This window comes from Streptomyces sp. NPDC090032, assembly GCF_044748025.1.
In the GTDB taxonomy this organism is placed as follows: Bacteria; Actinomycetota; Actinomycetes; order Streptomycetales; family Streptomycetaceae; genus Streptomyces.
The window spans coordinates 1-57671 of the sequence record NZ_JBIVFF010000004.1 but is presented as its reverse complement, the minus strand read 5'-3'; the positions used below and the strand labels follow the sequence as shown (position 1 = coordinate 57671).

Here is a 57671-nt window from a genome sequence, read left to right as displayed (position 1 = left end):
CCGTCGAGGGTCCGCAGCAGCTCCTCCTGCGTCTCGACGACGGGCCCGGCGGCGCGCGTGCGCAGGTCGAAGTAGGTGCCGCGGTCGGCCGCGTAGGCGTCGAGATCCGGCGCGAAGTGGACGAGGGGCCGGTCGAGGAGGGCGTAGTCGAACATGATCGACGAGTAGTCGGTGATCAACACGTCGGCGAGGACGAGGAGTTCACTCACGTCGTGGTGGCCGGACACGTCGACGACGGTGCCGGGCGGGGTGACGGGCAGGCTCGCCGCCTCCATGTAGTGGGCTCGCACGAGCAGGACGTGCGTGTCACCGAAGCGCCTGGCGAACTCCCGGACGTCGAGCGGCAGTTGAACGGATCGCCCGCCCTTCGGGACGCCGCGGAACGTGGGGGCGTACAGGACCACCGTGCGGTGGTCCGGGATGCCGAGTTCCGTCGCGAGCGCCGGGCGCGGGAAGCGGCCCTCGCGCTCGTCGCGCGCGCGGGCCTCCACGAGGCGGTCGTTGCGCGGGTAGCCGGCGCGCAGCAGCCGCTCCTCGGGGACGCCGTAGGCGCGGGCGAGGGTCCGCACGTCGTGCTCCGAGCGGACCATGAAGTGGTCGAACCGGCCGACCGCGCGCCGCAGCTTCTCGCGTTCGGGGGCGTTGCGCGTCCTGAGCCGTGCCTCGTCGAACCCCATGCGCTTGTACGCGGATCCGTGCCACGTCTGCAGATACGTGGTGTGGCGCGGCTTGTCGAGGGCGTGCGGGAAGCCCTGGTTGTCGACCCACCACTCGGCGCGGGCCAGGGCCCACAGATACCGCCAGGACCAGCGGCGCACGAGCCGGGCGCCGTCCGGGAACCCGGCGCTCGACGTGGCGTACGACCAGACGCAGCGCACCCGGGCGCGGCGTGCCAGGAGTTCCTCGTGCACGGCGCGCGGGCTGTCCCCGTAGCACTTGCCCATGTGGCTCTCGAAGACGACGAGGCCCTTGCTGACGGGCAGCCGGGACAGGACCCGCCGGTAGACGCGCAGCTTGACGCGCTGGGAGTGCAGCGCCTCGCGCTTCCTGCTCAGGGCGCGCAGCACGGGCTTCAGCTTGCGGGCGGGTCTGAAGTGGGTGACGTAGTGCAGGGCGGCCTGTGCGGTGCGGGCCGCGCGGCGGCGGGGCAGCAGGCAGATGGCCAGGTGGTGCCCGGCGGTGACGTAGGGCTGCCAGGTGTCGGCGGTGAGGCGGGTCAGGAGGGGGCGGGCAGGCAGGGCGGTGGCGCGGGTGGGGACGGCCGCCTTGTCGGCGAGCAGGCCGGTGGTGACGGGAACGCCGTCCACGGTGAGGACGAGCCGCGGGTCCCACACGCGGTCACCGATGCCGCGCGGGCGCAGCGCGCCGGTGAGGGGCAGCTCGGCCCGCCACACGACGCCCCCGTCCACCTGGCGTACGTCTGTCACCGGCACGGAGAGCGTGTGCGCACGGCCGCCGCGCACCGAGAGGTCGAGGCGGGCGGCGAGCGCGGGCCAGTGATCGAGGAGGCCCAGCGGCACGACGAGGCGCCCCTCGACGGCGAGCACCGCACCCTGGCGCAGGCAGTGGGTCACGCGGTTCAGGAGGCTCAGGTCGGTGAACTGCCGGTACTGGTAACCGAGTTCGGTGAGGTCGAACGTGTCGTCGTCGGCGTGCTCCGCGCTCCAGCGGATGCGCCCGTTGCCCGTCCTGACGAGCGGGGAGACGACGGTGCCGGGCCGGTCCAGGGCGTACGCGGCGGCCTGCACGCCGTCCGCGTCACCGTCGGCGAGAAGCCGTACGCCGATGCGCTCGACGGGCGGCAGCGCGCGCAGCGCGTCCGGGGCGACGAGGCCGTCCAGGCTCCCGGCGAGGGCGTCCGCCGCCGCCCGGCGCTCGTCGGGTCCCAGCGGCAGGAAGGCGCGGACGCAGGGGACGACGTGGTCGGTGAGGAAGGCGCTCTCGCGGGCCGCGCGCAGGGCGCCGTCGGCGTCAGCATGCAGGAGTCGCAGCGTGCCGCGCTGGGCGTCGGCGGCGCGGGGCAGGTCCCGTACGGGGTCGGCCGGGGCGCATCCGGTGGTGATCAGGTTCGGGACGAGCGCGATGCGCCGGGCGGCGAGCGCGGCCCGCACGCCGAAGGGGGCCTGTCCTGCGCCGGACAGCTCACCGAGTGCGCCGCGCCGCACGCAGAACCCGGCGCTGAGGCTGTCCCGCGTGACGAGTTCGGGCGCGTGCGCGACGTCCTCGACGACCCGGGACCTGGCGTGCAGCTCCTTGTGCCAGGCGGGCGCCTTGTCCCGGCGGCCCGCGACCAGGTCGGCGTCCGTGCGGCGGCCCGCCTCGAAGAGGTTGCGGCAGGCGTGCCGTTCGAGCCGCTCCCCCGGGGCGGCGACCATGACGTACCGGCCGCGGGCGGCGGCGAGGCCCAGGTCGCGCAGGACGCACGCGGGGCGCTCGGCGCCGGCGTGGACCAGCCGGATCCGGTGCGGGTCGCCGGCCGCGAGCGACGCGGCCTCCGTGTCCGCCCCGGTGGTGACGAGGACGGCCTCGGTGGCGGCCAGAGTCTGGTCGAGCACGGACCGTACGGTGGCGCGCAGGGCGGCGGCGTCCGTGCCGCAGACGACGACGCAGCTGATGTCGTACGTCTCTGGGGTGCTCATCGGCGGCCTCCCGGCAGCATGGCGTCGGCGACGTGCGCGGCGGCGCGTCCGTCGTCCAGGTCGCAGAACACCTCGCGGAAGCGGCGGTAGGCGTCCTCGTGCCCGGCGGTGGCGGCGGCCGGGTCGCGCAGCGCCTCGACGACCTCCTCGCCGGTGGTGAGCAGCGGCCCCGGCGCCTGCGCGACGAAGTCGAAGTAGAAGCCTCGGAGCGTGTCCCGGTAGTGGTCGAGGTCGTAGGTGTGGAAGAGCATCGGCCGGCCGGTCTGCGCGAAGTCGAACATCAGCGAGGAGTAGTCGGTCACCAACACGTCGCTGATCAGCAGGAGTTCGCCCACGTCCGGGTGGCGGGTGACGTCGCGCACGAAGCCGGACGCGGTGCCCGGGACGGTGCCGCCCACCAGGTAGTGGCGGCGCACGAGGAGGACGTGGTCGTCGCCGAGCGCGCGCTCGGCCGCCGCCAGGTCGAGGCGCAGGTCGAGCCCGTAACGGCCGCCCCTGCGCGGCTGGTTCTCGCGCCAGGTGGGGGCGTAGAGGACGACGCGCCTGCCCTCGGGGACGCCGAGGCGTTCGCGGACCGCGGCGGCGACCTTGGCGCGGTCCGTCGCGTGCAGCAGGTCGTTGCGCGGGTAGCCCGACTCCAGGACCTCGCCGTGGTAGCCGAACGCGCCCCGCAGGACGGGGGTGGAGAAACGGTTCGGGGAGACGAGCAGGTTCCACTGCGCGGCCCGCTCCGGCAGCGTCGCGATGTAACGCCGGTCGCCGGACGGGCTGTCCGCCAGGTCGCGGCCGATGCGCTTGAGCGGGGTGCCGTGCCAGGTCTGTACGACGTACTGGTCCTCGGCGCGCTCGAACCAGTCGGGCAGCTGCGTGTTGGTGACGACGTAGCGGCTGCGGGCCAGCGCCTCGTACCACTCGCCGCTCCACAGGGCCACGGGCCGGCAGCTGGCGGGCACCGTGACCTGCTGGTCGCGGACGACCCACAGGTGCTCCAGGGGTTCACCGCGGGCGACGAGCTCCTCGTGCACGGCGCGCGGCGAGTCCGAGTACTGCCGGCCGTCGAAGCTGGAGTACAGGACCGTGTCGGTGCGGGGCTCGACGCGCAGGGACGCGTAGCGGGTGCGCAGCGCGGCCTGCTGAGCGCCGCCGCGCTCCGTGACGGCGAGGGCGGATCCCGGCTCGATGACGAGACGGTCGTAGTAGCGGCGTCCCACGGTGAAGTCCCGGCCGCCCAGGGCCCGTACCAAGGGCAGGCTCTCGTGGCGGGCGGGCGCCACGTGGACCTGGCGGTACCGGCCGGGGTCGCTCTCGCCCGGCTCGCGCAGGAAGAGGTACCAGCGGCCCTCGGCGAGCGGCAGGACTCCGGCGGGGCCCGCGACCGCGTCCGGACACAGCGCCGCGCCGAACCGCCCGCCGGACACCTCGACCGGAACGACGGCCTCCTCGTCGTGGCCGCTGTGCTGGAGCAGCAGCTCCCACGCCGTGCCGGACATATCGGGGAAGCTGCCCGAGACGGCGAGCCGCCCGTCCCCCTCCCAGGTCAGGGTGTCGACGAGCGGCCGTACGGTCTGGTTGCGCAGCTCCACGTTCCCTGCGGCGTTGGCGAGGACGAGAAGTTCACGCCCGGCGCCGAGCGGGTGGCGTCCCGGCGGGATGTCCGGGCGGACCGCGAGCGCCGACCACTCGCCGTCCCCGCGCACGAGGCCGATGCCCCACGGGTCGGTCGTGCGGGGCGAGCCCGAGGCGTCGGTCGCGGTGCCCGCGATCAGTTCCAGGCGCAGCTCGGCGGTGAAGACGCGGCCCGAGCGCTCGACGGGGAGGTCGTACGCCTCCTTGGTGTGCCAGTTCTCGACCCGCAGCGCCTTGAGTTCGGCGGGCGCCCCGGGGGCGAGCTCGCCCTCCAGCCTGAGGATGCCGCCGGACTCCTCGTGCCGCACGAGCCGCGCCTGCACGCGCTCGGCCCGCAGCCGGAGCCGGCCCGCGCTGAGCCGGGGCGCGATCCGCAGGAAGTCGTCCAGATAGCGCACGGGCAGTGCGCCGAGCCCGCCCATCCGTACGGGCCCGGTACGCAGAAGACCGCCTCCGAAGGCGGCCATCTCGACGTTCCAGGTGGTGTTCGGCCGCTTGGTGACGAGCCGGGCCGCGTCGATGACCGTCTCGAACCCGGACCTGTCGTAGCTGTGCAGCCCCTGCTTGGAACGGTAGGTGGCATCGCGGGAGCGGACGGTACGGACCTTCAGGGGCACCACACGGCGCCTGCCCGCCCGCAGCCAGGCGAACTTGGCGCGCGCCCCGACCCGGCCCGCGGGCAGGTTGCGCACATAGGCGAACCCCTTGAGCCGCAGCCGCCCGGCCTCGTCCCAGGACGCCTCGGTGATGTGCGACTTCAGCGGAAGATCGGTCTTGCGGAGCGCGGTCACGGCGCGCGGCAGGGAACCGGTGACGGGCGGGAACTGCGCCCTGCGCCTGCGCGGCCCGCGCGCCACGAACGTCGTGCCGTGGCTCTTCTCGTACGTCATGAACGCGAGCAGCTCGGTCAGGCGGCGCTCCCGGATGAGCTGCCACTTGACGCGCAGGGCCAGCGGGAGCCCGGCGAGGACCGCCGGGTCGACGGTGCCCGCGAAGGAGTTGGCGTGGTCGAGGAACGCCTCGTGGTACGCGGCGTCGCCGAGCGGCAGCGCCTCCATGAACAGCCAGAGGTCCCCGGCGAGCACCGTCGCGTCGTAGCGCCGCTTGCCCTCCGCCCAGCCGGCGGCCTGCGGGGTGCCGGCGCTCTCGCGCACCTTGGCCCCGAGGAAGTCACTGGCCGAGCGGACGGCGGCGGTGCGGTCGGCGACGGCGCGCGGCCTGGTCCGCCGGTTGGTGATGGAGCCGTCGCGGTCGCGCCACAGATAGACGGGCCCGGACAGGACGTCGACGCTGCGGGCGAGGAAGTGCGCGGGCACCATGACCGGGGTGTCCTCGAACAGCACACCCACGGGGAACGCGAACTCGTGACGGTCCCAGAAGTCCTTGCGGAACACCTTGTTGCAGGCGATGCGGTCCCCGAGCAGGTCCCAGTACCGGGTGACGTGGGTGGCGGCGCGGTCCTTGCCCATCACCTTGCGGAACATGGCGGACTGCTCGGTGCTCCCGTCGACGCGCAGCCGGTGCACGTTGCCGGTGGCGAAGTCGGAGCCCGACTCCTCCAGGGCGTCGAGCATGCGCGCGTACGCGTCGTGCGGCACCACGTCGTCGCTGTCCACGAAGGCGAGATGCGCGCCCGTGGCCAGGGCCGCACCCGCGTTGCGCGCCGCTCCGAGGCCCGCGTTCTCCTGCCGGGCGTACCGGAAGCGCCGGTCGTGTCCGGCCATGGCGCGGGCGATCTGCGGACTCCCGTCGGTGGAGCCGTCGTCGACCATCACGACTTCGAGGTCGGGCATGGTCTGCGCGGCCAGCGACTCCAGGCAGGCGTCGAGGTACGCCTCGACGTTGTAGATGGGGACGACGACGGTGAGTCGTGGTGTCATGCGCTGCGCACATTCCTTCCGGAGAACTGACGGGCACGGCTGCGCGACCCGCGAGGGACCTACTGGTTAACAACCGGCCCTGTGGATCCGGGTCACCACGCCTGAGCCATTCGGGTGATCACGCAGCGATCCCGCGCGGCGGGCCGGCGGACGGCCGCGCTGCGCGGGATCGGTGGGGTCGGGTCGGGGGCTGCGGGCCTGCCGGGTCAGGGCTTGACGGCGATGCGCCCCTCGTCCATGCGCAGGAGCAGGAGTCGCTCGCCGGTCTTCTCCAGGAACTCGTCGACGGCCTGCCGCGAGCCCTGCCAGTAGCCGTAGTCGTCGATGAGGAGGACGCCGCCGGGCACCAACCGGTCGTAGAGATGGTCGAGTTCGTGCTTGGTGGAGGCGTACCAGTCGGTGTCGAGGCGCAGGATCGAGATCTGCTCCGGGGCCTGTCCGGGGACGGTGTCCTCGACCTTGCCGCGCACGAAGTGGACGCGCTCCTCGGGGTAAGGCACGGCCTTGAAGCCGGACTTGACGTCGTCCAGGGTGGCGACGGCCCAGATCGGGCGGTCCTTGGCCTGGGTGGCGAGCAGCTCCCCGGCGGACTTGCCGTCGCGCCTGAGGTCCTCCTCGGTGGGCGGCGTCATGCCCTCGTACGTGTCGAAGAGGTAGAGGCCGCGCTCCGTGTCGCCCTGCGAGAGGAGGGTCTTGGCGCAGGCCTGCATCGAACCGCCGCGCCACACACCGCACTCGACGATGTCGCCGGGGATGTTGTGCCTGACGATGTGGCGGGTGGCGAGGATGAAGGCGTTGAGCCGCTCCGGGGACGTCATCGTGTACGGCTTGACCGCACGGATGATGTCCTTCGCCTCGTCGTCGTAGTCCGCGGGGAGGACCAGACCCTTGGGTTTCGGCGTCTGCTTCGGCTTCGGCCTGGATGCCGGCGCCGACTGCTCGGGCGCGCGGCCGGCCTGCCGGGGAGCGGGCACCGGTACGCGGGTCAGCTGGTACCCGGTGAACTGCTTGATGACGCCATTCACTGCGCTTCGCCATGCCATGCGCGGCACCCTACGTCCGCGATATTCCGCATGTCACTTTTCGTCAACCAGTAGGCGTTTCTCTGCATTTGATACGCCCGCGGGCCTGGGAACCACGGCCACCGGACGGCCGCACCGCTCCCGCCCGGCCAGCGGCGTGGGCAGCGGCACCCCGTCGACCCCGCCGACGCGGTTGGCCCACCAGCGCGTGGTGGAGCGCACGAACGCCATGGTCAGGCGCGGGTACTTGGCGGGCTTGCGGAAGACGCCGACGGTGCCGCCCCAATACGCGTGCTTGGCGTCGATGCTGCCGTAGGCGTGCCGGATGCCGTTCATCGGCGGGAAGTCGGTGTACACCTCCCGCAGTTCGAGGCGCGTGTACGCGGCCAGGGCGCGCATCCCGTCCGGGTAGTAGCGCCAGCAGTCCTGCGCGTCGTGCACATGGCCGCGCGAGGGGGCCGTGAGGAACGCCGTGCCCTCCGGCTTGAGGACCCGGGCGATCTCCAGCATCGACGCCCAGAAGAACGGGATGTGCTCGAAGGCCTGGCCGGAAATGAGGAAGTCGGCGCTGTTGGAGCGAACCGGGATGCGGTACGGCTTCGCCATCACCGCGTCCACGTTGCGCCCCTCCTGCACGTCGACGCCGACGTACTCGGTGTCGTACCCCTCCAGGAGCGACTTGTGGGTGCGCACCTGCCCGTCAGAGACCCGCGCGCCGAGGTCGACCACCCGCAGGCGCCGCCCGCGCGGCAGGTAGCTCCGGACACAGAGCTCCATCTGTTCGTACGCGGACTGGTGCATGGCGGCCTCCGTCGAGGGGGTTGGGGGGACGTGATGGCCTTTCAACGCGCCCGACCCCCTCGGGTCACCGTGCGAGGCGGCGTGGCGTGTGCCGGGACCACCACTTCCTGGCCGGTTCCTCGACGTACGTGAACAGCGCCCAGGACAGTGCGACGACCGCGACGGCGAGTCCGCACAGCGCGAACAGCGCGGAGTTGTCGGGCCGCATCCGGCCCCAGGTGTCCTGCACGTACCGGTTCACCGTCTGGTGCAGCAGATAGAACGCGTACGACCACGCGCCGAGCAGCACCATGGGGCGCGAACAGAGCGCTCCCCGGCGCCCGGACAGCTCGCGCTGGGCGTACGCGACGATGAAGAGCGCCGCGAACACGGCGACGAACGGGCGGACGGTCCATTGCAGTTGGGCCACCGTCTGCGAGGAGAACCAGTCGGCCCGGTGGCAGTACACGGCCGTGTACGCGGCGAAGGCGGCGAGCAGTGCGGCCGGGCGCAGGGCGATGCGGTGGCCGCGGCGCAGGGTGATCGCGCACACGAGGCCGACGGCGAACTCGGGCAGGCGCGTCACCGGGTGGCGCATGACCCATTCGCGGGCAAAGGGCGAAAGGTGCGCGGCGGCCCACCAGTTGACGGCCCACATGCCGGCGAGACCGGACGCCGCGAGGAGCGCGAGGGATCGGGTGCGCAGGCGCAGGGCGGGGCCGATCACCCAGGGGAACAGGAGGTAGAAGAACACCTCGACACTGAGCGTCCAGGCCACGCCGTTGCCGGGGAACATCGGCACGACGCCGGGGAACCAGGTCTGCACGAGCAGCAGCGACGCGACGGAGCTGAACGCGTCCGTCGGCACGCCGCCCCAGAGGTAGAACACCCAGATGCACGGGATGGTGGCGACGAGATGCGCGGGCCAGATGCGGCCGGCGCGACGCCAGTAGAAGAGACCGCGACGCGTGCCGGGGCGGTGCCCCCAGGCCAGCAGGAACCCGGACAGCACGAAGAAGAACCCGACGCCGTTGACGCCCATCGTCGAGTACGGGAAGAGAACCGGCGCCTGCGCCAGACCGCTGCCCGGGGCGAGGCCGGTGGTGTGGTGCACGAAGACGGCGAGGGCCGCCACGAAGCGCATCCCGGTCAGCGAGTCGAGCCGCGGCGCGCGCTCCTTCGCGGGGCGGGAGCGGGCGGGCGCGGGGAGGAACGTGGTGGTCACAGGGTGGCCCCCTGTCCCGGGGTGAGGGTGGCGCCGCAGCCGCCGGTGTGGTTCTGTCCGGCGATCAGGCGGTCGAGACGTGGCTTCGCCCAGGCGCGTACGGCGGTGATGCGGGCGGGGTCGTGGACGGCATCGGCCCGGACGAAGTCACCGCCGTTCTGCTGCCGGTACAGCGGGACGTAGCCGGCCTCCGCGAGGCGTGCGAGGGTCAGGCCCGGCTTGTTTACCCAGGCCGCGTGGACGTGCAGGAGTTCGGGGCGCTCGGCGCGCAGGACGTGGTCGCGCAGGGCGCGTGTGTCGCCGGCGGCGTACGCGTCCGCGACGCGGCGGTCGGTCAGGCCCGCCAGGTCCAGTACGCGCAGCCGCGTGGTGAGCAGCGTGCCGCCGAGGTCGGGCAGGGCGACGGTGGCGTGGCGCAGGCCGAGGCGCTGGGCGTAGGTGTTGAAGACCTGGCCGTAGCGTTCGGCGACGAAGCACATCGAGAGCGTCGGGTGGGCCTCGAACGAGGCCTCACGGCCGGCCTGTCCGGCGTGCGCGAGGACGAGCGCGCCGGTCAGCGCCGTGACGAGGACGGCCCTGCCGCGGACTCGTTCCGCCTCCCACAGCACTACGGCCGACAGGGCGGCGACGGCCGCCGCGAGCACCCACACCGGGGTCGCGAACCGGTACAGGGCCATCCAGTCCCGGCCGAGCACCCCGTAGGCGAGCAGCGTCAGGAGCAGTGGCACGAGCAGCGCCACAAGGGCCCGGCGCCCCTTGCCGGGCCGGGCGAGCACCGCACCGGCGCACAGCGCACCGATCAGCGCGAAGGCCCAGCCCGCGTACGTCAACAGGTCGCCGGCCTGGGCGAGTTGGGAAAGTCGCGGGGTCTGCTGCGCCTTGGCGACCGCCGTGTTCGGCACCCACAGCCCGAAGACGGCGTGCCGCCACAGGAGGAACGCGCCGTAGGGCACGGCGACGGCGGCGGCGTGCAGGGCCAGCGCGCGGACCGACCGGGCCAGGTCGCGGCGGCGCAGGAACAGGACCAGGACGAGCGGGTAGGCGGCCGCGAGTACGGCGCCGTCGGGGCGGGTCAGCGCGGCGAGCAGGGCGAGCGCGGCGGCGGCCAGGGCGGTGCGTGGGCTGGTGAGTTCGGCGCGTGGGGCGGCCAGGGCGGTGAGACCGTCGCGGGCGACTCCCCGCACGCCGGCCGGACCGCGCGCGTCGACCCCTCGCACCAGCACCGCCGCCATCGCCGCGGCCGTCAGCCCGTACAGCGGGTTTTCCAGGCCGGAGAAGGACCAGGCCACGTAGGACAGGTTCGTGGCGAGGACCGTGCCCGCCAGGAGCGTCACCGCCCAGGCGCGGCCGGGCACCACGGCGCGGGCAGCCCACGCGATGCACGCGAGGGTGCCTGCCGTGCACAGCAGGGCGAGTGCCTTCGGGTAGAGGACCAGGTCGCTGACGCCCAGGAAGGCGCCGTGGTCGAAGAGTCCGAGTCTGCGGCCGAGGGCCATCAGGGCGAGCCAGGACGGGTTGGAGTACCCCTCCACCGGTGCGGCGCCCGGGAGTTGGACCGGGCCGAGGCCCTCGTCGACGCTGCGGGCGTAGGCGAAGGTGACGGCGGCGTCGTCGACGATCCAGCGCCCGAGTCCGGCGGCCCTGACCGCGATCAGCGCCGTGGCCGCGAGCACGGCGGCGGCGTCGGCCCACCGGCGGACGCGGGACGCGGGTCCGGCGGGTGAGGCGCGGGCGGCGGGCACGGTCGACGCCCGGTCGGAGCGGCGGTTGTCGAGCAGGGCGAAGAGCGTGGCGTTCATGGGGACTCCAACGTGGGCTCGGTGGGAGTGACGGTCGCCGCGGCAGGCCCCGCGGAGGCCGCGCAGGTGGGCGCCGGGCCGCCGACGCGTTCGTACAGGCGGAGCAGGCCGCTGCGGCGTCTCGACTCGACGAGGGGTGTGAAGTCCCGCTCCAGGAGCACGAGTTTGGTCTCCTCGACCGGGTTGGGGCTGCGCCAGCCGGGGTGGCCCGCCTCCGTGTCGAAGAGGACCCAGACGCGGGTCAGGCACGCCATCCGGGCGCGGATCTCGGTGGGGCTCGCGTCCACGCCGTAGAGGGTTCCGGAGTGGGCGCCCGTCGACTTCAGGGCCACATCGCGCACGCCCGCGACCGCGCGCGGATACGTCTCCGTCAGGCGTCGGCCGGTCTTCGGTACGTAGAGCAGCGCGTCACCGGGCCGCAGGTCCCGCTCGGCCATCCGCGCCACGGCCCCGAAGTCGTCCCTGCGGCTCTCGGGCGACCGCTCGCGCAGCTGCGCCGGGAACTGCACCCAGAACGCCACGGCGACCAGGGCGGCCCCGGCGGTCACCTGGACGTACCGGGAGGGCCGCACCCGCTCCGGCAGGCGCCGCAGGACCGCGTCCGCGCCGGCCGCGACCAGCAGGGGCAGCCCGGCGAACGCGAAGAACGTGTAGCGCGGCGCGTACAGCGGCTGCCACTGCGACACGGCGAACAGCAGCGCGGGCGGCAGCACGGCCAGCGGCAGCGCGACCGCCACGAGTCCGCACGCCCCCCGGCGGACCGCGGGGGCGAGCACGGCGACCGCGGCGAGCAGGAACGTGGTGTTGAAGACGGCGCCGGGGTGACCGACGGCGAGCCGCAGCAGCGCCTCCGCGTCCGCCCAGCCCGGCCTGCGGATCCACGCCACCTGGAAGCTCTGCTCCCGCGCCTCGTCGGCGAGGGGCAGCACCAGCAGGACGGCGGCAGCGGCGGCGGCCGCCCAGCCCCGCCACAGCACGGGGGCCGCGCGCGAGACGAGGAGGGTGACGGCGTGCGCGGCGAGGACGAGCACGGCGAACTCGTGGAGCCACGCCGTCACCGTCACGAGCGCCGCGTACCCGGCCCAGGCGGGCCACGACGGATGCCGTACGCAGTGGACGAGCAGGAGCGTCGCCGCCGCCGCGCCCGCCGCGACGATCGCGTACGAGCGGCCCTCCTGGGCGTAGTAGATGGTGAACGGCGAGGCGGCGTAGAGGAGTCCGGCCCACAGGCCGACGCGGGGCCGGGCCAGGCGGACGCCGAGCGCGGCGACGAGGCAGGCCGCCGCGGTCGCGCCGAGTACGGACGGCAGTCGCATCAGGTAGGCGTCGGTCCGCCCGGCGAGCACGAAGTGGATCAGTACGTAGTAGAGGCCGTGGACCGCGTCGATGTTGCCGAGGAGATGGTGGATCTGGGACAGGGAGCGGGTGGCGACGAGCATCGTCGCGGCCTCGTCCCGCCATATCGTGCCGCGGTCGAGCCCCCAGAGTCCGAGGCCCAGCATCAGCACGCCCGGCAGCAGGACCGCGGTCACGACGGGAGTGGCGGGGGGAAGGGCCCTGGGGATGCGGCCGCGCGGACCGTCCGAAGAGATGCGCACGCGCCGATCCTGTCCCAAATGACCGTATTTATGACGCAGCCTTGCCGTCGTGGGTCATGTCTGCGGTGCGGGACGGGAACGAGAAACGGGGCACTCCCCGGCGGCCGGGGGCGCCCGGCCGCCGGGGAGTGCCCCGATACGACTGCTCGGTACGGCTGCTCGATACGGCCGCTCCATACGACCGTTCGATGCGACCGCGCGATACGGCTACTCGACGACGAGGTCGACGTCGATGTTGCCGCGGGTCGCGTTCGAGTAGGGGCAGACCTGGTGGGCCTGCTCGACCAGCTTCCGGCCGGTCTCGGCGTCGACCGACTCCGGCAGCTCCACGCGCAACGTGACCGCGAGCCCGAAGCCTTCGCCCTGCTTGCCGATGCCGACCTCGGCGGTCACCGCGGCGTCGCTGATGTCGACCTTCGCGGCGCGGCCGACGAGGCCGAGCGCGCTGGCGAAACAGGCGGAGTACCCGGCGGCGAAGAGCTGCTCGGGGTTGGTGCCCTGACCGTTGCCGCCCATCTCCGTGGGGATGCCCAGCTGGAGGTCGAGGCGGCCGTCGGAGCTGACGGCGCGGCCGTCACGGCCGTGGGTGGCGGTGGCTACGGCGGTGTAGATCGCGTCCATGAAAATCCATCCCTCATGCGGTGAAGTCCGCGGTGACGTCCGCGGCGAAGTGCGTGCCGCGCTGACGGATACAAGTAGAGCACGCAATTCAGTTGTGCACAACTAAGTGGCGCACCGGACTTCCCCGGTTACCCTGGAGCCATGACCACCGAGACGACCGGCGACGAGGAATTCCTGCGGCTCGACCGCCAGATCTGCTTCTCCCTGAACGCCGCCTCGCGCGCCTTCGGCGGCGTCTACCGCACGCTCCTCAAGGACCTGGGCCTGACCTACCCCCAGTACCTGGTCATGCTCGTGCTCTGGGAGGACGGCGAACTGCCCGTGAAGCGACTCGGGGAACGGCTGCGGCTCGACTCGGGCACGCTGTCGCCGCTGCTCAAGCGCCTGGAGGCGGCCGGTCTCGTCCAGCGGGAGCGCAGCGCGCGCGACGAGCGCTCGGTGAACGTCCGGCCGACCGGCGCGGGCACCGAGCTGCGTGAGCGCGCGGCGCTGGTGCCGCGCCGGATCGCGGCCGCGACGGGCTTCGACCTGGCGGAGATCGAGGACATGCGCGCCCGCCTGGACCGCCTGACGACGGCGCTGGACGGGGCGGCACTGGACGCGTAGCGGGCCGCCGGCGCCGGATGCGGCGCCACTCCGCCCGACACGAACGCCCCATTCGGCTGATTATCACCGCATATAGGGGCATGCGCTCGTACGCTCGCGCAGGTGACGCTCGAGACTCAGCCGCCGCCCACCACCGCAGCGCCCGTCCACGCGACCTGGGTCCGCCCCGGACCCCTCGCACGGGCGGCGCTTCCCCTGACCTGGCTGGCCACCCGCGCCGCGATGCTCGCCCTGCTCGTCACGGACGGGCGCGCCCCGCTCGGCGTCGGCGGCATCGCGCACGAGGTACACACGCTGTACGCCCGCTGGTACGCCACCCTCGCCGGCGGCGCCTTCCCCGCCGGTGACCCGATGTGGCAGTACCCGCCCGGCGCGGGCCCCGTTCTCCTGGCGCCCGGCCTGATCCCCGGCCTCACCTACTTCCAGGCCTTCGTCGCCCTGACGCTCGCCACGGACGCCCTGGTTACGCTCGCCCTCGCCCGGACCGGCGCGCGGCCGAGACGCAGCGCGGGCGGCGCCTGGCTATGGGTGGCCGGACTGCCGCTCCTGCTCCACATCCCGCTGGCCCGCTACGACGTCGAGGTCACCGCACTCGCCGTGTTCGCGCTGCTGCTCATGGGGCGGTACCCGCGCACGGGCGGCGTGCTCGCGGCGTGCGGCGCGCTGGTGAAGGTGTGGCCCGCGCTCGCCCTGCTCGGCACACCCCGGGGACGCACGAGCCGGGAGGCGTGGACGGCGGCGCTCACCTCCGCCGCCGTGATCCTGGTGGTCCTCGCGGTCGCCTTCCGCTCGCCGTTCTCGTTCGTGCGCCAGCAGGGCGGACGGGGCGTGCAGATCGAGTCGCTGGGCGGCACGGCCCTGTCCTTCGCGCGCAGGGCGGGCTGGTCCGGGCAGGTCCGCTACCGGTTCGGGGCGATGGAGTACGTCGGCCCGCACGTCGGCGTGGTGGCCGCCGCTTCCCTGGTGCTCACCGCCGTCGCGGCGGCGCTGCTGGTGCTCTGGCGGCTGCGGGCGCAGAGCTGGAGCCCCGCGACGCCGTACGACGCCGCGCTCTGCGCCGTCCTGCTCTTCACCGTCACCAGCCGCGTGATCAGCCCGCAGTATCTGATCTGGCTGCTCGGGCTCGCCGCGGTCTGCCTCACCTCGCGCCGCACCACCCAGCGCCCCGTCGCCGTACTCGTCGTGGCGGCGGCCGGCCTGAGCGCACTCGCGTACCCGGTCCTGTACCGCGACGTGGAGGCCGCCACCTGGACGGGCTCGCTGCTGATGCTGGCGCGCAACGGCCTGCTCCTGGCCGGGGCCGTCGTCTCGTACCGCTCCCTGTGGAAGGGAACGAGGGAGTAGGAATTTTACTTACCGGACAATTAACGCAAAGGCCTAGGATTTCCTTCTGTGGAAGCAGTGCAGCCCCAGCCCCAGCCCCAGCCCCAGCCGTCACAGGTTTCCGTCGTCGTCATCGGCTACAACGACGCCGCACGGGTCACCGACGCCGTACGCTCCGCCCTCGCGCAGGGCCCCGCCGTCCGCGAGGTGATCGCCGTCGACGACTGCTCGACGGACGGCAGCGGCGAGCTGCTCCAGCGCCTGGCCGGCAATGAGCCACGCCTGAAGGTGGTGCGCCGCGCCACGAACAGCGGCGGCTGCGGCACCCCCCGCAACGACGGCATCGACAGCGCGTCGGCGCCGTTCGTCATGTTCCTGGACAGCGACGACGTGCTGCCGCCCGGCGCCGTCGACGCCCTGCTCGGCGCGGCTCTCACGCACGGCACCGAGGTCGCCGCCGGCCTCTGTGTGCGCCGCGAACTCCCCTCGGGCCGCGACATCCCGTGGCAGCCCGGCCTGTACGCCGAGGCCGCCGTGATCCCCCACCCGGAGCGCCGCCCCCGCCTCGTCCACGACACCCTCTGCGTCAACAAGCTCTACCGCACGGACTTCCTCCGCGAGCACGGGATCCACTTCCCCGACGGCCACTTCGTCTACGAGGACTTCGTCTTCACCGCGCGCGTGCTCGCCGCAGGACCGCGCATCGCGCTCGTCCCCGACCTGGTCTACATCTGGCACGTCCGCCGCGACGCCGACCGCCTGTCGCTCTCCCTGGACCGCGCCGGACTCGACAACTGGACCGCCCGCATCGAGGCCCACCGCCAGTCCGCCGAGATCCTCATGACCGCCTCGCACAAGCGCCTGGCACGCGCCGCCCGCACCCGGTTCCTCGACCACAGCCTGCGTATGTACGCCCGCGAGCTCGACCTGCGCAGCCCCGAGTACCGCGCCGCGTGGTGGGACCGCACCCGCGCCTACCTCGCCACGTTCGACACGGCCGACATCGACGCGGCGCCCGCGCCCGGCCGCGTCGTCGCGCGCGTGATCCTCGCCTCCGACCACCCGCGCGACCTGCCCCGCCTCAAGGAGGTCGCGGCCCGCCCCGCCCGCCTGCGCCCGCCCTACGCACGCGCCGCGGACGGCACGCCCATCTGGTCCGACGACCTCCCCCAGGTGACCCTGGAACACCTCCTCACACGCCCCATGGGCCTCCTCCCCATCGCCATAGAGGCGGAACTGCGGCCACGCGCGCGTGTTTCACGGCTGCGGCTGCGCCTGTACGACCTGTACGGGCGCGTCGCCGAGGCGGGCCCCGCCACCGTCGACATCGAAGTCGTCGACCGCCTGCGCCACCGCCCCGCCCGACGCCGCACGGTGCCCTTCGTGCCCGGGTCCGACGCCGGGACCTGGGAGGCCGAGGCGTCCCTCGACCTGTCGGCGCTCGCCTCCGGCACCTGGGACCTGCGCCTCCATGTGAACTTCGCGGACGGCACGGGCCGCGACGCGAGCGCCCACGCCGTCACCGGCCCCGGCCTCCTGCGCCGCACCGTCCTGCCGAGCCTGCGCCACGGCGTCCTGCTCGCGCATCCGTACGCGACCCACTCCGGCGCCCTCGCCGTGCGCCTCGCACCGGGCGTACGCGGAACCCTGGCGGTGGCACGCGGCCGCCTCAACCGCCTGCTTCACTAGAGCGCCGGCCGCACGACACGAACCGACTCGACCGAGGGGACCCTGGACCGACATGACCTGGCTGATCACCGGCGGCGCCGGATACATCGGGGCGCACGTCGTCCGCGCCATGCAAGAGGCGGGCGAGCGGACGGTGGTCTACGACGACCTGTCCACCGGCGTCGCCGAACGTGTCCCGGACGGCGTACCCCTGGTCGTCGCCTCGACCCTGGACGAGGACGCCGTGACGCGTGCCATCGCCGAGCACGGCGTCACCGGCGTCGTCCACCTCGCCGCGAAGAAGCAGGTCGGCGAGTCGGTGGAGCTGCCGCTGCACTACTACCGCGAGAACGTCGAGGGCCTGCGCGTCCTCCTGGAGGCGGTCACCGCGGGCGGGGTCCCGTCCTTCGTCTTCTCCTCGTCCGCCGCGGTGTACGGCATGCCCGACGTCGACCTGGTCACCGAGGACACCCCGTGCCTGCCGATGAGCCCGTACGGCGAGACGAAACTCGCCGGCGAGTGGCTGGTCCGCGCGACGGGCCGGGCGCACGGCCTCGCCACGGCATCCCTGCGCTACTTCAACGTGGCGGGCGCGGCCACCCCCGAACTGGCCGACACCGGCGTCTTCAACGTCGTACCGATGGTCTTCGAGAAGCTCACCGCCGGCGAGGCTCCGCGGATCTTCGGCGCGGACTACCCGACACCCGACGGGACCTGCGTACGCGACTACATCCACGTCGCCGACCTCGCCGAGGCCCACGTGGCCGCCGCCCGCCGCCTCTCCGGCGCGGCTCCCGGCACCGACCTCACCCTCAACATCGGCCGCGGCGAAGGCGTCTCGGTCCTGGAGCTGGTCGAGCTGATCAACGCGACGACGGGCCACGGCACCGACCCCGTCGTCACCCCGCGCCGCCCCGGCGACCCGGCCCGCGTCGTCGCCGCCGCGGACCGCATCGCGACGGAGCTCGGCTGGACGGCGAAGCGCGACGTACGCGACATGGTCGAGTCGGCATGGCAGGGATGGGTCCGGGCGCACGGGCTGAACCAGCCGTAGCGCCTCCTACGTCTCCACCAGCTTCGCCTTCGGCGGCGTCCCGCAGGTCCTGATCAGCGTCGGAACGGGCCTGGCGGCACTGGCCTGCGGGGCGACCCTGATCGCGTCATGCCCGGCGCCGCGCTCGTCACCGCCCTGCTGACGCCGCTCCGGCCGGAGTTCCGTGACTTCGCAGGCCGCTACCCAGCGGCCACGACCGGGCCGGCCGTGACCTGAGGACTGTTGGGGAGGAGCGGCGAGAGGTGGTCCCGTACGAAGTCCGCCGCCAGTTCGATCGACCCCTCGGCCCCGGACCGGTCCTCAAAGACGCTGGTGGAGACCATCACTCCGTGCCCGGCGTCCACCCAGTAGTAGGCCACGAAACCGGGGGCCCGGCGGAGGAGAGGCACGAATCCCTCGTCCACCCGGCGTCCTGCCTCCGCCGAGTCAGTCACTCCTTCGTAACGCCGGATCACTGCGTACATAGCTGATCTCCTCATGAATCCCAGGGCCGCCTTGCGCGAAACGACCTACCCCCACCGAGCGCCCCTCGCTCGGGGGACGCTCGGACGTGCCCCGGACAGGTGATCCAAACCGGGCATCTGCTGCGCCCGGAGTTGCCCAGATCCGCCAACCCCCCGGCACCTGGACCGCCTCGATCACCCACGCAGCCCAGCGCCGGCCACAGCTACAGCTACAGCTACAGCGCCCTCAACCCCGCCGCGGTAGCCGCCGCCAGCTTCCCCAGATACCCCTTGGGCAACGGCGTCCGTACCACCACCGCGCGCCAGTACAGCGGGCCCGAGATCAGGTCGAGGGCGAGGTCCTCGTCGAGGTCCGCCCTGACCTCCCCGCGCGCGGCGGCGCTGCGCACGATGCCGTTCGCCACCCCGTACTGCCCCTCGCGCAGCGCCTTCTGCATGGCCTCGGCGATTTCCGGGTTGCGGGCGGCCTCGGCCTGGAGGTCGGGGATGATCTGGCCGGCGACCGGATGCCTCAGGGCCCGGGATGTCACCTCGTACAGGAGACGCAGGTCGCCCTCCAGGGAACCCGTGTCCGGGGCCGGCAAACCCTGTACCGCTATGGCGGAGACCAGGTCCAGGACCAGGTGCAGTTTGGAGCGCCAGCGGCGGTAGACGGCTGTCTTGCCGACGCCCGCGCGGCGCGCGATCCCCTCGATGGACATGCGGGCGTAGCCCACGGCGGCGAGCTCTTCGAAGACGGCGGAGCGGATGGCTTCCGTCACATCCTCACGGAGCACTGCTGCGCCTGCGGGGGCTCTTCGACGTGGCGTCGGCGATGGGGGTCCCCCCTGCTCGAGCGAAGCCGAGAGCTCGGGGGAGGAGTCGGCGTTGGTCATCCGTACAGCATAGGGCGGCACGACGAAACGGTTGCGTTCCGACGTCGCGACGCCCTACGCTCGCGCAACGACGATACGGACCCGTCCCGACGCAGTCCCGACGCCGTTCCGACGTCTCCGACCCTTTGAGCGAAAGCAGCGGATGTGAGTCAGGCAGTCGACACACCTCCCCCGCCGGCGGCCACCGCCCCGGTGGAAGATCCCGCGGTCCTCGCCGCGCGGTACGGCCTCTCGGTCAGCGGCGCGCGCCCGACCCTCTCGGCGTACGTGGGCCAGCTCTGGCAGCGGCGCCACTTCATCACCGCGTTCGCGACGGCCAAGCTCACCGCGCAGTACAGCCAGGCCAAGCTCGGCCAGGTGTGGCAGGTGGCGACCCCGCTCCTGAACGCGGCGGTCTACTACTTCATCTTCGGCGTGCTGATGAACACGAAGCACAACGTGCCGGACTATGTGCCGTTCCTGGTCACGGGCGTGTTCGTGTGGACGTTCACGCAGAGCTCGATCATGGCGGGCACGCGCGCGATCTCCGGCAACCTCGGTCTCGTACGGGCGCTGCACTTCCCGCGCGCCGCGCTGCCGGTGTCGTTCGCGCTCCAGCAGCTCCAGCAGCTGCTGTTCTCGATGTGCGCGCTCGTGGTGATCCTGCTCTGCTTCGGCGTTCCGCCGGCGATGTCGTGGTTCCTGGTCCTGCCGGTCCTGCTGCTGCAGTTCGTGTTCAACACCGGCGTGGCCCTCGTGATGGCGAGGATGGGCGCGCGGACGCCGGACATCGCGCAGCTGATGCCGTTCCTGCTGCGTACGTGGATGTACACGTCCGGTGTGATGTGGAGCATCGACAAGGTGCTCAAGAACCAGCACCTGCCGCACGTCGTGCACGTACTGCTGTCCGCGAACCCGGCCGCCGTCTACATCGACCTGATGCGCTTCGCCCTGATCGACAGCTTCCACCGCGGACAGCTGCCGCCCCACGTGTGGGCGATCGCGGCCGGGTGGGCGCTGGTCGCGGGCGTGGGCGGGTTCATCTACTTCTGGAAGGCAGAGGAGACGTACGGCCGTGGCTGACACCTCCGGGGAGCGGATCCCCACCGTCATCGTCGACAACGTCGACATCGTCTACCGCGTGAACGGCACGGGGGCGGGCCGCGGCACCGCGACCGCCGCGCTCGGCCGCATCATCGGCGGGCGGAAGAAGGCCGAGGCGCGAGCCGGCGTGCGCAAGGTGCACGCGGTGAAGAAGGTGTCGTTCACCGCCTACAAGGGCGAGGCGATCGGCCTGATCGGCACGAACGGGTCGGGCAAGTCGACGCTGCTCAAGGCGGTCGCGGGCCTGCTGCCGACGGAGAACGGCCGGATCTTCACGCATGGCCAGCCGTCCCTGCTCGGCGTGAACGCGGCGCTGATGAACGACCTCACGGGCGAGCGCAACGTCCACCTCGGCGGCCTCGCCATGGGCATGAGCCGCGAGGAGGTCCGTGAGCGCTACGACGACATCGTCGGCTTCTCCGGCATCAACGAGAAGGGCGACTTCATCACCCTGCCCATGCGGACGTACTCCTCCGGCATGGCCGCCCGGCTCAGGTTCTCGATCGCCGCCGCCAAGGACCATGACGTGCTGCTGATCGACGAGGCCCTGGCCACCGGCGACCGGTCCTTCCAGAAGCGCTCCGAGTCCCGCATCCGCGAGCTGCGCAAGGAGGCCGGCACGGTCTTCCTCGTCAGCCACAACAACAAGTCGATCCGCGACACCTGCGACCGGGTCCTGTGGCTGGAGCGCGGCGAGCTGCGCATGGACGGGCCGACGGACGAGGTCCTCAAGGCGTACGAGGCGTTCACCAATCCGAACGACGCCAAGGCGCAGCCGAAGAAGGCCAAGGTCGCCGTTTCCGCCTGAGGCCGATGTGGGCGGCCCAACGGGCGGCCCACTCCTTTATCCCTTTTATCCGATTGGTGACACTATGGTGCGCCAGGAGAAGAAGGGACGGCGACCGTGCAGGAACTCAGCGTCATCGTGTACGGCCAGGACGTGCAGGGGCATCTCGCGGACTGCCTGGACAGCGTGAGCGGCCAGCTGCCCGAGGGGGCGGAGCTGGTCGTCGCCGCCGTGGACGACCCGGCGCCGACCGCCGACGTGCCGGGCCGCGTCACCGTTCTGGCCCTGCCCCGCGCCACCTCCGACGAGGAAGCCCGCGCGGCCGGCGGCGAGCGGGCCTCGGGCGAGTGGCTGCTGTTCGTGCACGCCAAGGACCGCGTGCCCCCCGGCGCGCTGCGGGCGCTGCACGAACGGCTCGCGGACCTCCCGGACGGCCCGGACCGCGTGGACGTGGTCCTCACCGACCATGTCCGCTCGACCTGGAACACCTCCGGCACCCCGGGCCCCGACGCCCGTCCGCTCGCCAGGGCGGGCGGCCGCGACCTGGCTCTCGCGGACTGCCCCGACCTGCTGAGGGTCACCCCGCTGCTCGGCAACCGCGCCCTGCGCGCCGCGTTCTGGCGGGAGCACCGCGACCAACTGGCCGCCACCGACGAGGAGTTCGCGGCCCGCGCCGCCCTCGTCCTCGCCGGCCGCGTCACGGCTCTGCAGCAGGTGGTCCTCGACGAGCGCAGGCTGCGCCCCGCGAGCCTGCCGCCGCTCACCGAGGAGGAGCACTACGCGACCGTCGCCCGCTACGAGGACCTCCAGCGCCTGATGGCCGACCACGGCACGCCGAACGGCCCCCGCGCGGTCCTCTACGACGTGATGGCGACCGAGTGCATGCGGATCGTGGCCCGCGCCGCGATGCCGGAACCGGTGGGCCGCGAGTTCTTCCGCCGGGCCTCCCGCGCGGCCGTCGCATGGCGCCCGGAGGGATACCGCCGGCCCGCCGGGCTCGAAGGCATCCGGCGCCGCCTGCTCGAAGAGGACGCGTACTCCCGGTACCGCGCCTTCCAGAGCGTCAACCACAAGCGGCGCGGCCTGAAGTCCGCGGTCAGGGAGCGCAAGCGGCGGGTCGGCGCGAAGGTCCGCGCCCACCGCTACCAGCGGGAGCTGCGCCGGCCCGTGGACCCGGACCTGGCCGTGTTCTCCTCCTACTGGGACCGCGGGGTCTCCTGCAACCCGGCCGCGATCGCCGCGAAGCTCGCCGAACTCGCCCCGCGCATCCATCAGGTGTGGGTGGTCCGGGCGGCCGACGTGCCGCTCCTGCCGCCCGGCACCGACCACGTCGTGCCCGGCTCTCGGCGCTACTGGGAGGTCATGGCCCGCGCCACGTACTTCGTCAACAACGTCAACTTCCCCAACGGCGTGGTCAAGCGCCCCGAAGCCGTCCACGTCATGACCCACCACGGCACGCCCCTCAAGCGCATGGGCCTCGACCAGATCGAGTACCCCACCGCCTCCAAGGGCCTCAACTTCCGCCAGCTCCTCGCCCGCGTCGACAAGTGGGACTACAGCATCACGTCGAACAGCCACTCCACGCGGATGTGGGAGCGCGCCTACCCCACGCACTGCGACACGCTGGAGTACGGCTATCCGCGCAACGACGTCTTCTACCGCGCCACGGCCGCCGACGTCCGCGCCGTCCGCGACCGCCTCGGCATCGCGCCCGGCCGGCGGGCCCTCCTGTACGCGCCGACGCATCGCGACTACGAGGCCTCCTGGACCCCGCGCCTCGACCTCGCCGCGCTCGCCGAACGCCTGGGCGACGACACCGTCCTCCTGGTGCGCGGCCACTACTTCTACGGCGCGGCGGGCTCGCCGCTCACGGATCTGCGCCGCAGCGGCCGGGTCATCGACGTGTCCACGTACGACCCGGTCGAGGACCTCTGCCTCGCTGCGGACGCCCTCGTCACGGACTACTCGTCGATCATGTTCGACTACGCCGGCCTGGACCGCCCGATCGTGATCTACGCGGACGACTGGGAGATGTACGCGAAGACCCGCGGGGTCTACTTCGACCTGATCGCCGAGGCGCCCGGGCCCGTCGCCCGTACGCAGGAGGAGCTGACGGAGATCTTCACCTCGGGCGCGTGGCGCGACGAGGCGTCGGGGAAGGCTCGGGCCGCGTTCCGCCGCCGGTTCTGCGAGTTCGACGACGGCCACGCCGCCGAGCGGGTCGTGCGCCGCGTCTTCCTCGGCGAGCCCGAGGCGTCGCTGCCTCCGGTGATCCCCGTCGACGAGCGCACCCCCGCACCCAGCCCCGAGGAGGCGGCCCACCGATGACCACGCCCGCGAAGACGCTCGCACCCGACGTCACGGTCACCGTCATCGTCTACAACGACGCCGGGAGGCTGCCGCGCGCGGTTGCCTCGGTCCTGGCCCAGACGCACGGCAACATCGAGGTCGTCATCAGCGACGACCACTCGACGGACGCCACCCCCGAGGTGGCCCGCCGCCTCGCCGCCACGGACCCGCGGGTGCGCTACCTGCGGCTGCCGGAGAACAGCGGCGGGTGCAGCGCGCCCCGCAACCGCGCGCTCGACATCGCCCGCGCCCCGTACCTGATGTTCCTCGACAGCGACGACGAACTCCCGCCGCAGTCGGTGGAGTTGCTGCTCGCGGCGCACCGGGAGCGGGAGGTCGACTTCGCGATGGGCGCGGTCGAGCGGGTACGTGTCGACACGGGCCGCACGTCGACGTGGATGCCGCACCTGGTCGCGGAGCGCCGCACGGTCGACGGGATCGACACCGAACCCGGCCTGTTCTTCGAGCACTTGTCGACGAGCAAGATGTACAAGCGGGAGTTCCTCGACCGCACCCAGCTGCGCTTCCCCGAGGGCATCCACTACGAGGACCAGCTGTTCTCGGCGCAGGCGTACTGCCTGGCGAAGTCCTTCACGGTCATCCCCGAGCCGGTCTACCGCTGGTACATCGCGCCGTTCGTCGCCGAGGACGCCGCGTCGATCTCGAACCAGCGGCACAAGCTCAGCAACGTCCGCGACCGCGTCCACGTCCAGGAACTCATCGACGAGTTCCTCACGGCGGGCGGCCACACCGGGGTGCGCGAGGACAAGGACTACAAGTTCCTCAAGCACGACTTCCGCATGTACGCGGGCGACCTGCCCCACCGGGACGACGCGTGGCTGGCCGGGTTCGCCGAGATCATGAACCCGTATCTGGCCGGACTGTCCCCGAGCGCGTACGCCCGGCTGCCGCGCCCGGAGCGGGTCGTCCTGCAACTGGTGCGCGACGGCCGCCTCGCCGACGCCCGGCTCGCCGCGCGCGGGCTCGGCCACGTGGTGGGCCCGCGCGAGACGGCCCTGGACGCGTCCGGCGCCGTCTACTGGGGACCCACCGTCCCCTATTCGGCCGAGGCGCGCACCGAACTCGACCTGTCCGACCAGGAGTTGTACTCACGTCCGTTCCCCGGCGCCCATTTCCGCCACGAGATCACGCGGATCGAGCGCGGCCCCGGCGCCACCGTCGACCTGTCGCTGCGCACGTACGACCCCGGTCTGCGCCTCGCCGTCGGCCCGCAGGTCGCCACCCTGCTCGTGGCGCCGGGGCGGCGCCGCATGACGACGCAGCTGCGGCTCGACCCGGTGCGGCCCGGCGTCTTCGAAGGCCGGGTACGCCTCGACCTGGCGGCGGCCCCGCTCCCGGTGCACGGCTTCGACGGCGTACGGCATCCGATGCTCCAGCTCCAGGACCACGGGCTGCGCAACACGTCGATCCTGCTCGCGCCGCTGGACTTCCCCGCGCTCACCGCCCGCGTCGGCTACCACTCGGGAGCCGCCCCGCACCGGGTGACGGTGGAGCCGGAGGGCCGGGGCGCGGGACGCCTCCAGATCCGCTGGCAGCCGGCGGGACTCACGGCCCGGGTGACGCACCCGGTGGCGCGCAGGCTGGCCACGGTGTCGGACGGGCGGGTACGCAACGCGGTACGGCTGGTGAAGAGCGCGCTGCGGTAGCCCTCGGGCCGGGCCCCCTGTCCCTACGGGAGGACCTAGCCCGGGTCGCCGACGACCTCGTACAGGGTCTGGCCTCCCGGGCCCGTCGTGACCTTGTGCAGCGCCGGGTCGGTGGCGGCGAGGCCGGCGTCGCCCCGGTAGGTCACGACCCAGCGCACCTCGTAGCGGCGCAGTACGTCGAGGCGTTCGGCCCGCCCGGTGCCGGGGGCGAAGTAGGCGGCGACGGCGCCGGCGCGGGCCGCCTCGTCGGGCAGGAAGAAGTCCGGGTAGCCGGGGGCTACGGTGTAGGGCCCGTACGCGGGGATCTGGCGCGCGGGGAAGTTCCCGGCGAGCACCACGTCCCCGTACGTCACCCAGGGCGTCACCCAGTGGTAGCCGCGCCACGGCGGCTTGTAGCGGTCGGCGACGGGCTGCGGCAGGGCGCCGCGCGGCACGACGTAGCCGAGCACGCCCGACTGGGTCCACGCGCCCGCGAGGAGCGCCGCGCCGAGCACCGCCGCGAACGCCGTACGCACCGCCCTGCGCCCCTGCCCGAACACCTCCAGGCCCGCCGCGACCTGCGCCGGGATCACGGCGGCCGGCAGGATCCGGCCCCACGAGTAGTGCCCGCTCACGCCGCCCGCCGCGAACATGACCACCCCGAGGACGAAGAAGACCACGAGGGGATCGCGGCGGTCCCTGCGCAGGCGCAGGGCGAGGGCGAACACGCCGGGCAGCAGGAGCCAGTACCGGCCGAGCAGATCGCCGTACAGGGCGCGGTGGATCTCCTCCAGGTTCTGCGCGTGGAAGAGCGAGAAGAACGAGTAGTACGGCCAGGCGGCGAGCACCACCACGCCGAGGCCGAACCCGGCCACGAGCCGTGCCCACACCGCGGGCGCCGGCCAGGGACGCGCCCCGGCCACCATCGCCAGGGCGCCGAACGACGCGACGACACCCGAGAACTGATGGCTCAGCAGGATCACGGACCACAGCAGCCCGAGGCCGAGGAAGCCGGGCGCGCCACAGCCGCGCGCGAGGGCCCCGCGCAGCAGCGCCCAGAAGTGGAAGGACGCCCCGAGAGCGAAGGTGCTGGGGTAGGAGACGGTCAGGGCAAGGGAGTTGAGGCCGAGGAAGCCGCTCCAGTTGAACGGGCTCGTGCCCCACAGCAGGAGCAGGCACAGGAGGACGAGCGCGGCGGTCGCCGTGCGCCGGGAGCGGCTCGCGGACGCTTCGGTGAAGGTGCCGGTGAACCGCCACACGCCGGTCACGAGCAGCGCCAGCGAGATCAGCGCGGCGATGCGCAGGACGGTGAAGGTGCCGAGGCCGGTGACGTCGGCGAGGACGCCGAGGAACACCGTCCACGGCGAGTAGTACGGGCTCGGTGTCTTCTCGTCGACCAGCGGGTTGCCCGGGTCGAGGAGATCGTGGCGCAGGCGCTCGACGGTGGCCGCGTGGATGCCCAGGTCGCCCGCCCAGGGCAGCCGGATCGCGAGGGCCACGAGCAGGGCGAGGAGCAGCAGGAGGACCAGCGGCGCGGCGGCCCTGAGGGCCGCGCTACTCGCGGCGCGCATCGTGCTGGAAGACCCACGTCCGGTAGACGAGGAAGCGGAACGCAGAGGCCAGGACGATGGACAGCGCCTTGGCGATGTTCGAGGCGATCGGTCCGGCCATCGAGGCGCCGTGGTATCCGGCGTAGAACAGGACGCTCTCCATGAGGACGCCGAGCGCGCTGAAGCCGAAGAACAGCGCGATCTGGCGGCGGGTGCGCGAGGCGCGGTCCCGGTAGGCGAAGAAGCGGAAACCCAGGTAGTTGGTGGCCATGGCCACGCAGCTGGCCAGGACCGTCGCGGTCATGGGGGCCCGGCCGATGCCGTGCAGCATGAGATTGAAGACGAGGAAGTTGACGGCGACGCCGCTGCCGCCGACGACGCCGAATTTGGCGACCTCCATGGACAGGCGGCGCACGCGCGCCCGGACGGGAACGATGACGGGCGGCGCCTCACGCGCCGCGGTCTGGACCGTCATCGGCGCGCCCTCGCCCGCAGCTTCCACGGCATGGTGACCGATTCGAGCTGCACCATCAGGTTCATCTTGGACTCGCCGACCGTGCGGTCCTCGAAGTGAATGGGGACCTCCATGACGCCGAAGCCGCGGCGCACCGCCCGGTACTTCATCTCGACCTGGAAGCTGTAGCCCGCGCTGTCCACGGACGCCAGGTCGATGGCGCGCAGCGCGTCCTCGCGCCACAGGTTGAAGCCGCCGGTGATGTCGCGGACGCGGGTGCCGAGGATGGTGCCCGCGTAGGCGTTGGCCCAGCGGGACAGGAGTCTGCGGTGCACGCCCCACGCCTCGGAGAGCGTGCCGCCCTGCACGTAGCGGCTGCCGATGGTGACGCCGGCGCCGGTGGCGAGGGCGGTACCGAGGAGGGCGGGGACCTTGTCGGCGGGGTGGCTGCCGTCGGCGTCCATCTGGAGGACGTAGCGCGCCCCGTCGGCGACGGCCCGCGTCATGCCGGCCGCGTAGGCCCGGCCGAGGCCCTCCTTCCCGGCGCGGTGCAGGACGCTCATCCGGTCGTGCCCGTGCTGCTCGGCGTACTGCTCGGCGATGTCGCCGGTGCCGTCGGGGCTGGAGTCGTCGACGACGAGGAGGCGCAGGCCCGGCAGCGGGAGCGCCATGAGGGCGTCGGCCATGCCGGGCAGGTTGCCCGCCTCGTTGTACGTCGGCATGACGACGGTGAGGGCGGTGCGGGCCCAGTGGTCGGGCAGTGGCCTGGCGGCGGCCGGGGTGGCCCCGAGGTCGGGGGAGTTCGCGTTCACTGTTCGGTCAGCCCTTCTCCGGCGAGTGAGGAGAAGCGGACGGCCCGGTCGGGCAGTACGGCGCCGCACCACACCCGGGTTCCGTTCCGCAGTTCGTTGTGGGCGCCGACGCTGGCGCCGTCACCGATGACGCTGCCGTGCAGGACGGAGCGCCGCCCGATCCGCGCACCGGCGCCGACCAGGCTCTTCCTGACGTAGGCACCGGCGCCCACGCTCGCGCCCTCGTGCAGCACGGAACCGTGGACGACGGCCCCTGAACCTACCCTGGCGCCCTCCCCGACGACGGTCCCGTCGGCGAGCCAGGCGTCGGCGGCGACCTTGGCGCCGGGCAGGACGAGGGAGTCGCCGCGCACACCGGGCACGGCGGGTGAGTGGATGACCCCGCGCACGAGGTCGGCGGAGGCTTGCACGAAGGCTTCGGGCCGGCCGAGGTCGAGCCAGTAGGAGTCCTCGACCAGGCCCTGCACATAGGCGCCCGCGGCGAGCAGTCCGGGGAACGTCTCACGCTCGACGGAGACGGTCTGCCAGGCGGGGATGGTGTCGATGACGGACCTGCGGAACACGTAGGAGCCCGCGTTGATCTGGTCCGTGACGATCTCCTCGGGCGTCTGCGGCTTCTCGGTGAAGGCCAGCACGCTGCCGTCGGCGTCGGTCGGTACGAGTCCGAAGGGCCGGGGGTCGTCGACGCGGGCGAGGTGGAGGGTGACGTCGGCTTCGCGCTCACGGTGCAGGTCGATGAGGGCGCGGATGTCGAGGCCGGTCAGGATGTCGCCGTTGCAGACGAGGACGGGTTCCTCGGGAGCGGAGATCAGGCGGCCGGCCGCGTGCCGGATCGCGCCCGCGGTCCCCAGCGGCTCGTACTCGACGGCGTACTCGAGGTGGACCCCGAACGCCGATCCGTCGCCGAAGTACGGCTCGAAGACGTCGGCGAGGTAGCAGGTGGCGAGGACGATGTGGCGCACGTCCGCGGCGGCGAGCCGCGCGATCTGATGGGCCAGGAAGGGGACTCCGGCCGCGGGCACCATGGGTTTGGGGGTGTTGACCGTGAGCGGCCTCAGCCGGGTGCCCAGCCCGCCGACCAGCAGAATCGCTTCCGTCATGGACCCTTCCCGACCTCTCCGCTCCGTGCCGCTGATCTGACAATCGGGTCCACTTTAGACGTAATGCCCGAATTGAAGGCCTATGGCGAACCTCATGGGGCCGACGCGCCTGAAGGACCAACCGATTGGGCGCGCGGTCCATCAGGCCAGACCCGGTCAAGAGGCCGACCGGAGAAAGGGAAGAGAACGGAAAGAGTCCGGGCGGTGGAACGGGGGCGCCCCGCACCGGAACTCCGGTGCGGGGCGCCCCCGTTCGATGACGCGGACCCTACGAGTGCGTGCGCAGCAGCGTCCTCATCGTGCGCATCGCGACCGACAGGTTCGCCAGGTCGAAGGCGTCCGAGCTCTGGATCTCCTCCAGGGTCGTCCGCGCGCGGCCCAGGATCGGCGCGTTCTTCTCCTGCCAGGCCTCGAAGCGCTGCTCCGGAGTCGACACGCCGTTCCCGGCGGCCAGCACATCGGCCGTCAGGGCCGCGTGCGCCGCGTACAGATCCTCGCGGATCGAGGCGCGGGCCATCGACTGCCAGCGGTCGGCCCGCGGCAGCTCGATGATCCGGTCCATCAGCTGGGTGATGGACAGCCGGTCCGCGAGGTCGTAGTACACCTCGGCGACGGCCAGGGGGTCCTTGCCGGTGCGGTCGGCGATCGCCACGATGTCGAGCGTCGGGAAGGCCGAGGAGAACCCGGCGACCCGCTGGGCCAGCTCCTCCGGCACGCCCGTGGCGGTCAGCTCGTCCAGGATCGACTGGTACCACTCGGCGTCCGCGCCGCGCAGCATCTTCGGCATGGCCGACCACACCTCGGCGACGCCCTCGCGGAAGAAGTCGATCGTCTCGGCGAGCTGGAGCGGCTGCGGCCGGTTGTTGAGCAGCCAGCGCGTACCGCGCTCGACCAGGCGGCGCGAGTGCAGCCTGATACGGGTCTGGACGTCCGCGGCGACGACATTGTCGAGCGACTCGACCGCGTCCCAGACCTCGCCGAGGCCGAAGATCTCCCGCGCGGCGAGCTGTGCCCGCACGATCTCCTCCAGCGACGCCCCGGTCTCCTCACGCAGCCGGTGCAGGAGCGTCGAACCGCCGGTGTTCACCGTGTCGTTGACCAGCACCGTGGTGATGATCTCGCGGCGCAGCGCGTGCCCGTCGACCGCTTCGGAGAACCGCTCGCGCAGCGCCTGCGGGAAGTAGGCGTGCAGGAGCGTGCGCAGGTACGGGTCGTCCGGCAGCGACGTCTGGATCAGCTCGTGCGCGGCCGTGATCTTCGTGTACGCGAGGAGGACGGCCAGCTCGGGCTGGCTGAGACCGCGACCGGAGTTCAGCAGTTCCTTGATCTGCCGGTCGGCGGGCAGGAACTCCAGGGCCCGGTCGAGGTTCCCGTCGCGCACCAGCCGGCGCATGAAGCGCTGGTGGGCGTGGAGCAGGTCGGACGCCTGGGCGCTCGCGTTGGCCAGGGCCGTGTTCTGCGCGTAGTTGTTGCGCAGCACCAGCGCGCCGACCTCGTCGGTCATCTCGGCGAGCAGCTTGTTGCGCTGCTTGACGGTCATGTCGCCGTCGGTGACGAGCGCGTTGAGCAGGATCTTGATGTTCACCTCGTGGTCGGAGGTGTCCACGCCCGCGCTGTTGTCGATGGCGTCGGTGTTGACCTTGCCGCCGTTGCGCGCGAACTCGATGCGGCCCAGCTGGGTCGCGCCGAGGTTGCCGCCCTCGCCGATGACCTTGGCCCGCACGTCCTGGCCGTTCACGCGGATCGCGTCGTTGGCCTTGTCGCCGACGTCCGCGTTCGACTCGGCGGACGACTTCACGTACGTGCCGATGCCGCCGTTCCACAGCAGGTCGACCGGCGCGTGCAGGATCGCCTTCATCAGGTCGGCCGGCGTCATCTTCGCGGCGCCCGACTCGATGCCGAGAGCCTCGCGGATGTGCGCGTTGAGCTGGATCGCCTTGGCGGAGCGCGGGAAGATCCCGCCGCCCGCGGAGATCAGCTCCTTGTTGTAGTCGGCCCACGAGGAGCGCGGCAGGTCGAACAGCCGGCGGCGCTCGGCGTACGAGGTCGCTGCGTCGGGCCGCGGGTCGATGAAGATGTGCCGGTGGTCGAACGCGGCGACCAGGCGGATGTGCTCGGACAGCAGCATGCCGTTGCCGAACACGTCACCGGACATGTCGCCGACGCCGACGACCGTGAAGTCCTCGGTCTGCGTGTCGGTGCCCAGCTCCCGGAAGTGCCGCTTCACGGACTCCCAGGCACCGCGGGCGGTGATGCCCATGCCCTTGTGGTCGTAGCCCGCCGAGCCGCCGGACGCGAAGGCGTCACCGAGCCAGAAGTTGTACGACTCGGCGACCGCGTTGGCGATGTCGGAGAACGTCGCCGTGCCCTTGTCGGCCGCGACCACGAGGTACGTGTCGTCCTCGTCGTGCCGCACGACGTCCGCCGGGGGCACGACCTCGCCGGCCACCAGGTTGTCGGTGATGTCGAGCAGCGCCGAGATGAAGGTCTTGTACGACGCGACACCCTCGGCCAGCCACGCGTCACGGTCGACGCCCGGGTCCGGCAGGTTCTTCGCGACGAAGCCGCCCTTGGCGCCGACCGGCACGATGACGGTGTTCTTCACCATCTGCGCCTTGACCAGGCCGAGGACCTCGGTACGGAAGTCCTCACGCCGGTCGGACCAGCGCAGACCACCGCGCGCGACCTTGCCGAAGCGCAGGTGCACGCCCTCGACACGCGGCGAGTACACCCAGATCTCGTAGGCGGGGCGCGGCGCGGGCAGGTCGGGGATGGCCTGCGGGTCGAACTTCATGGAGACGTACGCGTGCGGCTTGCCGCCGTCGGACTTCTGGAAGAAGTTCGTCCGCAGCGTCGCCTTGATGACGGTCAGGAAGGACCGCAGGATCCGGTCCTCGTCCAGGCTCGCGACCTGGTCGAGCGCGCCGTCGAGCTCCTCCAGGAGCCCGTCGATCAGCTCGGTCCCGGCCCGCTGGCGCTCCGGCGACATCCGCGCCTCGAAGAGGCTCACCAGGAGGCGGGTGGTGTGGACGTTGTTACGGAGGGTGTCCTCCATGTAGTCCTGGCTGAACGTCGCACCGGCCTGGCGCAGGTACTTGGCGTACGCGCGCAGCACCATCGCCTGCCGCCAGCTCAGACCGGCGCTCAGGACGAGGGAGTTGAAGCCGTCGTTCTCGGCGGCACCGGTCCAGGTCGCCGTGAAGGCCTCCTGGAAGCGCTCGCGGCCGTCGTCACCGAGGTAGTCGCCGTTGCCGTTGGGCGACTTCGGCAGACGCAGACCGAAGTCGTAGATCCACGCCGTGGTCCGGTCCGAGCAGCGCAGCTCGTAGGGACGCTCGTCGATGACCTCGACGCCGAGCCGGTTGAGGACCGGCAGGACGGACGACAGGGAGACCGGGGCGCCGGTGCGGTAGATCTTGAAGCGGCGCTCGCCGGGGGCCGCGCCCACGGGCTCGTACAGCGAGAGCGCGAAGTCCTTCTCGCCGCGGTTGAGCGCCTCCAGGTGGACCAGGTCGGCGACCGCCGCGCGCGGCGAGTGGTCGGCCTTGTAGCCCTCGGGGAAGGCGCCGGAGTAGCGGCGGCCCAGCTCGGCCGCGCGCTCCTCGCCGCACTCCGCGTTCAGCGCCTCGCCGAAGCCGTCGGCCCACGAGCGGGCGGCGTCGACGAGCCGCGCCTCGATGCGCTCGGTGTCGGCCTCGGTCAGCACGGGCAGCTCGGTGCCCGGCTCGACGCGGATGACGAAGTGCAGCCGGGACAGGATCGACTCGGTGTTCCAGGCCGTGAAGTCGACGCTGGTGCCGTTGAGCTCTTCCTTGAGGATGTCGATGATCCGCAGCCGGACACCGGTGGTGTAGCGGTCGCGCGGCAGGTAGACGAGGGCCGAGTAGTAGCGGCCGTACTCGTCCTGGCGCAGGTAGAGCCGCAGCCGGCGGCGCTCCTGGAGGTAGAGGACGCTGGTGACGATGGCGCGCAGCTCGTCGGCCGGGGTCTGGAACAGCTCGTCGCGCGGGTACGTCTCCAGGATCTGGAGCAGGTCGCGGCCGTCGTGGCTGTTGGGCGAGAACCCGGCGCCCCGCAGCACTTCCTCGACCTTGCGGCGCACGACCGGGACACGCCGGACGCTCTCCGTGTACGCGGCGCTCGAGAAGAGGCCGAGGAAACGGCGCTCGCCGATGACGTTGCCCTCGGCGTCGAACTTCTTCACGCCGACGTAGTCGAGGTACGAGGGGCGGTGCACGGTGGCGCGGCTGTTGGCCTTGGTCAGCACGAGGATCTTGTGCTCGCGGGCCTTGGCGCGCGCGTCGGCGGGCAGCCGGCTGAAGGACGGGCTCACCGGGTGGTGGTCGTCGCCGCCGTGCAGCGGGTCGGAGCGCAGGATGCCGAGTCCGGTGCCGGGCACGGCGGACAGCGAGTCGTCCTCGCGCAGCTCGTACTCGCGGTAGCCGAGGAACGTGAAGTGGTCGGCGGACAGCCACCGCAGCAGCTCACGGGCCTCCTCGACGTCCTGGGTGCGCAGGTCGTCGGCGGTGGGCTCGCTGGGCAGGTCGTCGGCGATACGCAGCGCCGAGTCCCGCATCTTCTCCCAGTCCTCGACGGCCTCACGGACGTCGGACAGGACACGCAGCAGGTCGGCGGTGATCTGCTTCAGGTCGGCGCGGTCGGTCTCCCGGTCGGTCTCCACGTGGATCCACGACTCGGTGAGCGTGTCGTGGCCGTCGGCGGCGCTGCCCGCGGGCAGGACCTCCAGGAGCTTGCCGGTCAGGTCGCGGCGCACGGTGACCTGCGGGTGGATCACGACGTGGATGCCGCGGCCCTGGCGGGACAGCTCGTTGGTGACCGAGTCGACCAGGAACGGCATGTCGTCGGTGACGACCTCGACGACGGAGTGGCTGCAGGTCCAGCCGTTCTCCTCGACGGTCGGCGTGTGGACTCTGACGTTCGCGGTGCCCTGCGGGCGGACCTCCGCGAGCCGGTAGTGGGAGACGGCTGCTCCGAAGACGTCGACCGGGTCACGGTCGGCCAGGTCCTCGGGAGCGGTGTGCAGGTAGTAGCGCTGGAGGAACGCGAGCACGGACTCCTGGTCCGGAGCCCCCTCACCATTCGTCCCGGCCGGGAGATGGCCCCCAGCCGGGCTGTTCTCAGCTACCCGGGCGGCCCGTGTGAGCAGCTCGGCCTTGGCTTCGTCCAGCTTGGTCTGCATTGTCCTCTGGCTCCTGTCGCGCGCCGTTGCGTGACGTCGAAGAAAGTGATGCGGCACAACGCCACGACGCGGGGTCTCCGGTCGATGTCGACGGTATGCCGGGATGAGAGATGAGCGGGCTGTTATCCGCCATTTTTGGCGTATTTCCTGCCCGGAGTCCGGACGGCATCCATGTTCCGTCCCGGAGGGAATGGTCAGCGGAGCACCGGGCACGGATGTAGATCTCCGTGTGCTCCCGGCGCGGGCAGGGGGCGACGATGCCCCCGCGAGATATCGCGCTGATCACGGGACAAGGCTATCTCCCCTCCCCCGGGAGTCGTCATGAGCCGTATGTGTACAAATACAGCAGTCGAACTTTGACACTCTGCACAGGGACAGCGACACGGATGGATGCCTCGGGGGGTTGCCTAACCGTCCGGCCGGGTCCACGTTGGGGGAGACACCCCGGCCCGAAGGCTCCGAGGGGAGCGCACAGCCATGGCACCCAAGATCCTCCTGGTGACCGGCGACGCCGCCGAGTCGCTGGAAGTCCTGTACCCCTACCAGCGCCTGCGCGAGGAGGGCTACGAGGTCCACATCGCCGCCCCGGAGCGCAAGAAGCTGCGGTTCGTCGTCCACGACTTCGAGCCGGGGTTCGACACGTACACGGAGAAGCCCGGCTACACCTGGCCCGCCGATCTCGCGTTCGCCGAGGTCGAGCCGGAACAGTACGTCGCCGTCGTGATCCCGGGCGGCCGCGCCCCCGAGTATCTGCGCAACGACCCTGAACTGCGCAAGATCCTGAAGTCTTTTTTCGACGCCGACAAGCCCGTGGCCCAGATCTGTCACGGTCCGCTGCTCACGGCGGCGGTCGACGGGCTGCGCGGGCGCCGCGTCACGGCCTATCCGACGCTGGAGCCCGACATGCAGGCGGCGGGAGCTGTCTTCCGTGACGCGGAAGTGGTGGTCGACGGGACGCTGGTGTCGTCCCGTGCCTGGCCGGACCACTCGGGGTGGATGCGGGAGTTCCTCACGGTGCTGCGCGCCAAGGCGCCGGTGACCTGAGGGCCTGAGCGGCCGCGACGGCACGGATTGGTGGGCGGCTGCCCCACCGACGAGGGCAGCCACCACGTATGGCGCTCCTGGGCGACACGGCGGAGCCCCGATGCCACGACAGCCCAGGGAGTTGACCGGATTGCTGCCCGGCGCTCCGCAGGCGTCTTCGCCCCGCTGCGCACCGCGGCGAGTATCTGCCGGCCCGAGAACCGCGCGCACACGCCGTACCACCGCGCGTACTGCGCACTGCCGGGCGTGCGGCCCGCACGCCCTGCCCTCGGTGGCGTACGCGTACTCCAGGGCGGCCCGCAGGTCAGGCATCTCGGCGCGCAGCGCGCGGTGCGCACCAGGCTGCTCCGCGCTGAGGACCATGTCCCGGAATCGGCTCACTCCGCCAGGCGTTCCGCCAGCCCCACCGCCTCGGCGAGGCTGTCCACGATGGGCGCCCCCACGCCTTCGAGGCTGGCTCTGCTGTGCGATCCGCCGGTGTAGAGCACGGCCTGGGCGCCCGCGTGCAGGGCCGCCACCGCGTCGTCGGCCGCGTCCCCGATGACCACCGTGCGCCCCGGCGCCACACCTGAACCGGCCAGCGCGCCGAGGTGGCGGACCATGTGCTCGGCCTTGCTGCCACCGGAGGGGCCGGTGCGCCCGTCGACCCTCAGGAAGTGCGATTCGATCCCGAACTCCCGTACCAGCGGGACGAGTTCGTCATGCCCGTACATGCTGAGGATCGACTGGCTGCGGCCCGCGGAGCCCCAGCCGGCCAGCAGCACCTCCGCGCCGTCGGAGAGCCTGCAGGCCGTGCGGTGGAGCGTGTAGTGCCGTTGGAAGGCGGCGTCCATGCGCTCCCACTCGGCCTCGGTGGGCAGCCGCCCCATCAGCCGCTGATAGAAGCGGGGAATCGGCACGCAGTACAGCTCTCTGTACCGCTCCAGGGTGATCGGCTCGAGTCCGATCTCCTCGAAGGCGGCGTTCGTCGCGCTGACGACGGCGTCGTTGTCGTGGAACAACGTCCCGTTCCAGTCCCAGACGATGTGTGCTCCGGCTGCGTGCTTCCCCATGCCAAGAACGTACCCGCAGGGACCGACAATCGTACGTTCGTGCAGGTCAGCCGCTCTGGCCCAGCAGGTTCGGGATCTCCTGCGTCGCGAACCAGAGGAGCTCGTGGTCCTCGGCGCCGTCGACGACGAACTGCGCGTCGTCGTCGCCCTGGTCCGCAGCCCCGAGCGCCGCGGCCGCAGCCGTCACGTCCTTCTCGGCGTCGGCCGAGTCGACGTGCACCGCCGCCGCCTTGGCCAGCGGGACCGCCGTCGCGATCCGCACCTCGCCGAGCGCTCCCGGGTCGAGGCCGCGGTCCGGGTCGGCCACGGCGGTGCCGTCCGGCACGTCGAGCGCGACCACGACCCGCTTGCGGGGCACGTCAGGCTCCCCGGCGATCAGCCGCAGGGACGCCGCCGCCGCGCGGTTGAGGGCCGCGTACTCCAGCTCCTCTATGTCGTCGGAGACGTACCACTCGCGCAGCGCGGGCGTCACGGCGTACGCGGTGAGCGGTCCGGGTCCCAGTTCGCCCGCCTTGTGCGCCTCGGCGAGACGGGGCAGGGACAGGGGGACGTACACGCGCATGGCTGGCCACTTTCGTCGGCGAGAGGGCCTTCAGGATACGTGCGGGAGTCCCCCTTCGGGGTGGCGGTCACCCCCCGTCCGCACGTCCACGCCGGGCCGCTCCGTCACCCTGCCGAGCCCTGTCCGCACACGCCTCGTCCGCGGTCCCGCCACCCAAATAGGTGATCTTTCCGGCCGCCCTCGCCGGGGCCCGTCGGCCTTGTGGCCGGCACCGCGGCCCACGTACAAGATCCTCAAGCGAAGTTACCGACTGGTATCCACCGGTCGGAAGCCGAACGGGGAACCAGACATGCACGAGCACACCGCCCATGAGCCGCCGTTGCGCAAGGTGATGGACCAGCCGCGGCGCCGCCCCAGGACGACCCGTCCGCCCGGCGGCCGCCCGCCCGGCAGGCACGACGCGAGGCGCCCCGGCGCCCGGCCCGTGCGCATCCCGCCCCAGCTGCCGCCGCACCCCGCCGAGCTGTTCACCGAGCGCCTCCTGCTGATGCTCAGCGGCCAGCGCCCCGTCCACTGGGCGTCCCGCCACTTCGCCGGATCCCTCTACGACGCCCTGATCCGGCTCGCCGAGAACCGCCCCCTCAGCGACCGGGGACGGCAGCCCGTCGTCCGCGGCATCGGCCACTACCAGCCCCAACCCGGCGTCTACGAAGTCTTCGCCCGGATCAGCGCGGGCCCTCGGCTGCACGCCCTCGCCTTCCGCCTGCACCAGCGCGACGACCACCGCTGGCTCTGCACGGCCGTCGAAATGGGCGACGGCCCCACGCCCACCCGACAGGACCGGTGACGCCGACAACAGGACCCGTGACGCCCTACAGGACCGGTGACGCCCTACAGGACCGGTGACGCCCGACAGGACCGGTGACGCCCGGCATGACGGAAGGGGCCGGACACCCGATGATGTCCGGCCCCTTCACCCGCGCTCGGTCACAGCGCGCCGCGCACTACTTCTTGCGGCGACGCCCGCCCTTCTGCTGCTTACGACGCTCCGCGCGCGTGAGGCCGTCGGCCTCGGAGCGCGCAGGGCCGTCCTCCGTGACGTAGTCCATCTCGTCCACGCCACCCTCGGCGTTCGGCGCCTGGAAGTGCAGGCGGTCCGGACGCTGCGGGGCGTCGAGACCCTTGGCCCGGATCTCGGGACGGCCGACACCGGCCGGCACCGCGTCCTGCTTGTCGAGGGACGGCACCGCGTCCTGCACCGGAACCTCCTCGACCTGCTGCTCGACCTGGACCTCCAGGTTGAACAGGTAGCCGACGGACTCCTCCTTGATGCCCTCCATCATGGCGGTGAACATGTCGAAGCCCTCGCGCTGGTACTCGACCAGCGGGTCCTTCTGCGCCATGGCGCGCAGGCCGATGCCCTCCTGGAGATAGTCCATCTCGTAGAGGTGCTCACGCCACTTGCGGTCCAGGACGGAGAGGACCACGCGGCGCTCCAGCTCACGCATGATCTCGGAGCCGAGCTGCTCCTCACGCGCCGCGTACTGCGCGTGGATGTCGTCCTTGACGGACTCACCGATGAACTCGGCCGTCAGACCCGCACGGTCACCCGCGGCCTCCTCCAGCTCGTCGACGGTGACCTTCACCGGGTAGAGCTGCTTGAAGGCGCCCCACAGCCGGTCCAGGTCCCACTCCTCGGCGAAGCCCTCGGCGGTCTCCGCGCCGATGTACTCGTCGATCGTGTCGTCCATGAAGTGCTGGATCTGCTCGTGCAGGTCCTCGCCCTCCAGGACGCGGCGCCGCTCGCCGTAGATGACCTCACGCTGCCGGTTGAGGACCTCGTCGTACTTGAGGACGTTCTTCCGGGTCTCGAAGTTCTGCTGCTCGACCTGCGACTGGGCCGACGCGATGGCACGCGTGACCATCTTGTTCTCGATCGGCACATCGTCCGGGACGTTCGCCATCGACATGACGCGCTCGACCATCTGAGCCTTGAACAGGCGCATCAGATCGTCACCGAGCGACAGGTAGAAGCGGGACTCGCCCGGGTCTCCCTGACGGCCGGAACGACCGCGCAGCTGGTTGTCGATACGGCGCGACTCGTGCCGCTCCGTGCCGAGGACGTAGAGCCCGCCGAGCTCCTTGACCTCCTCGAACTCGGCCTTCACCGCCAGCTCGGCCCGCTCCAGAGCGGCCGGCAGCGCGGCCGCCCACTCCTCGACGTGCTCGACCGGGTCGAGGCCGCGCTGACGCAGCTCCGCCTCGGCCAGGTCGTCCGGGTTACCGCCGAGCTTGATGTCGGTGCCTCGACCCGCCATGTTCGTGGCGACCGTGACGGCGCCCTTGCGGCCGGCCTGAGCGACGATCGTCGCCTCACGGTCGTGCTGCTTCGCGTTCAGCACCTCGTGCTGCACACCGCGCTTGGACAGCTGCTGCGAGAGGTACTCGGACTTCTCGACGGAGGTCGTACCGACGAGGATCGGCTGGCCGTGCTCGTGCTTCTCGGCGATGTCGTCGACGACCGCGTCGAACTTCGCGACCTCGGTGCGGTAGATCAGGTCGGCCTGGTCCTTGCGGACCATCGGCTTGTTCGTCGGGATCGGGACGACGCCCAGCTTGTAGATCTGGTGGAACTCGGCCGCCTCGGTCATGGCCGTACCGGTCATGCCGGAAAGCTTGTCGTAGAGACGGAAGAAGTTCTGCAGGGTGATCGTGGCGAGCGTCTGGTTCTCGTCCTTGATGTCCACCCCTTCCTTCGCCTCGATCGCCTGGTGCATGCCCTCGTTGTAGCGGCGGCCCGCGAGGATACGGCCGGTGTGCTCGTCGACGATCATGACTTCGCCGTCGATGACGACGTAGTCCTTGTCCTTCTTGAACAGTTCCTTCGCCTTGATGGCGTTGTTCAGGTAACCGACGAGCGGGGTGTTCACCGACTCGTAGAGGTTGTCGATGCCCAGCCAGTCCTCGACCTTGGCGACGCCGGGCTCGTGGATGGCGACGGTGCGCTTCTTCTCGTCGACCTCGTAGTCGCCGGTCTCCTCGATGCCCTTCAGCGGGTTGCCCGCCTCGCCCTTCTTCAGGCGGGTGACCAGCTTCGCGAAGTCGCCGTACCACTTCGTGGCCTGGTCGGCGGGGCCGGAGATGATCAGCGGCGTACGGGCCTCGTCGACGAGGATCGAGTCGACCTCGTCGACCACCGCGAAGTTGTGGCCCCGCTGGACGAGTTCGTCCTGGGACCACGCCATGTTGTCGCGGAGGTAGTCGAAGCCGAACTCGTTGTTCGTGCCGTACGTGATGTCGCAGGCGTACTGCTCGCGGCGCTGAGCCGGCGTCATGTTCGCCAGGATGCAGCCCACGTCCAGGCCGAGGAACTTGTGAACGCGGCCCATCATCTCGGAGTCGCGCTCGGCCAGGTAGTCGTTCACCGTGATCAGGTGGACGCCCTTGCCGGACAGCGCGTTCAAGTACGTCGGGAGCGTGCCGACGAGGGTCTTGCCCTCACCGGTCTTCATCTCGGCCACGTAGCCGAGGTGCAGCGCGGCGCCGCCCATCAGCTGCACGTCGTAGTGACGCTGGCCGAGGACACGCTTGGCGGCCTCACGGACCGTCGCGAACGCCTCGGGAAGCAGGTCGTCGAGGCTCTCGCCGTCGGCGTACCTCTCCTTGTACTCGTCGGTGAGGGCCCGCAGCTCGGCGTCGGAGAGGCTGACGAAATCCTCTTCGAGGGAGTTGACCTGGTCCGCGATGCGGTGCAGCTTGCGCAGGATCTTGCCTTCGCCTGCACGCATGATCTTCGAGAGGACGGACACGGGGGTTGGTCTCCTTGCCGGTCGGGCCTGGCACGGTCGGGTGTGACGGTATAAAGCAACGGCCATCGTATGCGAGGACCCCGGCGTGCCGGGAGGTCTGCCATAACCACAGCCACAAGGACAACGGACGAGGACCGCTCAAGGTGCCGCACGAAGCTGTGCACCCCGACTGCGAAAGGTAACAGCGCCCTCACTCCGCGAATTCTGCTGGCGTCATTGTCGCCCTCCCAGCAGAATCAGCCGATGGAACCCGTCGTACTCACCACCGGCCGCCTGCAACTGCGCACGTTCACCGCCGAGGACACCGACGAGGTGTATCTCGCGGCCCAGGACCCCGACATCCAGCGCTGGACCACGGTCCCGTCGCCCTACGCGCGCGTGGACGCCGAGCTTTTCGTGGGTCGCATGGTCCCGGACGGCTGGCGCGCCGACACGGAGTACACCTTCGCCGTGCGGCTCCAGGAGGACGGCCCCGTGATCGCCGCCGCGAGCCTGCACCACCCGCGCGCGGGCGCCTGGGAGGTCGGCTTCTGGACCGCCAAGGAGTACCGCGGCCGCGGCTACATGACCGAGACCGTCCTCGCCCTGGCCCACTGGGCCTTCACCGAACTGGCCTGTACGCGCCTGGAGTGGCGCGCCGAGGTGGGCAACGCCGGCTCGCGCGCCGTCGCCGAGAAGGCCGGCTTCACCGTCGAGGGCGTCATGCGCGCGGGCCTGCCCAACAAGGGCGTGCTGCGCGACTGCTGGGTCGCCTCGCTCCTCCCCTCGGACCTCGACCTCCCGACCGTGCTGCCCTACCTCCCGGCACCCGCCTGAGGCTTTCTTGTGGTCGGTCCTGAGGCTTCCCGGCGGCGGCGAGGCCACCTGCCCGGCCCGAGGGCCTCCCGCAGCGGTTGAAGCCTTCCGGAACCGGCCTGAGGCCTCCCAGCACTGGTCTGACGGCCACCGCTCAGCGGTCCGCGCACGACTGTCAGTGCCGCGTCCTATCGTTCGGGGCATGACGACCTCGCCGCGACCCGCCGCCGAACTCTCCGCCGACGAGGCCCGCCGCATCGCGCTGCGGGCCCAGGGTTTCCTCGGCGCGCCGGACCGCAGGGCCGGGGTCCGCGGCGTGCTCCGTCACCTCGGAGCGGTCCAGCTCGACACCATCTCGGTGCTGGCCCGCTCGCACGAACTCATCCCGTACGCACGCCTGGGCGCTGTCGGCCGCAGAACGGTCGAGGACGCGTACTGGACACCGGGCACCGCAGGCGCGCCGCACGCCTTCGAATACTGGTCGCACGCCGCGTGCATCCTGCCCGTCGAGGAATGGCCGCACTTCGCGTTCCGCCGCCGCGCCTACCGCACCCGCCCGCACTGGCACCACGACCTGCCCGACGGCACCTACGAGCAGGTCATCAAGCAGCTGCGCACCGAAGGCCCGCTCACAGCAACGGAATTGGGCGGCGCGAAGAACAAGGGCGAATGGTGGGACTGGTCCGCGACGAAGGTCGCCGTGGAGCGCGCCCTCATGTACGGCGAGGTGGTCTGCACCCAGCGCCGCAGCTGGAAGCGGGTGTACGACCTCGCAGAGCGGGCCATCCCGGCCGAGCTGCTCCATGACGACCTGGACGACCGGGAGTGTCTGCGCCGCCTGGTGCGCCTGGCCGGACAGGCCCTCGGCGTCGGCACCCGTTCCGACATCGCGGACTACCACCGCCTGAAGAACGAGCAGTTCGACGCCGTGGCCGCGGACGCGGGCCTGGTTCCGGTCACCGTAGAGGGCTGGGGAAAGCCGGCCTGGGCGGACCCGGCGGCGCTCGACACCGTCCCGCGCGGCCGCCACCGCACGACGCTACTCTCGCCCTTCGACTCCCTGATCTGGGAGCGGGCCCGCACGGAGCGGATCTTCGGCGTCACGCACCGCCTGGAGGCGTACGTCCCCAAGCCGAAGCGGGTGCACGGCTACTTCGCGATGCCGGTCCTCGCGGGCGGCCACCTGGTGGGCCGCGTCGACCCCGCGCGCGACGGGAGCACCCTGGTCGCCAAGCAGGTCTCTCTGGACGGCCCGAAGGCGGTCCCGGCCGTGGCACAGGCGCTGCGCGAGGCGGCGGAGTGGGTGGGCTGCGACACCGTCCGGATCGAGCGCGTCGACGCGCCGGACCTCAAGCCCGCCCTGGTCAGCGCCCTCGGCTGACCGCTGTCACCCGACCGCTGTCACCCGACCGCTGCCACCCGACCGCTGCCACCTGGCCTCTGTCACCCGGCCTCTGTCACTCGGCGGCCGTCACTCGACCGCTGTCACCCGGCGACCGTCACCGGATCTCGAGGATCTTCTCCCGCATCGCGTACACCACGGCCTCCATCCTGGAATGCAGCTGCAGCTTCTCCAGGATGTTGCGCACATGGTTCTTCACGGTGTTCTCGGAGATGAACAGTTCCTTCGCGATGTCGCGGTTGTTCATGCCCGTGGCGACGAGCTTCAGGACTTCCAGCTCGCGGTCGGTCAGCCGCGGCGCCGGGACGAGGCGCCGCTCGTCCGTGCGCTGGATCATCGACTTGAATTCGGTGAGGAGCTTCGACGCCATCGAGGGGCTGATCTGCGACTGCCCGTCGGCCACGGCGCGAATGGCCGTCGCCACCTCGTCCGTGGAGATCTCCTTGAGCAGATAGCCCGTCGCGCCCGCCTTGATCGCGTCGTAGAGATCCGCTTCCTCATCACTGATGGTCAGCATGATGATCTTGGCGCTGGGGGCCACCTCCTTGATGGAGGTGCACGCCTCGATCCCGCCGCGCTTGGGCATCCGCACATCCATCAGGACGATGTCAGGCAGCAGGTCGGCCGCCTTGTCCACGGCCTCGGCGCCGTCACCCGCCTCGCCGACGACCTGGATGTCCTCCTCGGCCGCGAGAACGATCTCAAGCCCGCGCCGGAACAGCGCGTGGTCGTCCACCACAAGGACCCTGATCGGCTCCTTGCGCGGTGCGCTCTCGTCCGGGCCCATGCCCTGGACGCGGTCGTCCGCCGTAACGGCGCCGTCGTCCCGCATCGGTCCGAAGCTGTCCGCCATCGTTCCTCCCCCTGAAGGCCATGGCCCGTCTTCCTGTGCCACGCCAACCCGGGGCAGCGGCACACCGGTTGACCCGGCACGGCCATGATTTCATGCCTTGACGTCGGTGCGGTGACAGAGCGGTGCGCAGGGGGTCGCACGAGGGTGCCTCTGGGGGCGCACGCGCTCCCAGAGGCACCCTTCACGGCTGTCTCCCGCGGGCTCAGCGGCGTGGCGCCGCCGGCCTCAGCCGCCCAGCGCCCCGCCCGCTTCGGACGACTGCGCCTGGGTGACCATCGGGTCGGTGTCGAGGTGGATCACGCCGTAGTCGTAGGCGTGGCGCCGGTAGACGACGCTGGGCTCCTTGGTCTCGGAGTCGACGAAGAGGTAGAAGTCGTGCCCGACCAGCTCCATCTCGTAGAGCGCCTGGTCGAGCGACATGGGCGCAGCGACGTGCGTCTTCTCGCGAACGATGAGCGGGCCTTCGCCCTGGACCTCCAGGGAGCCGATCCTCGTGGTCGGTACTCCGCCGGGCTCCTCGTTGTTGACCACCGAGCCGTCCCCGTTCAGAGTCGCCGTGCGGACGACATCGGGGACTTCCGCGGCCGTGAGCCTGCCACTGCCGCGCCGGGTGGACCGCTTGCTGTGTTCCTTGCGCAGGCGCGCCTCGAGCTTGTCCGTTGCCAGGTCGAGCGCCGCATACGGGTCGCTGGCCGCGGCCTCCGCCCTGATGACCGGGCCGCGCGTGCGGAGTGTGATCTCTACGCGGTCGCAGCGGTCGGCCTGTCGGGGGTTGGGCTCCTTGGACACCTCCACGTCGAGGCTGATCACCTTGCCGTCGAACTTCTGGATCTTATCCAGCTTCAGCTTCTCGGCCACGTGCTTGCGGAACCGCTCGGGCACCTCGGTCTTGCGGCCCTTGACGACGATGTCCACGCAGAACTCCGTTCCCGGATCGCCCCGCTCCATCGGCGGAGCATCTCCTTGTTGCACCAGACTCCGGCCACTTCCGGAGTCTCTGACTCGGCGGCTTCCACCTCCTCCTCCCCCATGGGCAAGATCTACACCCCATCATCGCGGGTGATTGCCGAAAAAACCTGCGGCGCCCACGACACCGGCATTCCTGATTGCTGGGGATGGCGTCAACCATTCCTCACAACCGAACATATCTCGCCCGGCCGGATGGCGTCACCCTCTACTGACACGTACCTCCATTCAGGTGAAATGAACCTCTCACTACCTGCAACGACGCAGGTTTACGCTCAGTTCCGGTTTATTTCGAAAGAACCCGGAGAGGCGGCGACCACGGCCGCACTGATCAAGTTGCGCGGGGGCAATTCCCGTGCAGTTTCCACCCATCCCGGTGTGATCCCTGCGCTCTCGCCCAGAGCCGTCCCGGCCACTGCGGCACGTAATGCACGGGCCGCCTCCGCCAATGAGGCGCCTGTGGTCATGACATCGTCGACCAGCACGATCCGGCCACTCGCGGCGAGCAGCCCACGCGCGCCCGCGGGCACCTCCAGAGCACCGGCGAGATTGGCCAGACGCCGCCGCGAGTTGAGCCCGGCCTGGTCGGCGACGGCCCGCCGCTGACGCAACGCGGCCAGCACTCTGGCGGGCACCCCCGCCCGACGCAGCTCAGCCGCAGCGGCATACGCGATCCGCCGCGCGGGATCATGCCCGCGAGCCCGAACAGCCTTCCGAGCGGAGGGAACGGGGACTAGAACTACGGGGGCCCCACCCCCACCCCCTCCCCCATCCCCCGCCTCGCTCAGCCCCGCCCGCGCCGCCCCCGCGAGGGCCACGCCCAGGGGCTCCGCGAGCCCCAACGCACCCCGCTCCTTGTGCGCGAGCAGCACGGCCCGCACTGCGTCCCGGTAGGGAGCGGCCGCGTGCACCACCGGCAGCCCGGGCGGTTCAGGACTCGGCCGTACGCGGTCCGGCACACCGCCGCACAGGGCGTCCCCGCAGCGCGCGCAGAGCGCAGTACGCGGCCGACCGCAGCCTCCGCACTCGGCCGGCAGCACAAGATCTTCGAGGTCCTGCAACCACGCCCGCATGTCCACCACTGTGCCAACGGGGGCGCCGTGCGGCCACCCCTGTGGATAACTCTGCGGACACCCCCTGTGGACAACTCCCGGAAGGGCACACTCCGTTGCAATCGGAGGACTCAACTCCGGTCGGCGGGAGGGGAAACGGCACGCGTCATGGCCGTCACGTCCTCAACTCCCTTACCCGGGCGTCACGTTCCACAGCTCGCCCTACCCGGCCGTCACACCCTCAGCTCGCCCTACCCGGGATAAACCGGCGCTGTCCCATCCTTGAGCACCGTCTGCCACGGCAGGCCCGGCGGCAGCCGGACGATCCCGTCGTCCGAGTGGGCGACGAGCGGCAGGCGGTCGTCCTCGGACGCCGCGATCTCCTTCACGCCGGTCAGGCCGGGCAGCGCCTGCCCCGTCGGCGCCGAGCCGTCGCACTGGACGTAACTCAGCTGCTGGACGCCCCCGGACTCGCGTCCGACCACCACGAGGCGGCTTCCGCCGGCCCACGACATGGCCGTGACCTCCTCCATCTGGGGTGCCGCGGCGCGCAGTTCGTCGACCGAGACGGCCAGTTTGCCGTCCGGCCCGGCCTCGCGTTCGACCCGCCCGATCCGCAGCGTGGTCCTGCCGTTCTCCGCTACGAGCAGCGCGATCCGTACCCCGTCGGCCGACATCTTCACGGCTTCGATTCGCCCGCCGTCGAGGCCGGAGACGTCGACTTCGTGGATCTCGTCCGCCATGCCCCGGCCGAACATCAGCAGCCGTGGCTTCTTCGGGTCGCGGTCGGCGACCCACAGGTCGCCGAGTCCGTCCCAACTGGGCGTCGTCAGCCGGTCCTTCTCGGACTTCGCGCCACTGCGTACGACCGGGTCGCCGAGCGAGGCCCCCGAGACGAACGACCCGACGAACAGGGCGCTCCCGTTGTTCGACACCGCGGCGGCCTGCGTCTCGTCGCGCGAGACGGCGACCGAGCGCATGCGCTGCTCGCCGACGCCGAGCGGCCCAGGCACCCGTTCCGGGTCCTTCGTGGTGCGGGAGGCGCCCGACATCTGTACGAGCCGCCCCTTGTCGTCCAGGAAGTACTGGTCGTCGGAGGGCCCGGAGGTGCGCGGCGCGACGAGGGCCTCGGCGCCGCTCTCGCTCAGGACGCACAGCTGCGATCCGTTCGACCGCTCGAGCTCGATCTGCGACACGTTCGCCGACGTCACATCCCGCAGGGAGAACAGGAGTTGGGCGGCCATCTCCTTGCAGCGGGCCTGTCCGACGTGGTCGGCCTTCGCGTTCAGCGGGACCTTCAGATTGTTCTCGTCGTCGGGCGCGAGGGATTTCACGCCCTTGCGCAGCCGCGTGTCGGAGGGGAACGTCGTGGTCACAACCGGGTTGAGCCAGTGGGTGGGCCCCGAAAGAAGGGCCCGCACCGTCTGTGTGAGGGGGTCTATCCACTGACGCACATACACGGGGTCGGCGACCAGCCTCTTCTGACGGCTGCTCGCGTCCGAAGGCGATTCCGATCCGGAGCCGGTGTCTCCGCCTGAGGACTCCTCATCCAGCGCGTAGTAGTACTTGTTGACGGGCTGGTAGATGCGCTGGAAGTCGGACTGTCCGAGGACGACGCCCTGCGGCAGTCCGTCGATGCGCCACTGCTTGCCCTTGGGGCCGTCCTCCTGCACGAGGTGCAGCGTCTTGCTGTACGAGGTGCCGTCGGGCCGGTACGCCTGCTGCTGGTCCACGAACGCGACCTGATGGCCGCTCAGTCTGAACGTACGTCCCTCGTCGCCGGCGCTCGGCCTGCTCGCGGAACCCGTGCTCGGGCCGTCTGTGAGGACGGTGGTGCGCTCCTCCGGGTGCCAGCCCTTGGCGGCCTTCTCCGTGAGGTACTTGCGCGCCATCGTGTACTGCGGATCGTCGCTGGTCAGCGCTTCGAGGAAGCCCTCGACGATGCTGGCGGGCCCGGCGTTCTCGCGGGGCGGCATCGCGAAGACGCGCACCTGCGAGTCGGGCCGCTGGGACGCCTCCACGGCCTGGAGTCCGCCGTTGTCCGGCATGGACGCGCAGCCGCTGAGCACCAGGGCGCCGCAGCCTAGCAGCACACCTGTACGCAGCTCGCGCCGCCGTCCGGCCGACGGTGGCCGCCCCCGCTCACCGCGCACGTCCGCCCCCACTTCCCTCGCCGTTCCCGCCTGCGGCCCCCTCGGCCGGTCCGGCCTGCTCGTTCCGGGGTCCTTCCGGAGCCCCGGCGTCGTGACTGCGTACCGTCTGCGGGGCGGCGTCACCGCGGGCCACGACCCGCGAGCCGCTCCCGGGCAGCGCCGCGGGATCGACCGCGTACCGGGACGCGGCCGGTTCCTTCGCCGTTACGGGCGACGGCACGCGGGGTGCGCCCGCCGTCTGCGCCGGAACCGTCGCCAGCTTGCCGGGGCCCCCGCCGGGCGGAAGCCCCGCCTCGCTCAGGCCTCGGTTGCGCCGCGAGTCCTCCGGTTCCAGCGGTATCGGTGAACCGCGCAGGGGTTCGTCCGCCGTGCGCGGCAGGGTCAGCCGGAACTGTGAGCCGCCGCCGGGCTCGCCCCACGCCTGGAGCCAGCCGCCGTGCAGCCGGGCGTCCTCGAGGGCGATGGACAGGCCGAGGCCTGTGCCGCCGGTGGTACGCGCGCGTGCCGGGTCGGCGCGCCAGAAGCGGCTGAAGACGCGGGTGGCCTCGCCGGGTTTCAGGCCGACGCCGTAGTCGCGTACGGCGATGGCGACGGCGCCGCCGGCCGCGGCGAGCCGCACCACCACGTCCTTGCCCTCGCCGTGCTCGACGGCGTTGACCACGAGGTTGCGCAGGACGCGCTCCAGGCGCCGCGCGTCCGCCTCGGCGACGACCGGTTGCTGGTCCCCGACGATCCGTACGTGCGTGCCCTTGTGCTCGGCGAGCGGTTCGGCGCCGCCCACCACTCGGCGTACGACCTCGCGCAGGTCTATCGGCTCCGCCTCCAGCGCGGCCGCGCCCGCGTCGAACCGGCTGATCTCGAGCAGATCCGAGAGCAGCGACTCGAACCGGTCCAGCTGGTCGGCGAGCAGCTCCGCCGACCGCGCCGTCACCGGATCGAAGTCCACGCGCGCGTCGTGGATCACGTCGGCGGCCATGCGCACCGTCGTCAGCGGCGTCCGCAGCTCGTGGGACACGTCGGACACGAAGCGCCGCTGCATCCGCGAGAGGTCCTCCAGCTGCTGGATCTTCGTATGCAGGTTCTGCGCCATCTTGTTGAAGGCCTCGCCGAGCCGGGCGATGTCGTCCTCGCCGGTGACCTTCATACGTTCCTGGAGGCGCCCCGCGGACAGCCTCTCGGCGACACCGGCCGCCATCCGTACGGGCGTGACGACCTGCCGTACGACCAGCCAGGCGATGGCGCCGAGCAGCACCACGACGAACAGGCCTGCGGTGGCGAGCGTCCCCTTGACCAGGCCGAGCGACTTCTCCTCCTGCGTGAGCGGGAAGAGGTAGTACAGCTGGTAGGCGTGGCCCTTCGGGTCGGTCAGCTGTTTGCCGATGACGAGGCCGGGCTGGGAGTCCTTGCCGTCCTCGTAGACGATGCGCGTGTACTCCTGGGACGCGCCCGTCATCTTCTCGACCCGCTCGCGCAGGTCGTCGGGGACGCTGGGGTCGAGGACGCCGCCGGAGGCCCGCGGTCCGCGTACCGCGTCGCCGCTGTCGGCCCCTGCCGGGCTGAGCGTCACCACGTCGAAGGCGCTCTGGCCGCCGGAGGAGAGCTGGGTGACCAGCTCACTCATCCAGTTGTTCGTGTTCAGGGGGGCGCGACTGTCCGCCGTCGCCCCGTCGCGCGCCCCGGCCGCGGCCGTGTCGGCCTTGTCCTTGGCGGCCCGGAAGCCGCCCTCGGCCTGGCTCTGCGACGCCTTCACCTTGGCGTCGAGCAGGCCGTTGCGCACGGAGCCGATGACGACGATGCCGAGCAGCAGTACGACACCGAGCGACATCAGCAGCGTCGTGACGACGATCTTGAGCTGGATGTTGCGCCGCCACAGGCGCATGGCGGGCAGCAGCGGCCGCCGCACCCAGCGCGTGAACAGGCGCAGCACGGGGCTGCCGTTCATCCCGCCCTGGAGCAGCAGACCGCCGTCGAGGACCCGGCGCAGCACGGAGCCGCGCCCGGCCTTCGGTCCCACAGGCCGCCCCGAGCGGATTCCCGGCCCCCCGGGTGCCGGAGCGGCACTGTCACGGGACATGTCAGCTCGGTCCGGCCTTGTAACCGACGCCACGGACGGTCACCACGATCTCCGGACGCTCGGGGTCCTTCTCGACCTTCGAGCGCAGCCGCTGCACATGCACGTTCACCAGGCGGGTGTCGGCCGCGTGCCGGTAGCCCCACACCTGCTCGAGGAGGACCTCACGCGTGAACACCTGCCACGGCTTGCGGGCGAGCGCCACCAGGAGGTCGAACTCCAGGGGGGTCAGGGCGATCGACTGCCCCTCCCGCTTGACGGAGTGCCCGGCCACGTCGATGACCAGGTCACCGATGGCGAGCTGCTCCGGCGCGGGCTCCTCGGACCTCCGCAGCCGCGCCCGGATCCGGGCCACGAGCTCCTTCGGCTTGAACGGCTTCACGATGTAGTCGTCGGCGCCCGACTCGAGGCCCACCACGACGTCCACCGTGTCGCTCTTCGCGGTCAGCATCACGATCGGCACCCCGGACTCCGCCCTGATCAGGCGGCACACCTCGATGCCGTCCCGGCCGGGGAGCATCAGGTCCAGCAGGACCAGATCCGGCTTGGACTCACGGAAAGCGGCCAGCGCCTTGTCGCCGTCAGCTACGAACGACGGCTCAAAACCTTCACCACGCAGCACAATGCCGAGCATCTCGGCCAGTGCGGTGTCGTCGTCGACGACAAGGACTCGTCCCTTCATAGGCCACATCATCCCATTACTTAATCGTTACCTGGCGTGACCTGGCACACAGCTCGCCCAGTCCTTCAGCTGTCACAGGGGAAACCACTCCCCACTCTGTGACGATCGCCGTCACCAACTCGGGCGGCGTCACATCGAATGCGGGGTTGTACGCCTGCGTCCCCAGTGGAGCCACCGGAAACACGCCTCCCGCCTCAACCCCGGCCATCGGCACCTGGGGTGCCGTGACCTCCGTCACTTCATGTCCGGCCCGCTGCTCCACCTCGACGGACGCTCCGTCGGGAGTGTCCGGGTCCACGGTCGTACCCGGCGCCACCACGATGAACGGCACGTGGTGGTACTTGGCGAGAACCGCGAGCGGATAGGTCCCCACCTTGTTCGCGACGGAACCGTCCGCCGCGATCCGGTCCGCGCCGACCAGCACCGCGTCCACCTCACCGGCCGCGAACAGCGACCCCGCCGCATTATCCGTGAGCAGCGTGTACGCCATCCCCGCCCGCGCCGCCTCGTACGCGGTCAGCCTCGAACCCTGGAGCAGTGGCCGCGTCTCGCCGACCCACAGCCGGGTCAGCCGTCCCACCCGGTGCGCGGCAAGCGCCACCGCGAACGCGGTGCCCTCGCCCCCGGAGATCAGCGCCCCGGTGTTGCAGTGCGTGAGGATCCGGTGCTGTCCGCCCGGCAGCAGTTCGTCGAGCAGCGCGAGGCCGTGTCCGGCCATGGCGGCGCTGGCCTCCGCGTCCTCCTGATGGAGGGCCCGTGCGGCGGCGAGCGCGTCCCGGGCGGCCCGCTCCCGGTCCCCCTCCTCCCCGAGCCCGGCCCGGTACGCCTCATGGGCCCGGCGCACCCCCCTCTCGAGATTCACCGCGGTGGGGCGCGCGCCGGCCAGCGCGTGGGCCGCCTCGTCCACGTCGAACCCCCGTGCCGCGGCCAGGGCGACCCCGTACGCCCCCGCGATGCCCAGGACTGGCGCTCCCCGCACGGCGAGCGTTCTGATCGCCTGGACGAGCCCCTGCGCGTCGGTGCAGACCAGCTCGACCTCCTCCATGGGCAGCCTGGTCTGGTCGAGCAGGACGAGCGCGGGCCCCTCGGCCGGCTCCTCCCATCGGAGTACGGGTACGTCGGTGGGCCGCTTGTCGTCGCCGGTTTGCGCGTACTGATCAGCCATCTGCCCAGTCTGCCCCGTACCCGGCGGACAATTGAAGGTGTGCAGCCCATACGGCACCTGGTCAACTCCGAGCCACACCGTGGCACGATGGGCGCCAAGCTGCCGCCGCGACCGCGGACGGGCACCGTGAAGGAGCGACGATGAACGACACTCCGGGCTGGGCCTCGCCCGGATCTGCCCCCTCCGACGGCCAGGACGACCAGCCTGCGCAGGACGGTCAGAACGGTCAGGACGGTAGGAACGGCCGCAGCGGCGACGGCGAGGACGCCGCTCCCGACCCGAAGTGGTCCAAGGAGCAGCCACCGCCCGCGCAGTGGTCCGCCCCGTCCGGCTCCGGCCAGGCCCCGCCCCCTCCGTCGCCACCGTCCCCGCCGTCCCAGGGATGGGGCGGCGGATCCCCCGGCGGCCCCGCGGGCCCGGGCGGCTACGGCGGCGGTTACGGCGGCCCCGGCGGTGGCTACGGCGCCGGATGGGGCTCCTGGCAGGGCAGGCCCCCGGCGGCCAAGCCCGGCGTCATCCCGCTGCGCCCGCTCGGCGTCGGCGAGATCCTCGACGGCGCCGTGTCGACGATGCGCACGCACTGGCGCACCGTCCTCGGGATCTCGCTCTCCGTCGCCGTATTCATCGAGATCGTGGTCGTCCTCCTCCAGGGTCTCGTCCTGAACGGCTCGACGAACACGGACGCTCTCGACGACCCGAGCGCGACGGCGAGCGAACTGACCCGCGCCGTCGGCGACGCCCTGCTCAGCTCGGGCGTCGTCCAGATCGTCTACCTGCTCGGCACCATCGTCGCCACCGCCCTGCTCACGACCGTGACCAGCCGGGCCGTGCTCGGCAAGTCCGTGTCGACGGGAGAGGCCTGGAAGGACGCCAAGCCACAGCTCCTCAAGCTGGCCGGCCTGACACTCCTCCTGCCGCTCATCGCCGCTGCCGTCCTGCTCGTCTGCATGCTGCCGGGCATCCTCGTCGCCGCCATCGGCTCCTCGGACTCCGGCGCCCCGCTCATCGCTTTCGGCGCCCTCGGCGGCGCCGTCCTGGCGATCTGGCTGATGATCCGCTTCTCGCTCGCCTCGCCCGCCCTGATGCTGGAGAAGCAGAGCATCCTGAAGTCGATGAGCCGCTCCGCCAAGCTGGTCCGCGGCTCCTGGTGGCGGGTCTTCGGCATCCAGCTGCTCGCCGGGATCATCGCCGGGCTCGTCTCGTCGATCATCGTCATCCCGTTCACCTTCCTCGCCGCCTCGCTCAGCGGCGAAGGCGTCAGCGGATTCCTCGACGGCGGCACCGGCGACCTCGGCTGGACGTTCCTCATCGTCACCGGCGTCGGCTCGGTGATCGGCTCCATGCTCACGTTCCCGATCACGGCGGGCGTCACCGTGCTCCTCTACATCGACCAGCGCATCCGCCGCGAGGCCCTCGACCTCGAACTCGGCCGCGCGGCAGGCCTCCAGGGCTACAGCAACACCACCGGCACCACCCCGGGGAGCTGATGCCGTGAGCCCGGCGGGGGGAGTGCTCTGGGCTGCCGTGCTGCGCTCACGCACCGGTGGCGACGAACCACCGGTGACGATTTCGCGCGACCCCGCGCGAGAAGCCGCCCGACGCGAGCTGTCCGATCCGGCGTACCACCAGGACGATCCGAGCCTCCTCCAGCGGGGCCTCAACCGCTTCTGGGAATGGCTCGACAAGCTGTTCTCCGCCGCCGCCGGGGCGACCCCCGGCGGCGGCTTCGGCCTGCTCGTCATCGCCCTCGCGGTCATGGCCCTCGCCGTCGCCCTGTGGTGGCGCCTGGGCACCCCGCACCGCTCCCCCCACTCCACCGCCGCCCTCTTCGACGACCGCCCGCGCAGCGCCGCCGAACACCGCGCGGCCGCCGAGGCACAGGCCGCCCAAGGCCACTGGACCCAGGCCGTGCAGGAACGGATGCGCGCCATCGTCCGCTCCCTGGAGGAGCGCGCACTCCTCGACCCGCGCCCCGGCCGCACCGCCGACGAAGCCGCCACCGAAGCCGGCCGCACCCTGCGCGCCCACACGGACCGGCTGCGCACCGCCGCCCGCGACTTCGACGACGTCACATACGGCGGCCGCACCGCCACCCCGCAGACGTACGAGCGCCTCACCGCACTCGACGCCGAACTGGACCGCGCCACCCCCACCTTCACCGGCAGCGCCCCCCGAGGAGCCGCCGAGTGACCACCCAGCACCCGCCGAACCCCGCCGCCCCGCCGCGCCCGCAAGGCCCCGCGACACCGGAGCACTCCGGCGAGCAGCCCCCGGCCACCTCCACGGCCCGCACCCCACGCCAGCTCTGGACCCGCACGCGCGGCCTGCTCATCGCCGCCGTGGTCCTGGCGATCGCCGCCGTCACCATCGCGCTCGTCCGCTCCGGCGCCGCCCACGGCCGCCTCGACCCACGCTCCGCCGACCCCGGCGGCAGCCGCGCCGTCGCCCAACTCCTGGCCGACCGGGGCGTGACCACGCGCGTGGTCACCACCACCGCCGGGGCCCGCGCCGCGGCAGGCCCCGACACCACCCTCCTCATCGCGTCCCCGGACCTGCTCACCGACCGCCAGCAGGCCCAACTGCACGCCGCCACCACCGACTCCGGCGGCCGCACCGTCCTGATCGCCCCCGGCGCCCCCTCGCTCGGCACCCTCGCCCCCGACGTCACCGCGGACCCCGCACCCAGCCTCGACGCGCTCGCGCAACCCGGCTGCTCCCTGCCCGCCGCCCGCCGCGCCGGCGACGCCGAGACCGGCGGCCGCCGCTACGCCACGTACCCCACGGACGCGGACACCTGCTACCGCAGCGAAAGCCTCCCCACCCTGCTGCGCCTGCCGGAGGCCAAAGGCGGCGACACCGTCCTCATCGGCGCCCCCGACATCCTCCTCAACGACCGCCTCGACCAGCAGGGCAACGCCTCGCTCGCCCTTCAACTCCTCGGTTCCCGCCCCCACTTGGTCTGGTACCTCCCCTCCCTCTCCGACGACGCCGCGGCCACCGGCACCGACCGCCGCAGCTTCTTCGACCTGCTCCCCTCGGGCTGGCTCTGGGGCACCCTGCAACTCTTCGTCGCAGCCGTCCTCGCCGCGTTCTGGCGCGGCCGCCGCCTCGGCCGCCTCGTCCCCGAACGCCTCCCCGTCGCGATCCGCGCCTCCGAAGCCGTCGAAGGCCGCGCCCGCCTCTACCGCAAGGTGGGCGCCCGCGACCGCGCCGCCTCTGCTCTGCGCACTGCCACCCGCACCCGCCTCGCCCCCCTCATCGGCGTCCCCCCGTCCCAGGCCCACACGCCCGAGACCCTGCTGCCCGCCCTGACCGCCGCACTCCGCACCCCCGGCCAGGACCCGCGCCCCCTCCTCTTCGGCACGCCGCCGGCCAACGACGCGGCACTGATCGCACTCGCCGACCAACTCGACGCCCTCGAAAGAGAGGTACGCCACTCATGATGGCCCCGACCACTGACAACGCCGGGCCCACCGGAGATCCCCGCAGCTCAAGGGCGTCTCTGGAGGCTCTGCGCGCGGAGATCGCCAAGGCCGTCGTCGGCCAGGACCCCGCGGTCACGGGCCTCGTCGTGGCACTCCTCTGCCGCGGCCACGTCCTCCTCGAAGGCGTCCCCGGAGTCGCCAAGACCCTCCTCGTACGCGCCCTCGCCGCCTCCCTCGAACTCGACACGAAGCGCGTCCAGTTCACCCCGGACCTGATGCCGAGCGACGTCACGGGCTCCCTCGTCTACGACGCCCGCACCGCCGAGTTCTCGTTCCAGCCGGGCCCCGTCTTCACGAACCTCCTCCTCGCGGACGAGATCAACCGCACCCCGCCCAAGACCCAGTCCTCCCTCCTCGAAGCCATGGAGGAACGCCAGGTCACGGTCGACGGCACCCCCCGCCCGCTCCCCGACCCCTTCCTGGTCGCGGCGACGCAGAACCCCGTCGAGTACGAGGGCACGTACCCCCTCCCCGAGGCCCAGCTGGATCGTTTCCTCCTCAAGCTCACGGTCCCCCTCCCCTCCCGTCAGGACGAGATCGATGTCCTGACCCGCCACGCCCAGGGCTTCAACCCGCGCGACCTGCGCTCCGCGGGCGTACGCCCCGTAGCCACCGCCGCCGACCTGGAAACCGCCCGGGCAGCCGTGGCGAAGACCTCGATCTCCCCCGAGATCACGGCCTACGTCGTCGACATCTGCCGCGCCACCCGCGAATCCCCGTCCCTCACCCTGGGCGTCTCCCCGCGCGGCGCGACGGCGCTCCTGTCCACGGCGCGCGCCTGGGCCTGGCTGACCGGCCGCGACTACGTCATCCCCGACGACGTGAAGGCACTCGCCCTGCCCACGCTCCGCCACCGGATCCAGCTCCGCCCCGAGGCCGAGATGGAGGGCGTCACGCCCGACTCGGTCATCAACGCGATCCTGGCCCACGTCCCCGTTCCCCGCTGACGCAAGGCTCAGGACCCATGGCCCTCACCGGACGCACCGCCCTGCTCGCCGCCCTGGGCTCCCTCCCCGTAGGCATCTGGGAGCCCAGCTGGACCGGCATCCTGGCCGTGAACACCCCCCTGGCCCTCGCCTGCGCCTGCGACTTCGCCCTGGCCGCCCCGGTACGCCGCCTGCGCCTGACCCGTTCCGGCGACACCGCGGTACGCCTGGGCGACCCCGCCGACGTCACCCTCACCGTCACCAACCCCTCGCGCCGCCCCCTGCGCGCCCAGATCCGCGACGCCTGGCCACCCAGCAGCTGGCTCCCCGGCACCGAGGTCGAGGCCTCCCGCCACCGCGTGACGATCCCCGCGGGCGAACGCCGCCGCATCACCACGCGCCTGCTCCCCACCCGCAGGGGCGACAGGAAAGCCGACCGGGTCACGATCCGTTCGTTCGGCCCCCTGGGCCTCTTCACCCGCCAGGGCGGCCACGACGTCCCATGGACGGTCCGCGTCCTCCCCCCGTTCCACAGCCGCAAGCACCTGCCTTCGAAACTGGCCCGCCTGCGCGAACTCGACGGCCGCACCAGCGTCCTGACACGCGGCGAGGGCACCGAATTCGACAGCTTGCGCGAGTACGTTCCCGGGGACGACACCCGCTCCATCGACTGGCGCGCCACCGCCCGCCAGTCCACACTCGCGGTCCGCACCTGGCGCCCGGAACGCGACCGCCACATCCTTCTGGTCCTCGACACGGGCCGCACCTCCGCGGGCCGGGTCGGCGACGCACCCCGCCTCGACGCCTCGATGGACGCCGCACTCCTCCTCGGCGCACTGGCGTCCAGGGCCGGCGACCGGGTCGACCTGCTCGCCTACGACCGCCGCACCCGCGCCCTGGTCCAGGGCCGCGCGGCCGGCGAACTCCTGCCCGCCCTGGTCAACGCCATGGCCCCACTGGAGCCGGAACTCGTCGAGACGGACGCCCGCGGCCTGGCCTCGGCGGCCCTGCGCACAGCTCCACGCCGTTCGCTCATCATCCTCCTCACGAGCCTCGACGCGGCTCCGGTGGAGGAGGGCCTCCTCCCGGTCCTCTCCCGCCTCACCAAACGCCACACAGTATTGGTGGCCTCGGTGGCGGACCCGACCATCGCGGAAATGGCCGTCTCCCGAGGAACCACAGACGCGGTCTACGACGCTGCCGCCGCGGCCCAAGCCCAAGCGGATCGCCACCGCACAGCGGAATTGCTCATCCGCCGCGGCGTGACGGTCGTCGACGCCACCCCGAATGACCTCGCACCGGCCCTCGCGGACGCCTACCTCGCTTTGAAGGCAGCGGGCCGGCTCTGAATACAAGAAAAAGGCCGGTCCCTGAAAAGGGACCGGCCGGGAATTCGCGCACAACGCAGAAAACCCCCGTAACAGGATTCTCATCCGTTACGGGGGTTTTCTTCAAAATTAGTTCGGCGGCGTCCTACTCTCCCACAGGGTCCCCCCTGCAGTACCATCGGCGCTGTGAGGCTTAGCTTCCGGGTTCGGAATGTAACCGGGCGT

42 protein-coding genes and 1 rRNA gene (1 of these 43 running past the window's edge) are annotated in these 57671 nt (G+C 71.8%); 17 read left to right on the top strand and 26 right to left on the bottom strand.

Translation table 11 applies throughout. The features are described from left to right. The 8 genes from ACIPWY_RS10165 to ACIPWY_RS10130 all read right to left on the bottom strand — a co-directional run. A protein-coding gene (locus ACIPWY_RS10165; protein ID WP_393704642.1) for a CDP-glycerol glycerophosphotransferase family protein crosses the window boundary here: on the bottom strand, positions 1-2639 show its 5' portion. It extends 124 nt beyond the left edge of the window; the window shows 2639 of its 2763 coding nt (coding positions 1-2639); it begins with the start codon at positions 2637-2639; its stop codon lies off the left edge, out of view. After that, positions 2636-6145 carry a CDP-glycerol glycerophosphotransferase family protein gene (locus ACIPWY_RS10160; RefSeq protein WP_401532712.1) on the bottom strand — a complete coding sequence of 1170 codons (3510 nt, stop codon included), beginning with the start codon at positions 6143-6145 and terminating at the stop codon, positions 2636-2638. The genes ACIPWY_RS10165 and ACIPWY_RS10160 overlap by 4 nt, the downstream gene beginning before the upstream one ends. Positions 6146-6351: 206 nt before the next feature. Then, a complete protein-coding gene (locus ACIPWY_RS10155) occupies positions 6352-7188 on the bottom strand; it encodes a TylF/MycF/NovP-related O-methyltransferase (RefSeq protein ID WP_362906352.1) in 837 nt (278 codons plus the stop codon). Between the two features lie 33 nt (positions 7189-7221). Beyond that, positions 7222-7968, bottom strand: coding sequence for a methyltransferase domain-containing protein (locus tag ACIPWY_RS10150; RefSeq protein WP_401532710.1), 747 nt, complete (start codon positions 7966-7968; stop codon positions 7222-7224). A 64-nt stretch (positions 7969-8032) separates the two neighbouring features. After that, entirely contained in the window at positions 8033-9172 is a 1140-nt protein-coding gene (locus tag ACIPWY_RS10145; RefSeq protein WP_401532708.1) for an acyltransferase family protein, read from the bottom strand. Next, positions 9169-10971, bottom strand: a complete 1803-nt coding sequence (locus ACIPWY_RS10140; protein ID WP_401532706.1) for a hypothetical protein — start codon at positions 10969-10971, stop codon at positions 9169-9171. Before ACIPWY_RS10140 ends, ACIPWY_RS10145 begins: the two co-directional genes overlap by 4 nt. Continuing rightward, on the bottom strand, positions 10968-12569 hold the full coding sequence (locus tag ACIPWY_RS10135; protein ID WP_401532704.1) for a hypothetical protein: 1602 nt from the start codon (positions 12567-12569) through the stop codon (positions 10968-10970). Before ACIPWY_RS10135 ends, ACIPWY_RS10140 begins: the two co-directional genes overlap by 4 nt. Positions 12570-12776: 207 nt before the next feature. Then, a complete protein-coding gene (locus ACIPWY_RS10130) occupies positions 12777-13190 on the bottom strand; it encodes an organic hydroperoxide resistance protein (protein ID WP_362906362.1) in 414 nt (137 codons plus the stop codon). A gap of 141 nt (positions 13191-13331) precedes the next feature. Here ACIPWY_RS10130 and ACIPWY_RS10125 point away from each other — a divergent pair, with 141 nt between their 5' ends. The 4 genes from ACIPWY_RS10125 to galE all read left to right on the top strand — a co-directional run bounded on the left by ACIPWY_RS10125 (position 13332) and on the right by galE (position 17841). Further along, positions 13332-13796, top strand: coding sequence for a MarR family winged helix-turn-helix transcriptional regulator (locus ACIPWY_RS10125; protein ID WP_401532701.1), 465 nt, complete (start codon positions 13332-13334; stop codon positions 13794-13796). A 102-nt stretch (positions 13797-13898) separates the two neighbouring features. Continuing rightward, entirely contained in the window at positions 13899-15140 is a 1242-nt protein-coding gene (locus tag ACIPWY_RS10120; RefSeq protein ID WP_362906366.1) for a glycosyltransferase family 87 protein, read from the top strand. Between the two features lie 48 nt (positions 15141-15188). Then, positions 15189-16808: a glycosyltransferase family 2 protein gene (locus ACIPWY_RS10115; RefSeq protein ID WP_401532699.1), complete on the top strand. Its 1620-nt coding sequence runs from the start codon at positions 15189-15191 to the stop codon at positions 16806-16808. A gap of 52 nt (positions 16809-16860) precedes the next feature. Next, a complete protein-coding gene (galE, locus tag ACIPWY_RS10110) occupies positions 16861-17841 on the top strand; it encodes a UDP-glucose 4-epimerase GalE (protein WP_393704660.1) in 981 nt (326 codons plus the stop codon). Between the two features lie 179 nt (positions 17842-18020). Here galE and ACIPWY_RS10105 read toward each other — a convergent pair whose 3' ends face one another. Together ACIPWY_RS10105 and ACIPWY_RS10100 are read right to left on the bottom strand one after the other, a co-directional pair. After that, positions 18021-18305: a hypothetical protein gene (locus tag ACIPWY_RS10105; protein ID WP_362906372.1), complete on the bottom strand. Its 285-nt coding sequence runs from the start codon at positions 18303-18305 to the stop codon at positions 18021-18023. A gap of 215 nt (positions 18306-18520) precedes the next feature. After that, positions 18521-19180, bottom strand: coding sequence for a TetR/AcrR family transcriptional regulator (locus ACIPWY_RS10100; protein WP_362906374.1), 660 nt, complete (start codon positions 19178-19180; stop codon positions 18521-18523). 144 nt (positions 19181-19324) lie between these two features. Between ACIPWY_RS10100 and ACIPWY_RS10095 the strand changes: the two genes are divergently transcribed. The 4 genes from ACIPWY_RS10095 to ACIPWY_RS10080 all read left to right on the top strand — a co-directional run bounded on the left by ACIPWY_RS10095 (position 19325) and on the right by ACIPWY_RS10080 (position 25066). Beyond that, positions 19325-20242, top strand: a complete 918-nt coding sequence (locus tag ACIPWY_RS10095; protein ID WP_362906376.1) for an ABC transporter permease — start codon at positions 19325-19327, stop codon at positions 20240-20242. After that, positions 20235-21071, top strand: coding sequence for an ABC transporter ATP-binding protein (locus ACIPWY_RS10090; RefSeq protein ID WP_362906378.1), 837 nt, complete (start codon positions 20235-20237; stop codon positions 21069-21071). Before ACIPWY_RS10095 ends, ACIPWY_RS10090 begins: the two co-directional genes overlap by 8 nt. 96 nt (positions 21072-21167) lie before the next feature. Beyond that, positions 21168-23378, top strand: a complete 2211-nt coding sequence (locus ACIPWY_RS10085; protein ID WP_362906379.1) for a CDP-glycerol:glycerophosphate glycerophosphotransferase — start codon at positions 21168-21170, stop codon at positions 23376-23378. Then, positions 23375-25066, top strand: a complete 1692-nt coding sequence (locus ACIPWY_RS10080) for a glycosyltransferase family 2 protein (RefSeq protein WP_393704664.1) — start codon at positions 23375-23377, stop codon at positions 25064-25066. Before ACIPWY_RS10085 ends, ACIPWY_RS10080 begins: the two co-directional genes overlap by 4 nt. A 35-nt stretch (positions 25067-25101) precedes the next feature. Here ACIPWY_RS10080 and ACIPWY_RS10075 read toward each other — a convergent pair whose 3' ends face one another. From ACIPWY_RS10075 to ACIPWY_RS10055, 5 genes are all read right to left on the bottom strand, one after another. Next, entirely contained in the window at positions 25102-26616 is a 1515-nt protein-coding gene (locus tag ACIPWY_RS10075; protein ID WP_362906383.1) for a hypothetical protein, read from the bottom strand. Then, positions 26600-27070 (bottom strand): GtrA family protein, encoded by a 471-nt coding sequence (locus ACIPWY_RS10070; RefSeq protein WP_401532694.1) that lies wholly within the window; start codon positions 27068-27070, stop codon positions 26600-26602. Before ACIPWY_RS10070 ends, ACIPWY_RS10075 begins: the two co-directional genes overlap by 17 nt. Further along, on the bottom strand, positions 27067-27771 hold the full coding sequence (locus ACIPWY_RS10065) for a polyprenol monophosphomannose synthase (RefSeq protein WP_362906442.1): 705 nt from the start codon (positions 27769-27771) through the stop codon (positions 27067-27069). The genes ACIPWY_RS10070 and ACIPWY_RS10065 overlap by 4 nt, the downstream gene beginning before the upstream one ends. A gap of 86 nt (positions 27772-27857) precedes the next feature. Beyond that, on the bottom strand, positions 27858-28961 hold the full coding sequence (locus ACIPWY_RS10060) for a sugar phosphate nucleotidyltransferase (RefSeq protein WP_401532692.1): 1104 nt from the start codon (positions 28959-28961) through the stop codon (positions 27858-27860). A gap of 268 nt (positions 28962-29229) precedes the next feature. Continuing rightward, on the bottom strand, positions 29230-34161 hold the full coding sequence (locus ACIPWY_RS10055; protein WP_362906388.1) for an NAD-glutamate dehydrogenase: 4932 nt from the start codon (positions 34159-34161) through the stop codon (positions 29230-29232). 477 nt (positions 34162-34638) lie between these two features. Here ACIPWY_RS10055 and ACIPWY_RS10050 point away from each other — a divergent pair, with 477 nt between their 5' ends. Then, the gene (locus ACIPWY_RS10050) at positions 34639-35205 is read left to right on the top strand and encodes a DJ-1/PfpI family protein (protein WP_393704671.1); all 567 of its coding nucleotides are present in this window, start codon (positions 34639-34641) and stop codon (positions 35203-35205) included. 377 nt (positions 35206-35582) lie between these two features. Here the strand turns inward: ACIPWY_RS10050 and ACIPWY_RS10045 are convergent, their stop codons facing one another. Together ACIPWY_RS10045 and ACIPWY_RS10040 are read right to left on the bottom strand one after the other, a co-directional pair. Next, positions 35583-36257, bottom strand: coding sequence for an HAD hydrolase-like protein (locus ACIPWY_RS10045; RefSeq protein WP_362906392.1), 675 nt, complete (start codon positions 36255-36257; stop codon positions 35583-35585). 46 nt (positions 36258-36303) lie between these two features. After that, on the bottom strand, positions 36304-36819 hold the full coding sequence (locus ACIPWY_RS10040) for a DUF6912 family protein (protein WP_362906395.1): 516 nt from the start codon (positions 36817-36819) through the stop codon (positions 36304-36306). 289 nt (positions 36820-37108) lie between these two features. On the opposite strand from ACIPWY_RS10040, the gene ACIPWY_RS10035 reads away from it, so the two are divergent. Further along, positions 37109-37606 (top strand): Rv3235 family protein, encoded by a 498-nt coding sequence (locus ACIPWY_RS10035; RefSeq protein ID WP_362906397.1) that lies wholly within the window; start codon positions 37109-37111, stop codon positions 37604-37606. A 157-nt stretch (positions 37607-37763) separates the two neighbouring features. Here ACIPWY_RS10035 and secA read toward each other — a convergent pair whose 3' ends face one another. Next, entirely contained in the window at positions 37764-40568 is a 2805-nt protein-coding gene (secA, locus tag ACIPWY_RS10030; RefSeq protein WP_362906399.1) for a preprotein translocase subunit SecA, read from the bottom strand. A gap of 243 nt (positions 40569-40811) precedes the next feature. Here secA and ACIPWY_RS10025 point away from each other — a divergent pair, with 243 nt between their 5' ends. Beyond that, on the top strand, positions 40812-41384 hold the full coding sequence (locus ACIPWY_RS10025) for a GNAT family N-acetyltransferase (protein WP_362906401.1): 573 nt from the start codon (positions 40812-40814) through the stop codon (positions 41382-41384). Between the two features lie 181 nt (positions 41385-41565). Beyond that, on the top strand, positions 41566-42744 hold the full coding sequence (locus tag ACIPWY_RS10020) for a winged helix-turn-helix domain-containing protein (RefSeq protein ID WP_389549558.1): 1179 nt from the start codon (positions 41566-41568) through the stop codon (positions 42742-42744). A gap of 118 nt (positions 42745-42862) precedes the next feature. Here ACIPWY_RS10020 and ACIPWY_RS10015 read toward each other — a convergent pair whose 3' ends face one another. The 7 genes from ACIPWY_RS10015 to mtnA form a co-directional block, all read right to left on the bottom strand. Next, on the bottom strand, positions 42863-43618 hold the full coding sequence (locus ACIPWY_RS10015) for a response regulator transcription factor (RefSeq protein ID WP_362906405.1): 756 nt from the start codon (positions 43616-43618) through the stop codon (positions 42863-42865). A gap of 225 nt (positions 43619-43843) precedes the next feature. Continuing rightward, positions 43844-44533 carry a ribosome hibernation-promoting factor, HPF/YfiA family gene (hpf, locus tag ACIPWY_RS10010; protein WP_393704699.1) on the bottom strand — a complete coding sequence of 230 codons (690 nt, stop codon included), beginning with the start codon at positions 44531-44533 and terminating at the stop codon, positions 43844-43846. 326 nt (positions 44534-44859) lie between these two features. Then, a complete protein-coding gene (locus ACIPWY_RS10005; RefSeq protein WP_393704675.1) occupies positions 44860-45657 on the bottom strand; it encodes a ComF family protein in 798 nt (265 codons plus the stop codon). Positions 45658-45887: 230 nt separating this feature from the next. Further along, positions 45888-47684 (bottom strand): LpqB family beta-propeller domain-containing protein, encoded by a 1797-nt coding sequence (locus ACIPWY_RS10000; protein WP_393704701.1) that lies wholly within the window; start codon positions 47682-47684, stop codon positions 45888-45890. A 94-nt stretch (positions 47685-47778) separates the two neighbouring features. Continuing rightward, positions 47779-49863, bottom strand: a complete 2085-nt coding sequence (gene mtrB / locus ACIPWY_RS09995; RefSeq protein WP_393704677.1) for an MtrAB system histidine kinase MtrB — start codon at positions 49861-49863, stop codon at positions 47779-47781. A gap of 1 nt (position 49864) precedes the next feature. Continuing rightward, on the bottom strand, positions 49865-50554 hold the full coding sequence (gene mtrA / locus ACIPWY_RS09990; RefSeq protein ID WP_189491636.1) for a two-component system response regulator MtrA: 690 nt from the start codon (positions 50552-50554) through the stop codon (positions 49865-49867). A gap of 4 nt (positions 50555-50558) precedes the next feature. Next, the gene (gene mtnA, locus ACIPWY_RS09985; RefSeq protein ID WP_393704679.1) at positions 50559-51707 is read right to left on the bottom strand and encodes an S-methyl-5-thioribose-1-phosphate isomerase; all 1149 of its coding nucleotides are present in this window, start codon (positions 51705-51707) and stop codon (positions 50559-50561) included. Between the two features lie 140 nt (positions 51708-51847). On the opposite strand from mtnA, the gene ACIPWY_RS09980 reads away from it, so the two are divergent. The 5 genes from ACIPWY_RS09980 to ACIPWY_RS09960 are packed head-to-tail and all read left to right on the top strand — an operon-like array spanning position 51848 to position 57467. Next, positions 51848-53194 (top strand): glycerophosphoryl diester phosphodiesterase membrane domain-containing protein, encoded by a 1347-nt coding sequence (locus tag ACIPWY_RS09980; RefSeq protein ID WP_362906414.1) that lies wholly within the window; start codon positions 51848-51850, stop codon positions 53192-53194. 4 nt (positions 53195-53198) lie between these two features. Continuing rightward, on the top strand, positions 53199-53897 hold the full coding sequence (locus ACIPWY_RS09975) for a DUF4129 domain-containing protein (protein WP_393704681.1): 699 nt from the start codon (positions 53199-53201) through the stop codon (positions 53895-53897). Beyond that, positions 53894-55150, top strand: coding sequence for a DUF4350 domain-containing protein (locus ACIPWY_RS09970; protein ID WP_393704683.1), 1257 nt, complete (start codon positions 53894-53896; stop codon positions 55148-55150). The genes ACIPWY_RS09975 and ACIPWY_RS09970 overlap by 4 nt, the downstream gene beginning before the upstream one ends. Then, a complete protein-coding gene (locus ACIPWY_RS09965; RefSeq protein WP_199842108.1) occupies positions 55147-56139 on the top strand; it encodes a MoxR family ATPase in 993 nt (330 codons plus the stop codon). The genes ACIPWY_RS09970 and ACIPWY_RS09965 overlap by 4 nt, the downstream gene beginning before the upstream one ends. 17 nt (positions 56140-56156) lie before the next feature. Then, entirely contained in the window at positions 56157-57467 is a 1311-nt protein-coding gene (locus ACIPWY_RS09960; protein WP_393704685.1) for a DUF58 domain-containing protein, read from the top strand. 111 nt (positions 57468-57578) lie between these two features. Here the strand turns inward: ACIPWY_RS09960 and rrf are convergent. Beyond that, positions 57579-57671, bottom strand: a 5S ribosomal RNA gene (gene rrf / locus ACIPWY_RS09955); the annotation flags it as partial.

Excerpts from the sequence above, each read along its gene's own strand:
- ACIPWY_RS10015 (WP_362906405.1), bottom strand. The coding sequence starts at position 43,618 with ATGGCGGACAGCTTCGGACCGATGCGGGACGACGGCGCCGTTACGGCG.
- ACIPWY_RS09960 (WP_393704685.1), top strand. The coding sequence starts at position 56,157 with ATGGCCCTCACCGGACGCACCGCCCTGCTCGCCGCCCTGGGCTCCCTC.
- ACIPWY_RS10045 (WP_362906392.1), bottom strand. The coding sequence starts at position 36,257 with ATGGGGAAGCACGCAGCCGGAGCACACATCGTCTGGGACTGGAACGGG.
- ACIPWY_RS10140 (WP_401532706.1), bottom strand. The coding sequence starts at position 10,971 with ATGAACGCCACGCTCTTCGCCCTGCTCGACAACCGCCGCTCCGACCGG.
- galE (WP_393704660.1), top strand. The coding sequence starts at position 16,861 with ATGACCTGGCTGATCACCGGCGGCGCCGGATACATCGGGGCGCACGTC.
- ACIPWY_RS10160 (WP_401532712.1), bottom strand. The coding sequence starts at position 6,145 with ATGACACCACGACTCACCGTCGTCGTCCCCATCTACAACGTCGAGGCG.
- ACIPWY_RS10075 (WP_362906383.1), bottom strand. The coding sequence starts at position 26,616 with ATGCGCGCCGCGAGTAGCGCGGCCCTCAGGGCCGCCGCGCCGCTGGTC.
- ACIPWY_RS10050 (WP_393704671.1), top strand. The coding sequence starts at position 34,639 with ATGGCACCCAAGATCCTCCTGGTGACCGGCGACGCCGCCGAGTCGCTG.
- ACIPWY_RS10150 (WP_401532710.1), bottom strand. The coding sequence starts at position 7,968 with ATGCACCAGTCCGCGTACGAACAGATGGAGCTCTGTGTCCGGAGCTAC.
- mtrA (WP_189491636.1), bottom strand. The coding sequence starts at position 50,554 with ATGATGTGGCCTATGAAGGGACGAGTCCTTGTCGTCGACGACGACACC.
- ACIPWY_RS10020 (WP_389549558.1), top strand. The coding sequence starts at position 41,566 with ATGACGACCTCGCCGCGACCCGCCGCCGAACTCTCCGCCGACGAGGCC.
- ACIPWY_RS10035 (WP_362906397.1), top strand. The coding sequence starts at position 37,109 with ATGCACGAGCACACCGCCCATGAGCCGCCGTTGCGCAAGGTGATGGAC.
- ACIPWY_RS10065 (WP_362906442.1), bottom strand. The coding sequence starts at position 27,771 with ATGCCGACGTACAACGAGGCGGGCAACCTGCCCGGCATGGCCGACGCC.
- ACIPWY_RS10155 (WP_362906352.1), bottom strand. The coding sequence starts at position 7,188 with ATGGCATGGCGAAGCGCAGTGAATGGCGTCATCAAGCAGTTCACCGGG.
- ACIPWY_RS10070 (WP_401532694.1), bottom strand. The coding sequence starts at position 27,070 with ATGACGGTCCAGACCGCGGCGCGTGAGGCGCCGCCCGTCATCGTTCCC.
- ACIPWY_RS10080 (WP_393704664.1), top strand. The coding sequence starts at position 23,375 with ATGACCACGCCCGCGAAGACGCTCGCACCCGACGTCACGGTCACCGTC.
- mtrB (WP_393704677.1), bottom strand. The coding sequence starts at position 49,863 with ATGTCCCGTGACAGTGCCGCTCCGGCACCCGGGGGGCCGGGAATCCGC.
- ACIPWY_RS10025 (WP_362906401.1), top strand. The coding sequence starts at position 40,812 with ATGGAACCCGTCGTACTCACCACCGGCCGCCTGCAACTGCGCACGTTC.
- ACIPWY_RS10125 (WP_401532701.1), top strand. The coding sequence starts at position 13,332 with ATGACCACCGAGACGACCGGCGACGAGGAATTCCTGCGGCTCGACCGC.
- ACIPWY_RS10055 (WP_362906388.1), bottom strand. The coding sequence starts at position 34,161 with ATGCAGACCAAGCTGGACGAAGCCAAGGCCGAGCTGCTCACACGGGCC.
- ACIPWY_RS10060 (WP_401532692.1), bottom strand. The coding sequence starts at position 28,961 with ATGACGGAAGCGATTCTGCTGGTCGGCGGGCTGGGCACCCGGCTGAGG.
- ACIPWY_RS10105 (WP_362906372.1), bottom strand. The coding sequence starts at position 18,305 with ATGTACGCAGTGATCCGGCGTTACGAAGGAGTGACTGACTCGGCGGAG.
- ACIPWY_RS10130 (WP_362906362.1), bottom strand. The coding sequence starts at position 13,190 with ATGGACGCGATCTACACCGCCGTAGCCACCGCCACCCACGGCCGTGAC.
- ACIPWY_RS10100 (WP_362906374.1), bottom strand. The coding sequence starts at position 19,180 with ATGACCAACGCCGACTCCTCCCCCGAGCTCTCGGCTTCGCTCGAGCAG.
- mtnA (WP_393704679.1), bottom strand. The coding sequence starts at position 51,707 with ATGGCTGATCAGTACGCGCAAACCGGCGACGACAAGCGGCCCACCGAC.
- ACIPWY_RS10000 (WP_393704701.1), bottom strand. The coding sequence starts at position 47,684 with ATGCCGGACAACGGCGGACTCCAGGCCGTGGAGGCGTCCCAGCGGCCC.
- ACIPWY_RS09965 (WP_199842108.1), top strand. The coding sequence starts at position 55,147 with ATGATGGCCCCGACCACTGACAACGCCGGGCCCACCGGAGATCCCCGC.
- ACIPWY_RS10005 (WP_393704675.1), bottom strand. The coding sequence starts at position 45,657 with ATGCGGGCGTGGTTGCAGGACCTCGAAGATCTTGTGCTGCCGGCCGAG.
- ACIPWY_RS10040 (WP_362906395.1), bottom strand. The coding sequence starts at position 36,819 with ATGCGCGTGTACGTCCCCCTGTCCCTGCCCCGTCTCGCCGAGGCGCAC.
- ACIPWY_RS09980 (WP_362906414.1), top strand. The coding sequence starts at position 51,848 with ATGAACGACACTCCGGGCTGGGCCTCGCCCGGATCTGCCCCCTCCGAC.